56 protein-coding genes and 1 pseudogene (2 of these 57 only partly in view) are annotated in these 55,504 nt (G+C 68.8%); 25 read left to right on the top strand and 32 right to left on the bottom strand.

Annotated elements, in window-relative coordinates:
* Positions 1-723, bottom strand: partial view of a sulfite exporter TauE/SafE family protein gene (locus tag KOF26_RS16040; protein WP_216327418.1) — the 5' portion only. 54 nt of this gene lie to the left of the window's left edge; 723 of the gene's 777 nt are visible here — the first part of the coding sequence; the start codon lies at positions 721-723; the stop codon falls past the left edge of the window.
* Positions 724-760: 37 nt separating this feature from the next.
* Complete coding sequence (locus tag KOF26_RS16035; protein ID WP_216327416.1) at positions 761-1,006, bottom strand: hypothetical protein; 246 nt, start codon at positions 1,004-1,006, stop codon at positions 761-763.
* A gap of 30 nt (positions 1,007-1,036) precedes the next feature.
* Between KOF26_RS16035 and KOF26_RS16030 the strand changes: the two genes are divergently transcribed.
* Positions 1,037-1,711: an OmpW/AlkL family protein gene (locus KOF26_RS16030; RefSeq protein ID WP_216327411.1), complete on the top strand. Its 675-nt coding sequence runs from the start codon at positions 1,037-1,039 to the stop codon at positions 1,709-1,711.
* Between the two features lie 56 nt (positions 1,712-1,767).
* Here KOF26_RS16030 and ccoS read toward each other — a convergent pair.
* The 10 genes and pseudogenes from ccoS to KOF26_RS15980 all read right to left on the bottom strand — a co-directional run.
* Positions 1,768-1,905, bottom strand: a pseudogene (gene ccoS / locus KOF26_RS17505) (cbb3-type cytochrome oxidase assembly protein CcoS); the annotation flags it as partial.
* The gene (locus KOF26_RS16020) at positions 1,902-4,019 is read right to left on the bottom strand and encodes a heavy metal translocating P-type ATPase (protein ID WP_216327405.1); all 2,118 of its coding nucleotides are present in this window, start codon (positions 4,017-4,019) and stop codon (positions 1,902-1,904) included. The gene KOF26_RS16020 and the pseudogene ccoS, both read right to left, overlap by 4 nt.
* Positions 4,016-4,471 carry a FixH family protein gene (locus tag KOF26_RS16015; RefSeq protein ID WP_216327402.1) on the bottom strand — a complete coding sequence of 152 codons (456 nt, stop codon included), beginning with the start codon at positions 4,469-4,471 and terminating at the stop codon, positions 4,016-4,018. Before KOF26_RS16015 ends, KOF26_RS16020 begins: the two co-directional genes overlap by 4 nt.
* Complete coding sequence (ccoG, locus tag KOF26_RS16010; RefSeq protein ID WP_216327398.1) at positions 4,468-5,928, bottom strand: cytochrome c oxidase accessory protein CcoG; 1,461 nt, start codon at positions 5,926-5,928, stop codon at positions 4,468-4,470. The genes KOF26_RS16015 and ccoG overlap by 4 nt, the downstream gene beginning before the upstream one ends.
* Complete coding sequence (ccoP, locus tag KOF26_RS16005; protein WP_216327395.1) at positions 5,928-6,797, bottom strand: cytochrome-c oxidase, cbb3-type subunit III; 870 nt, start codon at positions 6,795-6,797, stop codon at positions 5,928-5,930. The genes ccoG and ccoP overlap by 1 nt, the downstream gene beginning before the upstream one ends.
* Positions 6,794-6,955: a cbb3-type cytochrome c oxidase subunit 3 gene (locus tag KOF26_RS16000; RefSeq protein WP_216327392.1), complete on the bottom strand. Its 162-nt coding sequence runs from the start codon at positions 6,953-6,955 to the stop codon at positions 6,794-6,796. The genes ccoP and KOF26_RS16000 overlap by 4 nt, the downstream gene beginning before the upstream one ends.
* Positions 6,952-7,686, bottom strand: coding sequence for a cytochrome-c oxidase, cbb3-type subunit II (ccoO, locus tag KOF26_RS15995; RefSeq protein ID WP_216327389.1), 735 nt, complete (start codon positions 7,684-7,686; stop codon positions 6,952-6,954). Before ccoO ends, KOF26_RS16000 begins: the two co-directional genes overlap by 4 nt.
* Positions 7,687-7,698: 12 nt before the next feature.
* Positions 7,699-9,354 (bottom strand): cytochrome-c oxidase, cbb3-type subunit I, encoded by a 1,656-nt coding sequence (ccoN, locus tag KOF26_RS15990; protein WP_216327380.1) that lies wholly within the window; start codon positions 9,352-9,354, stop codon positions 7,699-7,701.
* A gap of 91 nt (positions 9,355-9,445) precedes the next feature.
* On the bottom strand, positions 9,446-10,072 hold the full coding sequence (locus KOF26_RS15985; protein ID WP_216327378.1) for a TadE/TadG family type IV pilus assembly protein: 627 nt from the start codon (positions 10,070-10,072) through the stop codon (positions 9,446-9,448).
* 116 nt (positions 10,073-10,188) lie between these two features.
* Positions 10,189-10,887, bottom strand: coding sequence for a TadE/TadG family type IV pilus assembly protein (locus KOF26_RS15980; protein WP_216327375.1), 699 nt, complete (start codon positions 10,885-10,887; stop codon positions 10,189-10,191).
* Between the two features lie 144 nt (positions 10,888-11,031).
* Here KOF26_RS15980 and KOF26_RS15975 point away from each other — a divergent pair, with 144 nt between their 5' ends.
* Positions 11,032-11,913 carry an oxygenase MpaB family protein gene (locus tag KOF26_RS15975; protein ID WP_216327372.1) on the top strand — a complete coding sequence of 294 codons (882 nt, stop codon included), beginning with the start codon at positions 11,032-11,034 and terminating at the stop codon, positions 11,911-11,913.
* A 102-nt stretch (positions 11,914-12,015) separates the two neighbouring features.
* Here the strand turns inward: KOF26_RS15975 and KOF26_RS15970 are convergent, their stop codons facing one another.
* Together KOF26_RS15970 and KOF26_RS15965 are read right to left on the bottom strand one after the other, a co-directional pair.
* Entirely contained in the window at positions 12,016-12,531 is a 516-nt protein-coding gene (locus tag KOF26_RS15970) for a hemerythrin domain-containing protein (RefSeq protein ID WP_216327368.1), read from the bottom strand.
* A 66-nt stretch (positions 12,532-12,597) separates the two neighbouring features.
* Positions 12,598-13,017 carry a GlcG/HbpS family heme-binding protein gene (locus tag KOF26_RS15965; RefSeq protein ID WP_216327365.1) on the bottom strand — a complete coding sequence of 140 codons (420 nt, stop codon included), beginning with the start codon at positions 13,015-13,017 and terminating at the stop codon, positions 12,598-12,600.
* A gap of 136 nt (positions 13,018-13,153) precedes the next feature.
* On the opposite strand from KOF26_RS15965, the gene KOF26_RS15960 reads away from it, so the two are divergent.
* From KOF26_RS15960 to KOF26_RS15915, 10 genes are read left to right on the top strand one after another with little or no spacing between them, the layout of a single operon-like run.
* Complete coding sequence (locus KOF26_RS15960; protein WP_216327362.1) at positions 13,154-13,879, top strand: cytochrome c oxidase assembly protein; 726 nt, start codon at positions 13,154-13,156, stop codon at positions 13,877-13,879.
* Positions 13,876-14,826, top strand: coding sequence for a cytochrome c oxidase subunit II (coxB, locus tag KOF26_RS15955; RefSeq protein WP_216327359.1), 951 nt, complete (start codon positions 13,876-13,878; stop codon positions 14,824-14,826). Before KOF26_RS15960 ends, coxB begins: the two co-directional genes overlap by 4 nt.
* Positions 14,823-16,781: a cytochrome c oxidase subunit I gene (ctaD, locus tag KOF26_RS15950; protein WP_216327355.1), complete on the top strand. Its 1,959-nt coding sequence runs from the start codon at positions 14,823-14,825 to the stop codon at positions 16,779-16,781. Before coxB ends, ctaD begins: the two co-directional genes overlap by 4 nt.
* Complete coding sequence (locus KOF26_RS15945) at positions 16,774-17,385, top strand: cytochrome c oxidase subunit 3 (protein WP_216327352.1); 612 nt, start codon at positions 16,774-16,776, stop codon at positions 17,383-17,385. The genes ctaD and KOF26_RS15945 overlap by 8 nt, the downstream gene beginning before the upstream one ends.
* Positions 17,382-17,798, top strand: coding sequence for a hypothetical protein (locus KOF26_RS15940; protein WP_216327350.1), 417 nt, complete (start codon positions 17,382-17,384; stop codon positions 17,796-17,798). The genes KOF26_RS15945 and KOF26_RS15940 overlap by 4 nt, the downstream gene beginning before the upstream one ends.
* A 26-nt stretch (positions 17,799-17,824) precedes the next feature.
* The gene (locus KOF26_RS15935; RefSeq protein ID WP_216327346.1) at positions 17,825-19,732 is read left to right on the top strand and encodes a methanol/ethanol family PQQ-dependent dehydrogenase; all 1,908 of its coding nucleotides are present in this window, start codon (positions 17,825-17,827) and stop codon (positions 19,730-19,732) included.
* Positions 19,710-20,276, top strand: coding sequence for a c-type cytochrome (locus tag KOF26_RS15930; protein ID WP_216327344.1), 567 nt, complete (start codon positions 19,710-19,712; stop codon positions 20,274-20,276). Before KOF26_RS15935 ends, KOF26_RS15930 begins: the two co-directional genes overlap by 23 nt.
* Positions 20,273-21,247, top strand: coding sequence for a PQQ-dependent catabolism-associated beta-propeller protein (locus tag KOF26_RS15925; protein ID WP_216327341.1), 975 nt, complete (start codon positions 20,273-20,275; stop codon positions 21,245-21,247). The genes KOF26_RS15930 and KOF26_RS15925 overlap by 4 nt, the downstream gene beginning before the upstream one ends.
* Positions 21,244-22,026: a substrate-binding domain-containing protein gene (locus KOF26_RS15920; RefSeq protein WP_216327338.1), complete on the top strand. Its 783-nt coding sequence runs from the start codon at positions 21,244-21,246 to the stop codon at positions 22,024-22,026. The genes KOF26_RS15925 and KOF26_RS15920 overlap by 4 nt, the downstream gene beginning before the upstream one ends.
* Before the next feature lie 53 nt (positions 22,027-22,079).
* Positions 22,080-22,466, top strand: coding sequence for a four-helix bundle copper-binding protein (locus KOF26_RS15915; RefSeq protein ID WP_216327335.1), 387 nt, complete (start codon positions 22,080-22,082; stop codon positions 22,464-22,466).
* On the opposite strand, the gene KOF26_RS15910 is transcribed toward KOF26_RS15915, so the two are convergent.
* The 4 genes from KOF26_RS15910 to KOF26_RS15895 are packed head-to-tail and all read right to left on the bottom strand — an operon-like array spanning position 22,454 to position 25,671.
* Positions 22,454-23,209: a virulence factor gene (locus KOF26_RS15910; protein WP_253201510.1), complete on the bottom strand. Its 756-nt coding sequence runs from the start codon at positions 23,207-23,209 to the stop codon at positions 22,454-22,456. The two genes, KOF26_RS15915 and KOF26_RS15910, sit on opposite strands and share 13 nt — an antisense overlap.
* Before the next feature lie 4 nt (positions 23,210-23,213).
* Positions 23,214-24,608: a sensor histidine kinase gene (locus tag KOF26_RS15905; protein WP_216327332.1), complete on the bottom strand. Its 1,395-nt coding sequence runs from the start codon at positions 24,606-24,608 to the stop codon at positions 23,214-23,216.
* On the bottom strand, positions 24,605-25,294 hold the full coding sequence (locus tag KOF26_RS15900) for a winged helix-turn-helix domain-containing protein (RefSeq protein WP_216327327.1): 690 nt from the start codon (positions 25,292-25,294) through the stop codon (positions 24,605-24,607). The genes KOF26_RS15905 and KOF26_RS15900 overlap by 4 nt, the downstream gene beginning before the upstream one ends.
* Positions 25,291-25,671: a PDZ domain-containing protein gene (locus KOF26_RS15895; RefSeq protein ID WP_253201509.1), complete on the bottom strand. Its 381-nt coding sequence runs from the start codon at positions 25,669-25,671 to the stop codon at positions 25,291-25,293. Before KOF26_RS15895 ends, KOF26_RS15900 begins: the two co-directional genes overlap by 4 nt.
* A 177-nt stretch (positions 25,672-25,848) precedes the next feature.
* Here KOF26_RS15895 and KOF26_RS15890 point away from each other — a divergent pair, with 177 nt between their 5' ends.
* From KOF26_RS15890 to KOF26_RS17455, 5 genes are all read left to right on the top strand, one after another.
* A complete protein-coding gene (locus KOF26_RS15890; RefSeq protein ID WP_216327322.1) occupies positions 25,849-26,256 on the top strand; it encodes a hypothetical protein in 408 nt (135 codons plus the stop codon).
* A gap of 124 nt (positions 26,257-26,380) precedes the next feature.
* Positions 26,381-26,806 (top strand): DUF2147 domain-containing protein, encoded by a 426-nt coding sequence (locus KOF26_RS15885; protein ID WP_363182278.1) that lies wholly within the window; start codon positions 26,381-26,383, stop codon positions 26,804-26,806.
* Positions 26,799-29,426 carry a bifunctional lysylphosphatidylglycerol flippase/synthetase MprF gene (mprF, locus tag KOF26_RS15880; protein WP_216327320.1) on the top strand — a complete coding sequence of 876 codons (2,628 nt, stop codon included), beginning with the start codon at positions 26,799-26,801 and terminating at the stop codon, positions 29,424-29,426. Before KOF26_RS15885 ends, mprF begins: the two co-directional genes overlap by 8 nt.
* 128 nt (positions 29,427-29,554) lie before the next feature.
* Complete coding sequence (locus tag KOF26_RS15875; protein WP_216327317.1) at positions 29,555-30,076, top strand: thermonuclease family protein; 522 nt, start codon at positions 29,555-29,557, stop codon at positions 30,074-30,076.
* The gene (locus KOF26_RS17455) at positions 30,073-31,200 is read left to right on the top strand and encodes a sensor histidine kinase (RefSeq protein WP_216327315.1); all 1,128 of its coding nucleotides are present in this window, start codon (positions 30,073-30,075) and stop codon (positions 31,198-31,200) included. Before KOF26_RS15875 ends, KOF26_RS17455 begins: the two co-directional genes overlap by 4 nt.
* 8 nt (positions 31,201-31,208) lie before the next feature.
* On the opposite strand, the gene bla is transcribed toward KOF26_RS17455, so the two are convergent.
* Complete coding sequence (bla, locus tag KOF26_RS15865; protein WP_253201508.1) at positions 31,209-32,117, bottom strand: subclass B3 metallo-beta-lactamase; 909 nt, start codon at positions 32,115-32,117, stop codon at positions 31,209-31,211.
* A gap of 105 nt (positions 32,118-32,222) precedes the next feature.
* Here bla and KOF26_RS15860 point away from each other — a divergent pair, with 105 nt between their 5' ends.
* Both KOF26_RS15860 and KOF26_RS15855 read left to right on the top strand, forming a co-directional pair.
* Complete coding sequence (locus tag KOF26_RS15860) at positions 32,223-33,098, top strand: LysR family transcriptional regulator (RefSeq protein WP_216327469.1); 876 nt, start codon at positions 32,223-32,225, stop codon at positions 33,096-33,098.
* A 31-nt stretch (positions 33,099-33,129) separates the two neighbouring features.
* Positions 33,130-33,603, top strand: a complete 474-nt coding sequence (locus KOF26_RS15855) for a hypothetical protein (protein WP_216327313.1) — start codon at positions 33,130-33,132, stop codon at positions 33,601-33,603.
* 3 nt (positions 33,604-33,606) lie between these two features.
* Here the strand turns inward: KOF26_RS15855 and KOF26_RS15850 are convergent, their stop codons facing one another.
* From KOF26_RS15850 to KOF26_RS15840, 3 genes are read right to left on the bottom strand one after another with little or no spacing between them, the layout of a single operon-like run.
* Positions 33,607-35,055 carry an efflux transporter outer membrane subunit gene (locus KOF26_RS15850; RefSeq protein ID WP_216327311.1) on the bottom strand — a complete coding sequence of 483 codons (1,449 nt, stop codon included), beginning with the start codon at positions 35,053-35,055 and terminating at the stop codon, positions 33,607-33,609.
* Between the two features lie 8 nt (positions 35,056-35,063).
* On the bottom strand, positions 35,064-36,626 hold the full coding sequence (locus KOF26_RS15845; RefSeq protein ID WP_216327308.1) for a DHA2 family efflux MFS transporter permease subunit: 1,563 nt from the start codon (positions 36,624-36,626) through the stop codon (positions 35,064-35,066).
* Complete coding sequence (locus tag KOF26_RS15840; protein WP_216327306.1) at positions 36,623-37,750, bottom strand: HlyD family secretion protein; 1,128 nt, start codon at positions 37,748-37,750, stop codon at positions 36,623-36,625. Before KOF26_RS15840 ends, KOF26_RS15845 begins: the two co-directional genes overlap by 4 nt.
* 101 nt (positions 37,751-37,851) lie before the next feature.
* On the opposite strand from KOF26_RS15840, the gene KOF26_RS15835 reads away from it, so the two are divergent.
* On the top strand, positions 37,852-38,352 hold the full coding sequence (locus KOF26_RS15835; protein ID WP_216327304.1) for a MarR family winged helix-turn-helix transcriptional regulator: 501 nt from the start codon (positions 37,852-37,854) through the stop codon (positions 38,350-38,352).
* On the opposite strand, the gene KOF26_RS15830 is transcribed toward KOF26_RS15835, so the two are convergent.
* On the bottom strand, positions 38,349-39,281 hold the full coding sequence (locus KOF26_RS15830) for a LysR family transcriptional regulator (protein ID WP_216327302.1): 933 nt from the start codon (positions 39,279-39,281) through the stop codon (positions 38,349-38,351). The genes KOF26_RS15835 and KOF26_RS15830 overlap by 4 nt on opposite strands.
* Before the next feature lie 107 nt (positions 39,282-39,388).
* Here KOF26_RS15830 and KOF26_RS15825 point away from each other — a divergent pair, with 107 nt between their 5' ends.
* Positions 39,389-39,997 carry an FMN-dependent NADH-azoreductase gene (locus tag KOF26_RS15825; RefSeq protein ID WP_216327299.1) on the top strand — a complete coding sequence of 203 codons (609 nt, stop codon included), beginning with the start codon at positions 39,389-39,391 and terminating at the stop codon, positions 39,995-39,997.
* Here KOF26_RS15825 and KOF26_RS15820 read toward each other — a convergent pair whose 3' ends face one another.
* From KOF26_RS15820 to KOF26_RS15780, 9 genes are all read right to left on the bottom strand, one after another.
* On the bottom strand, positions 39,998-42,268 hold the full coding sequence (locus tag KOF26_RS15820) for a glycoside hydrolase family 3 N-terminal domain-containing protein (RefSeq protein ID WP_216327296.1): 2,271 nt from the start codon (positions 42,266-42,268) through the stop codon (positions 39,998-40,000).
* A 52-nt stretch (positions 42,269-42,320) separates the two neighbouring features.
* Positions 42,321-42,788: a nuclear transport factor 2 family protein gene (locus KOF26_RS15815; protein WP_216327295.1), complete on the bottom strand. Its 468-nt coding sequence runs from the start codon at positions 42,786-42,788 to the stop codon at positions 42,321-42,323.
* On the bottom strand, positions 42,785-44,203 hold the full coding sequence (locus KOF26_RS15810) for an amino acid permease (protein WP_216327293.1): 1,419 nt from the start codon (positions 44,201-44,203) through the stop codon (positions 42,785-42,787). Before KOF26_RS15810 ends, KOF26_RS15815 begins: the two co-directional genes overlap by 4 nt.
* A gap of 56 nt (positions 44,204-44,259) precedes the next feature.
* The gene (locus tag KOF26_RS15805; protein ID WP_216327291.1) at positions 44,260-44,991 is read right to left on the bottom strand and encodes a tetratricopeptide repeat protein; all 732 of its coding nucleotides are present in this window, start codon (positions 44,989-44,991) and stop codon (positions 44,260-44,262) included.
* Between the two features lie 314 nt (positions 44,992-45,305).
* Positions 45,306-46,790 carry an ABC transporter permease gene (locus tag KOF26_RS15800; RefSeq protein ID WP_216327289.1) on the bottom strand — a complete coding sequence of 495 codons (1,485 nt, stop codon included), beginning with the start codon at positions 46,788-46,790 and terminating at the stop codon, positions 45,306-45,308.
* A 4-nt stretch (positions 46,791-46,794) separates the two neighbouring features.
* Positions 46,795-47,712 carry an ABC transporter ATP-binding protein gene (locus KOF26_RS15795; protein WP_216327286.1) on the bottom strand — a complete coding sequence of 306 codons (918 nt, stop codon included), beginning with the start codon at positions 47,710-47,712 and terminating at the stop codon, positions 46,795-46,797.
* Between the two features lie 204 nt (positions 47,713-47,916).
* Positions 47,917-50,475 carry a DUF7133 domain-containing protein gene (locus tag KOF26_RS15790; RefSeq protein ID WP_216327283.1) on the bottom strand — a complete coding sequence of 853 codons (2,559 nt, stop codon included), beginning with the start codon at positions 50,473-50,475 and terminating at the stop codon, positions 47,917-47,919.
* A 261-nt stretch (positions 50,476-50,736) separates the two neighbouring features.
* Positions 50,737-51,513: a class I SAM-dependent methyltransferase gene (locus KOF26_RS15785; protein ID WP_216327281.1), complete on the bottom strand. Its 777-nt coding sequence runs from the start codon at positions 51,511-51,513 to the stop codon at positions 50,737-50,739.
* Between the two features lie 224 nt (positions 51,514-51,737).
* Positions 51,738-53,450 carry an amidohydrolase gene (locus tag KOF26_RS15780; protein WP_216327278.1) on the bottom strand — a complete coding sequence of 571 codons (1,713 nt, stop codon included), beginning with the start codon at positions 53,448-53,450 and terminating at the stop codon, positions 51,738-51,740.
* Between the two features lie 156 nt (positions 53,451-53,606).
* Between KOF26_RS15780 and KOF26_RS15775 the strand changes: the two genes are divergently transcribed.
* From KOF26_RS15775 to KOF26_RS15760, 4 genes are all read left to right on the top strand, one after another.
* Complete coding sequence (locus tag KOF26_RS15775; RefSeq protein ID WP_216327275.1) at positions 53,607-54,185, top strand: nitroreductase family protein; 579 nt, start codon at positions 53,607-53,609, stop codon at positions 54,183-54,185.
* Positions 54,186-54,297: 112 nt separating this feature from the next.
* Positions 54,298-54,777 carry a hypothetical protein gene (locus tag KOF26_RS15770; RefSeq protein WP_216327274.1) on the top strand — a complete coding sequence of 160 codons (480 nt, stop codon included), beginning with the start codon at positions 54,298-54,300 and terminating at the stop codon, positions 54,775-54,777.
* Positions 54,774-55,253 (top strand): Lrp/AsnC family transcriptional regulator, encoded by a 480-nt coding sequence (locus KOF26_RS15765; protein ID WP_253201507.1) that lies wholly within the window; start codon positions 54,774-54,776, stop codon positions 55,251-55,253. Before KOF26_RS15770 ends, KOF26_RS15765 begins: the two co-directional genes overlap by 4 nt.
* Positions 55,254-55,361: 108 nt before the next feature.
* A protein-coding gene (locus tag KOF26_RS15760; RefSeq protein ID WP_216327258.1) for a PEPxxWA-CTERM sorting domain-containing protein crosses the window boundary here: on the top strand, positions 55,362-55,504 show its 5' portion. The gene runs 508 nt beyond the window's last position; the window shows 143 of its 651 coding nt (coding positions 1-143); its start codon is at positions 55,362-55,364; its stop codon lies off the right edge, out of view.

Here is a 55,504-nt window from a genome sequence, read left to right as displayed (position 1 = left end):
CAGCACCCCATCGGGCACGCGCACCGACAACATGCTGCCGATGACGATCCCGGGCACCGATCCCACCAGCAGCGACACGAGCAGCCCGAAGTCCACCGCGTCCATCGCCCAATGGCCAAGCCCGGCGACCAGCGTCAGCGGTACGGCATGCGCGATATCGGAGCCGACCAGTCGATTGGTCGGCAAATGCGGATAGAGAACGAGCAGCGCCGTCATGCCGATCGCGCCCGCCCCCACCGAGGACAGCGACACCAGCACGCCGAGCATCCCGCCGAGCGCCACCGTCAGCCCCGCCACCCGCCGGTCGGACAGTCGCGTGAAGAACAGGGCGTAGCGCGCGCGGATGCGATCACGAAACACCATCGCCGCCGCCGTCAATATCAGCGCCACGCCGAGCGTGCCGGTGATCGCATGCTCGATCCCTTCGACGCGGGTTCGCGCATAAGCGAGCACGAACAGCGTCGCCACCGTCGCCGGAACACTGCCGAGCGCCAGCCGCCGGACCACCGCCCAATCCACGGTGCGGTTAAACCCGTGGACGGCGGTCCCCACTGTCTTGGTGGCGGATGCGTAGAGGAGGTCGGTGCCGACCGCGGTCGACGGATGGAAACCGAAGGCGAGGACGAGCAAGGGCGTCATCAGCGATCCGCCGCCGACGCCGGTGAAGCCGACGAGCAGCCCGACGGCGACCCCGGCCAGCGAATAGAGCGGGTTGATCATCATATGGGCCGCCCTCCCTGCCATTCTCAGCCATCGAAGATCAGGTCGATATCGCCCCTTCCCCCTCCTGCGCCAGCCCGTTCCGCGATTTGTCCATGATCGCCGCGTCGGCCCGGCCCGTTTCCCGGTCGTTCCGGCTCCGTGTCGAGCCGGGTAGACAATGGCGAGGCGCCAGCGACCCGCGCGCGTCGGCGTCGCCGACCGGTTGACCGGCATCAAGGTGGCGCAGATGGCGCGGCCCGCCCGATTGATTGTCGTCAAGGCAGCCACACGCGCCGTGGCTCATGGCTACCCCCTCAGAAAGAGGGAACGACCCATGCAGGACAAGTTTATCAAAACTGTGATCGCCGCCACCGCCAGTATGTTCGCGGTCGCGCCGGCTCAGGCTGAGCAGGGGGACCTTCTGGTCAGGCTGCGCGCGATCATGGTCGCGCCGCAGGAAACGCACAGCCACGTCATGCCACTCGGCGACGGCTCGCGCGTCAAGGTCAGCAATGACGTCGTGCCCGAACTCGACTTCACCTATATGTGGACCAACAATATCGGCACCGAGCTGATCCTCGCGACCAGCAAGCACAATATTTCCGGCTTCGGCGCGGAGACGACCACCGCTCGCCGGCTCGGGAAGCTCGCCTCCACCTATGCGCTGCCGCCGACGCTGATCCTGCAATATCATTTCAATCCCGACGGCGCCTTCCGCCCCTATGTCGGCGCGGGCGTCAACTATACGATCTTCTATTCGCGCAAGCCCTCGAAGGCTCTTGAGGCAGCGGTCGGCGACACCGATGTCAAGCTGAAGAACAGCTTCGGCTATGCCTTGCAGGGCGGCTTCGACATTCCCGTCGGCAAGCGCAGCTTCGTCAATGTGGACGTCAAGTTCATCGACATGGACAGCAAGGCGAGGCTGACCACCGCCGGGGCCGGGGTTCTCCGTGTGAATTCCCACATCGACCCCGTCGTCGTCGGCATCGGCTACGGCCTGCGCTTCTGACGATCGGATCCGTTGCCTTGGGCAGGAGGGGCGTCCCCCGCCCCTCCTGCCCTATTCTCGTCATCGATCAGGATGCGGACGGCGGCGCCGTCGAGATCGTCGAACTGGCCGGACGACAGCGACCAGAAAAAGGCCCCCAGCCCCGACAGGCCGAGCAGCAACGCCACCGGGATCAGAAAGGCTAGACCGTTCATCGCGCGCAGCGGGTGAGCCGCAGCGCATTGGCCACGACCAGGATCGACGAGCTGGACATGGCCACCGCCGCGACGAGAGGCGTGACATAGCCGGCGATCGCCAGCGGCACGGCGAGGATGTTGTAGCCGATCGCCAGCGCGAAATTCTGCTTTACCACCCGCATCGTCCGTCGCGCCGCGACGACGGTTACAGCGACGGGCATCAGGCTGTCGCCGAGGAACACGCAATCCGCTGCGGTCTGCCCGACGTCGCTGGCCGAGGCCGGGGCCATCGAGGCGTGCCCCGCCGCCAGCGCCGGCCCGTCGTTCAGCCCGTCGCCGACCATCAACACCTTATGGCCGGCCCGCGCCAGCCGCCCGATCATCTCCAGTTTGTCGGCTGGCGTCAGGCGCACCGCGGCCGGGATGTTCAGCGCTCGCGCCACCGGCACGACGGCCTCCGCACGATCGCCGGACAGGATCGCGGCGTGCATGCCCATGCCGTCGAGGCGGGCCACCGCCTCCACCGCATCCGGACGCAGCCGATCGTCGAAGGCGAGCATGCGCAATGGCTGATCGTCGAGCCGGAAGGCGACGACCATTGATCGGCCGCTCCAGGCCGTCGCGCCCACCCAGTCCGGCCGGCCGAGCCGCACCGGACGGCCGTGCCACAGGCCGGACAGGCCAAAGCCGGGCTCCTCGTCGAGATCGGTGATGTCGGCCGCGCTGACGCCCTGTCGCTCCAGCGTGCGGGCGATGGCGCCGGCCAGCGGGTGGCGGCTCGCCTGCGCCAGCGCCAGCGCGATCGGTGCCTCCTTGGGAGAAAGCGCTAGCGGCCCGATCGGCTCCGGCCGGCCGAGCGTCAGCGTGCCGGTCTTGTCGAAGCGGATGCAATCGGCCTCGGCCATGCGCTCCAGCGCCGACCCGTCCTTGACCAGCACGCCGCGCCGCATCAGCGCGCCCGCCGCGACCACCTGCGCCACCGGCACGGCAAGGCCGAGCGCGCACGGGCAGGTGATGATCAGCACGGCCACCGCGATCAACAGGGATTGATGCCAGCCCGCCCCCGCCGCCATCCAGCCGGCGAAGCTGGCGAGCGCGAGCAGATGCACCGCCGGCGCATAGAGGCGCGCCGCACGATCGGCGATGCGGACATAGCGAGACCGTCCCTGGGCCGCCGCCTCCATCAGCCGGGCCATGCCGGCGATGGCGGTGTCGGCGCCGGTGGCGGTGACCCGCACCAGGAGCGGCGCGTCGAGATTGAGCATGCCCGCAATCACCGGATCATCCTCCGCCACCGGCTCCGGCCGGCTCTCGCCGGTGATCAGCGAGCCGTCGAGACTGCTCCTGCCGCGGATGACGACGCCATCGGCGGCCAGCCGCTCGCCGACGCCGACAGCCAGCGTCATGCCGCGGCTGATCACGTCGGAGCGCACCCAGGCCGAACTGCCGTCGGCCTGCAATACCATGCCGCCCGGCGCCGTCTGGCGCATCAGCGCCCCGGCGGCGGCGCGGGCGCGATCGCGCATCGCGCTGTCCAGAACCCGGCCGGCAAGCAGGAAGAAGAGCAGGCTGACCGCGCCGTCGAAATAGGCGTGGCGGCCACCGGTGATCGTCTCGAACAGGCTGAGGCCGGTGGCGAGCAGCACGCCGATCGAAATCGGCACGTCCATATTGGTCCGCCCATGGCGGAGCGCGCCCCAGGCCGAACGGAAGAAGGGCTGGCCGGAATAAGCCACCGCCGGCATCGCGATCAGCGCCGACAGCCAGTGGAACATCGCCCGCGTCGCGCCTTCGGCGCCTGACCAGATCGCCACCGACAGCAGCATCACATTCATCGCCGCGAAGCCGGCGACGCCCAGTGCCCGGAGCAGCGCGCGGCTTTCCGACGGGGGGCGGCCCCCGGCCTCTGCCACCACCGGCTCGGCGGTGAAGCCGAGGGCGCCGATGGCGCGGCGCAGCGTATGCTCGTCCAGTTCGGACCCGTGATCGACCGTCACCCGCCTGGCGGTGAAGTTGACGCGCGCCGCCGTCACACCCGGCACCTGCGACAGCCCTTGCTCAATCCGGGCGATGCACGCGGCGCAACGAATGTCGGGCAGGGAGAACTCGCTGCTTGCCGCTGCCGGGGTCACGCCCCGACATCCTCGATGAAGCGCGCCACCTGGGCCCCGCGCCGTACCTCGACGCGCAGCCTCCAGCGCCCGCCCGGCAAGGGCTCGACCGAGCGATAAGCGCCGGCGCCCGTGCCCCGGAAGCGCAGCGGCCGATCCGGGAGCCGGCCCAGCGGATGCTCGGCGACGGCGGTGACGCGCGCGCCGTCGAGCGGCCGGCCGGCGATATCGAGCCTGATCTCGGCATAGGCACCGACGCGGCTGATCCCCGCCCTCCAGCCGAGCGACTTCTGTCGCCCTGCCTCGTCCAGCCAGCGGTTGAAGGCCTGGCTGGCGACATAGCTGTTGTCGACGATGGTGCCGCCGAAGCTGCGCGCCGCCAGCACCGCCATGACCATGTTCACCGCGATCACCACGCCGAAAAAGCCGATCATGGCGAAGAGCATATGGCGCCCCTTGAAACCTCCGGTCATTGGCCTGCCTCCGGACGGTCGAAACGGGTTTCCTCACGGTCGCTCGCCGGCTCGTCGTCGAGCGCGCGGACGACGAAGACGAAGGGCTCTTTGGCGCCGCCCTCGCCCGGCGCGCGGACATAGAGCCGATGCTGCTCCACCTGATCCGGCGCGATGGTCAGTCGCAGCGTGCGGCCCGCGCCGGCCTCGCCGGACATGGAATCCCACATCACCCCGCCCGGGAGGCCCTCGATCGAGAGGCTCACGTCACGCGGCCGCGCCTCCATGTTGCGCAGCTTCACCGTGTAGGCGTTGCGCAGGGATCCGTCGGACAGGCGCACCCACAAGGGATTGCGATCATGGGCGACCTGCAGGTCGAGCCGGGTGCGCGCGCCGAGCGCGAACGTCATCGCCAGCCCGACCGCGCCCCACAGCCCGAAATAGAGGAATGTCCGCCCGCGCAGCAGCGTCCGGCGGATCGGCACCGGCGGCGCGCCCGCCGCCTCCTGCTTGCAATCCTCGAGCGTGGCATAGTCGATCAGCCCGCGTGGCCGGCCGATCTTCGCCATGATCTGGTCGCAGGCATCGATGCACAGCGCGCAGGTGATGCAGGCGAGCTGCGGGCCGTTGCGGATGTCGATGCCGGTCGGGCAAACCTGCACACAGGCCATGCAGTCGATGCAATCGCCCACCTTCTCCGTCCCGGCCTCGGCGCGCTTGACGCCATGGCTGCGCGGCTCGCCCCGCCAGTCCTTGTAGGTGACCGTCAGCGAGCGTTCGTCGAGCATCGCGCCCTGGATGCGCGGCCACGGGCACATATAGATGCACACCTGCTCGCGCATCAGCCCACCGAGCACATAAGTGGTGAAGGTGAGCACGCCGATCGTCGCATAGGCGATGCGCGGGGAAGTGCCGTCGAACAGGCTGCGCGCCAGCGCGGGTGCATCGGCGAAGTAGAAGATCCACGCGCCTCCCGTGATCATCCCGACCAGCAGCCAGGCGCCGTGCTTGACCGCGCGCCGCGCGATCTTGCCCGGGCCGAACGGCGCCTTGCGGAGGCGGATCTGGGCGTTGCGGTCGCCGTCGACGAAACGCTCGATATGAAGGAACAGATCGGTCCACACCGTCTGCGGGCAGGCATAGCCGCACCACGCCCGGCCCACCGTGGAGGTGACGAGAAACAGGCCGACGCCGGCCATGACGAGCAGTCCGGCGACATAGTAGAATTCGTGCGGCCAGATCTCGATCGAGAAGAAGTAGAAGCGGCGATGGGCCAGATCGACCAGCACCGCCTGGTCCGGCGCATAGGGGCCGCGATTCCAGCGCAGCCACGGCGTTACATAATAAATGGCCAGGGTGATGACCATGATCGCCCATTTCAGGCGACGGAAACGGCCATCTATCTTACGGGGGAAAATGTCCGGGCGGCGGGCGTAGAGCCCGGCGCGCCGCCCGCCGGGTCTCTCGGGATGGGCCATTATTGTTCGCCGCCTCCCAGCGAATGGACATAGGCGGCGAGCATGTTGATCGTCGCAGCATCCAGCCGCTGCCCCCAGGCCGGCATGACGCCGGCACGCGCGGTGGTGACAGTGGCGGTGAGCGCGTCGCGATCCCCGCCATAGAGCCAGATCTTGTCCGTCAGGTTCGGCGCGCCGAATTCGCGGCTGCCCTTGCCTTCCGCACCGTGACAGGCGGAGCAATTCTCGGCGAACAGGACCTGGCCACGCGACGCTGCGGCGCTCGGCCCATCCTGCTGCGAGATCAGCCGGATATAGGAGACTACGTCGCTGATCTGCGCGGGATTGAGGATGCCGTCGCGCCCGAAGGCCGGCATCAGCGAGGCGCGGGTCTCGGCATCGCCGGGCTGGCGGACGCCGTGCAGGATCGTCCGGTGGATGGTGGCAAGGTTGCCGCCCCACAGCCAGTCATCGTCGTTGAGGTTGGGATAGCCAACGCTGCCGGCGGCGCCCGAGCCGTGACACTGCACGCAATGGACGCGGAACGCGGCGCGCCCCCCCTCGATCGCGGCGGCCATCAGCGGCGATTTGGGATCGACCTGTTCGATCGGCGTGGTGGCCAGCGCCGCCGTGACCTTTGCGCGCGTCGCTTCGGCTGCCGCCATGTCGGTGGCGAGCTGGCCGCGGCTGGTCCAGCCGGACGTGCCCCGCGTGGCGCTGTTGAGCAGCGGGATCGCCGGGTAGACGACGCAATAGCCGGCGGCGAAGACGATCGTGGCATAGAAGACCCACAGCCACCAGCGGGGCAGCGGCGTGTCCAGCTCGCGGATGCCGTCCCACTCATGGCCGGTCGACGGCGTGGTGGTCGCGTCCTCGGGGCGGTCAATCATGCGCGCGGCCCTTCATCGTCGAGAGGAATGAGGCTCGCCGCCTCCTGGTCGGCGCGTGCCGATGGGCGCAGCGCCCGCCACACGGCGAACAGGAACAGGATGGTGAGGCACAGCAGGCCCCAGCTATCTGCCGCATGGCGCAGCGCGTCATAGCTCATCGCGGCTGCTCCATCGGCTCGGCGGCACGGGTGTCGACCAGCGTGCCCAGCATCTGGAGATAGGCGACCAGCGCATCCATCTCGGTCAGCGTCTTGGGATCGCCGTCGAAGTCGCGGGCCTGGGCCTTCGGATAGCGGGCGACGAGGTCGCGCGTGTCCGCCTCGGGATCAGCCTGCGCCTTGAGATCGTCGAGCGCGGCGTCGAGATCGGCATCGCCATACGGCACGCCCACCCGGCGCAGCGCCACCAGATGATCGCGGATCGCCGGCAGGACCAGAGGACGGCTCTTCAGGAAGGCATAGGGCGGCATGATCGATTCCGGCACCACCGAGCGCGGATCGACGAGATGCTGGACATGCCATTCGTCGGAATAGCGGCCGCCGACACGCGCCAGGTCCGGCCCGGTGCGCTTCGATCCCCATTGGAAGGGGTGATCGTACATGCTCTCGGCAGACAGGCTGTAATGGCCATAGCGCTCCACCTCGTCGCGGAACGGGCGGATCATCTGGCTGTGGCAGTTATAGCAGCCTTCGCGGATGTAGATGTTGCGGCCGGCCAGCTCGAGCGGGGTGTACGGCCGCATGCCCTTCACCTTCTCGACCGTGGAGTCGATCCAGAACAACGGCGCGATCTCGACGATGCCGCCGATCGCGACGGTGATCAGCGCGAGGACCAGCAGCAGCGTGACGTTGCGCTCGATCTTGCCGTGATCGAGGAGTTTGGAAGCCATGTCTCTATCCCCTCAGGCGGCGGCAACGGGCTGGAGCGGCTTGTCCAGCGCGGGATCATAGGGTGCGTCTGACATCGGCGCCTCGTCGCGCAGCTTGCCGCGGATCGTCTGGAACATGTTCCAGGCCATGATCAGCGCGCCGAGCAGGTAGAGCCCCCCGCCGGTGGCGCGGATCAGGTAATAGGGCTTCATCGCGGCGACGACGTCGGAGAAGGCGTAGACGAGATAGCCGTCCGCCCCATATTCGCGCCACATCAGCCCCTGCATGATGCCGGCGACCCACATCGCCGAGGCGTAGAGCACGATCCCCAGCGTCGCGAGCCAGAAGTGCCAATTGACCATGCGCTGCGAGTAGAGCCGCGAACGACCCCACAGACGCGGCACCATGAAATAGACGCAGGCGAAGGTGATCATGCCGTTCCAGCCAAGTGCGCCTGAATGGACATGGCCGATCGTCCAGTCGGTATAGTGGCTGAGTGCGTTGACGGTCTTGATCGACATCATCGGCCCCTCGAAGGTCGACATGCCGTAGAAAGCCAGCGCCAGCACCATCATGCGGATGATCGGGTCGGTGCGGATCTTGTCCCAGGCGCCGGACAGCGTCATCAGGCCGTTGATCATGCCGCCCCAGCTCGGCATCCACAGCATGATCGAGAACACCATGCCGAGGGTCTGCGCCCAGTCCGGCAGCGCCGTATATTGCAGGTGATGCGGACCCGCCCAGATATAGAGGAAGATCAGCGACCAGAAATGGACGATCGACAGCCGGTAGCTGTAGACCGGCTTTTCCGCCTGCTTGGGCACGAAGTAATACATCATGCCGAGGAAGCCGGCGGTCAGGAAGAAGCCGACCGCGTTATGACCATACCACCATTGGGTGAGCGCATCCTGCACGCCTGCGAAGGCGGCGTAGGATTTCGACCCGAAGATGCTCACCGGCAGCGACAGATTGTTGACGAGGTGGAGCATCGCCACGGTCAGGATGAACCCGAGGTAGAACCAGTTGGCGACATAGATATGCGGCTCGCGCCGGCGCACGATCGTGCCGAGATAGACGGCGAGATAGGAGACCCAGACGATCGTCAGCCAGATGTCGACATACCATTCCGGCTCGGCATATTCCTTGCCTTCGGTGATGCCGAGCAGATAGCCCGTCGCCGCCAGCACGATGAACAGCTGGTATCCCCAGAACACGAACCGCGCGAGGCTCGGGAAAGCGAGCCGCGCCCGACAAGTGCGCTGCACGACCCAGAAGCTGGTCGCGATCAGCGCGTTGCCGCCGAACGCGAAGATCACCGCGGAGGTGTGCAACGGCCTCAGCCGCCCGAAGGTTGTATATTCCAGCCCGAGATTGAGCGCCGGAAAGGCCAGTTGCAGCGCAATATAGAGCCCGGCGAGGAAGCCGGCGAGGCCCCAGAACATCGTCGCGATCACGCCGAAACGGATCAGATTGTCGTCATAACCCGTGCCCGGGCCGGCCGGCGGCGCGAGGCCTGACATCGCGCGATAATCGGCCGTCCTCGCCATCGCCCAGGCGGCGATCAGCGCGGCTGCCGCGACGATCCCCATCTGTATGGCAAAGGCCGAGTCGGCGGCCATCAGCGCCCAGAAAATCGCCAGAAATGCCGCGATCAGGCAGGCTCCAACCTTGGCAACCAGCAGGGTCATCACAGTTCCTCGATGCAGTCGGTCGCTGATCGGGCCCCGGCGGCCCCAGCGCTTTGACATCCGTCAAACAGAGGGCGAGGCGCGGCGATAATCATGTCGCGCAGGTTGCAGGTGCAACGCCCTCACTGTTGTAGACCTGGGTGAGATCGCGCTTTTCGCGGGTGCGGAATGCAGCCATTTCGACGATGCGATTGCCAGCGTTCCAGAAATGGCCGAACAACGGGCGATATTCATAGGCGACCTCTACGAACATCAGGGCTGCGTCCGGAGGCGGCTGGCTCCCGGGCTGGGAGGCGGAGCCGCCGATGGGTGGCGGCAGCGGCGGCGGCTTCACGCCGGTCACCCCCATTCCCTGAGGCCGGACATCGCCTTCATGTCCCTGGCTCGAATCATAGGCCAGCGCGCCCGCGCAGCGCTGCCATTTGATCACCAGCCTTGCGCCGTCCCATCGCTCGTAGCTGGAGAGGATAATGCGGCCGCGCTGCGCCATGTCGAGGCTGCCGCCCTGTTCGATCCCGCCCTGCAACAGGTCGATGATCGCCGCCTCGCTCGCCTTCTTGATGTCGGCCGGATCGTCCTCGCCGATGCGCGAGGCATTGTCGGCCGTCATCCGCGCCACCGAAGCGACCTGCTGGCGGGTGACGACATACCAGGCATAATCGCTGCCGAGCAGCACCGCGACGAGGAACAGCGGCAGGATCGTCGCAAACTCGATCATCGCCACGCCGCGCTCGTCGGGAAGGATCGACCATCGCCGACGCCCGTGCCAATGCGCTTGCCGGCCGCGCGATGCGGAGGCGGGTTGGGCGCGACGGGCCGGTGGGAAACGCCGGCTCACGCGCAGACCCCGCCCTGCGCGACGCTGCCGGCGGCATAGGGCTGGTTGCGCAGCCGCGTAGCGGTGTGAACCGTGAAGGCATCCGCGCCGAGCAGTTGCCGCGTCATCGGAAACAGCGGCGGGAACTCGATGCTGATCTCGTAGACGTTGATCGCGCGCGCCCCGCCGCCGCCCTCCTCGCCCACCTCGGCATCCCATTGGCCGTTGCCGTTGAGGTCGGCGTACGACTCCCCGCCATCGCAATGACCGCTGCCATTGGCGTCGGTATAGGGCTCGGCCGTCCTGTGGGTGTCCGCGTAGCGGCGATAGGCGCGGCGCACGAAGCGGGCGGTCGCGCCCGGCGCCACCCGTGCCACGACCTGGTTGACGCGGGTGTCGATCGACGCCGCGGCGTCGGCGGCGATCTCCAGCGAGGAGGCACGCGCGGCCTTATCGACCTCCCCGAACAGGACATTGCGCATGTAGAGCATGTGCCCGATCTCTGCGCCGCCCAGTACGAGCACCAGGAACACCGGCAACAGCAGCGCGAATTCCACGGCCGCCACGCCGTCGCGCGCATCCCGGAACAGGCGTGCGGGCGGGCGATGGCCGAGGCGGGCAAACCGATGGAGCGCGCCGGAAATCCGCCCCGATATCGACGCGCCGAACACCAGCAGACTGCCGCGCCGGCCGCGCGAAGGGGAAATCGGGCGCATCATGACCCCTTATTCAATGCATAGTGGTAAATTATGTATTGAGTTTGCCTCGACGTGGATCGAATAACGCGCGAAAGGCCCCGCTTCATTCCGACAGGGCGAGCGGGGTCCGGAACAGGCGAGGCGTCCGCGCGTACACGCGCCATGGATGAAACGCCCCTCGCCCGCTTCGCTCGCCCGCTTCGTCAGGCGATCGTCGGCGAGGTGAGGGCAATCTTCAACGATCAGGCACGCGGTCAGAAGCCGGTCGCGCGCAGCGACGACAGCCTGTTCGGCCCCGGCTCGGTGATCTGGCGCGTGCATGGCGACGTCACGACGATGATGGTGGGCGGAGTGGCGGCCTTGCTCATGCAGATGCTGCACCCGGCCGTTCTGGCGGGGGTATGGGATCATTCGGATTTCCGCGAGGACATGCTCGGCCGGCTGCGCCGCACCGCGCGCTTCATCGCCATCACTACCTATGCGAGCCGCACCGAGGCCGAAGCGGCGATCCAGCGCGTGCGCGCGATCCACGATCATGTCGCCGGCGTCCTGCCCGGCGGGCGGGCCTATCGCGCCGGCGATCCGCGGCTGCTCGCCTGGGTGCATGTGACGGAGGCGCGATGCTTCCTCGACGCCTGGATCCGTTATGCCGAGCCTGACATGTCGATGATCGATCAGGACCGCTATTTCGCCGAGTTCGCCCGTATCGGCCGCGCGATGGGCGCCGACCCGGTGCCGCGCACGCGGCGCGAGGCGGAAGAGCTGATCAACGCGATGCGGGGCCAGCTCCGCGTCGATCAGCGGACGCGCGAGGTGGCCGGGATCTTGCTCCGCCAGCAACCGCGTTCGATGGCGACGGCGCCGGCCCAGGCGATCAGCTTCCGCGCCGCCGTCGATCTGCTGCCAGAATGGGCGCGGCGCATGCATGAGCTGCCGACGCGTCCGCTGGTCCGCCCGCTGATCCGGGCCGGGACATGGGGCATGGCGGGCCTGCTGCGCTGGGCGTTCAGGCGCCCGGTACGGCCGATGCGGACGGGGGGCTAACCCCGCCCGCTCCGATCGCTTCGCACCCTGCCGGGAGGCTGCCGCGTCCTCCCGGTGGGCGCGCTGCGGCTTCCCGACAGGCGCGCCCCGTTCGGCGGGGCGCTACGCCTCCTCGACCAGCTTCAGCGCGCTGGGCTGGGCCGGAGGCAGGCCGCCGGCCTTCGCCTGGGCGACCAGCTCCTCCTTGCGGCGAGCCATCTCGTCGCGCAGCACCACGAGATCGACGTCGGTCTTGCGGCACTGGGCGAACATCCCGGTGGAGCGCTCCTCCTCCTCATGGACGTGGTGCTCGATCTCCTCGGACAGCACCTTCACCTTGGCGTCGTAATAATGCTCATCCGGCTCGGACGATTCGATCTCGTTGATCAGCACCTTGGCGCCGTCATGCTCGACGACGGCCTCGTCGATCATGTCGTCCTCGATCTTGCCTTTGAACGCCGGGTAGAAGATTTCTTCCTCGATGATCGTGTGGATCTTCAGCTCGTCGCAAATCTGATGGGCCAGGGCCTGCTTGCGATCGGAAGAGCGGGCCTTCTCATATTGCTCGAACAGCTCCTCGACAGTGCGATGGTCAGCCTTGAGAAGGGCGATGGCATCGGTGAATTGTTCCTGCGGCACGGCTGGCCTCCCTTGTGAAAAACGCGAGGGCTAAAGCGCGCGAGCTTCCATGCAGGTTCCGGAAACTCACCCGTCGAGCCCGCCGAGCGCGGCCTCCACCACCTCAATATCCTGATCGACGGTGCCGCCGCTCGCGCCGACCGCGCCGATCACCACGTCCCCTGCCTTCACCGGCGCGCCGCCGCCGAAAATCACGATGCGCTCATGATTGGTGGCGTGGATGCCGAACAGCGGCTTGCCCGACTGGGACATCTTGGCGAGATCTTCGGTCGACATGTCGAAGGCGCGGGCGGTGAATGCCTTGTGGATGGCGATGTCGATGCTGCCCAGCCACGCGCCATCCATGCGGACATGGGCGATGAGGTTCCCGCCATCGTCGACGACGGCGAGATTGTAAGGCACGCCGATCTCCAGCGCCTTGGCCTCGCCGGCGGCGATCAGGCGGCGGGCATCGTCGAGGGTCAGCGTCTGCCGGGCGGTGGGCATGGGGGTTCTCCAGGTTGGCAAGTGTGCGGCCCACAACGCACGAGCCCGTCCGTTCAGTTTCCTTTGTGTCAAAATATTGCTGGAACCATGTCGTCATCCGACGTGTTCGGCGGGCAGATCAGGACCGGGATTATCCATGTCGGCAGAGACCGTCCTTCCCTATTGCGGTGCGCCCCCGGCCGTCGGAACGCTCGCCGAACGGTGGAATCTCGACCCCATGCTGCTGGCGGCGCTGGCGATACTCGCCCTCGTCGCCCTGCTGCGGGCGCCGGCGGGGCGCCGCCCGCTGGCCGCGGCGGGCTGGACGGTGGCGGCGCTGGCGCTGATGTCGCCGCTCTGCGCGCTGTCGGTGTCCCTGTTCGCCGCGCGGGTCAGCCAGCACATGCTGCTGGCGGTGATCGCAGCCCCGCTGATCGCCGCCGCGATGCCGGCACCGCGCAGCGACCATGGGTTGTGGCCGGCGACCTTCGCCTTCTTCGTCGCCTTGTGGTTCTGGCACATGCCGGTGCCCTATGACGCGACTTTCCATTCGACCGTCATCTACTGGGCGATGCACATTAGCCTGTTCGGAACGGCGATCTGCCTGTGGCGGGCGCTGCTCGGGCATCGGCCGCACCACGGGCTGCGCGCGCTCGCCGCCGGCACGGTGACGGCCCTGCAGATGAGCCTGCTCGGCGCGGTGCTGACGTTCGCCAGCTATCCGATGTTCCCGTGGCATTTCGCGACGACCGCGGAATGGGGCCTGACGCCGCTGGCCGACCAGCAATTGGGCGGCGTGGTGATGTGGGTGCCGGGCTGCCTGCTGCTGCTCTGGGCGGGGCTGCGCTCGACCCGCGGCCTTGCGAGCGCGATGAAGGCATGAACGGCCCGCTCGCCTATCTCGACGGCTTCGGCAGGCGGGCCGACATCGTCGTGCCGCTGACCTGGGCGGTGACGATCATCTCGATCGCGGTGTGCATCGTCATCGCCGCGCTGCTGTGGATGGCGATCCGCCGCGGGCGCGAGGCGGCGGGCGTCGATGCGATGGCGGTGCGGCGCTCGGAAGGCGGCATGCGCTTCATCACCATCGGCCTTGCAGTGTCGCTGGTGCCGCTGCTCGTCACGCTGGTCTGGACGATGAGCGCGCTTGCCGCGATCGGCGCGCCGCCCCGCCGTGCGCGGGTCGAGATCGACGTGACTGCCCATCAATGGTGGTGGCAGGCGGATTACGCGGGCGACCAGCCCTCGCTCGGCCTGCGGACCGCCAACGAGATCCACATTCCGGTCGGCGAGCCGGTGTTGCTCAGGCTGCGCGGCGCGGACGTGATCCACAGCTTCTGGGTGCCGAAGCTGTCGGGCAAGACCGACCTCATCCCCGGCCAGACCAACCTCACCTGGATCGAGGCGAACGCGCCCGGCCGCTATCGCGGCCAGTGCGCGGAATATTGCGGGCTGCAGCACGCCCATATGGCCTTCGAGGTGGTCGCCGACACGCCGGCCCAGTTCGCCGCGTGGCGGCAGGCGCAGCTACAGACCGCACCGCCCGCAGCCACGCCGCAACAGGCGCGCGGCCGCGCACTGGTCGAATATCGCTGCGCCCTCTGCCACACGGTACGCGGCACGATCGCCGGCTCCAACGTCGGCCCCGATCTCACCCATCTGATGAGCCGCAGCATGATCGCGGCCGGCACTCTCCCCAACGACAGCGCGCATCTCGCCGGCTGGATCGTCGATCCGCAGAGCTTCAAGCCCGGATCGCTGATGCCCGCCCAGGCGCTCACCGGCGACCAGCTCGCCGACGTCACCGCCTATCTGGAGACGCTGAAGTGACGCCAGCACGCAGCCAGCGCATGATCGCCGACACGCCCGAGATCGGCGAGGTCACCCAGGCCCTTCGCGACAGGCTGGAGGCGATCTGGGAGACCAAGCCCGGTTTCGTCGGCTGGCTGGCGTCGGTCGATCACAAGGAGATCGGCCTGCGCTACATCGTCACCGCCTTCCTGCTGCTGGCGATCGGCGGGGTGGAGGCGCTGGTCATGCGCCTCCAGCTGATCGGACCGGACAGGCATCTGCTGACGCCCGAGCAATATAACCAGTTCTTTTCGACGCACGGCATGACGATGATCTTCCTCTATGCGTCGCCGATCCTGTCGGGCTTTTCCAACTACCTCTTCCCGCTGTTCCTCGGCTCGCGCGACATGGCCTTCCCGCGCATGAACGCGCTGAGTTACTGGGTGTATCTCGCCTCGGCCCTGTTTCTTTATGCGGGCTTCGTGGTCGGCGCCGGGCCGAATGACGGCTGGTTCAACTACGTCCCCTATGCGTCGCGCGAATATAATCCCGGGCTCAACATGGATATCTACGCGCTGGGCATGATCCTGCTCGGCATCTCGACCAGCGTCGGCGCGGCCAATTTCATCGTCACCGTGTTCCGCTGCCGCGCGCCGGGCATGTCGATCAACCGCATGCCGGTGATCATCTGGGGCACGCTGACCGCCAGCGTCGCCAATCTGGTGGTGATCCCGGCGGTCAGCCTCGCCTTCTTCCTGTTGTGGCTGGATCGCCAGTTCGGCACCCATTTCTTCGATCCGGCGGGCGGCGGCCAGCCCTTGCTGTGGCAGCATCTGTTCTGGATGTTCGGCCACCCGTGGGTCTACGCGATCGTGCTGCCGGCGATGGGCATGGTGTCGGACGGGCTGCCGGTGTTCTGCCGCCACCCGCTGGTCGGCTACACCGCGGTTGCGCTGGCGACGGTGGCGACGATGGTGCTCGGCTTCGGCGTGTGGGTGCATCACATGTTCGCGACCGGCCTGCCGGGCCTCAGCCTGTCCTTCTTCTCCGGCGCATCGATCCTCATCGCCATTCCGAGCGCGGTTGCGATCTTCGCCTGGATCGCGACGATCTGGCTGGGGCGGCCGATCCTGACGACCGCCTTCCTGTTCTTCGCGTCGATGATCCTGCTGTTCGTGATCGGCGGCGTGTCCGGCTTCATGACCGCGAGCGTGCCGGTGGACTGGCAGCTGACCGACACTTATTTCATCGTCGCGCACATCCATTATGTGCTTATCGGCATCAACGTCTTCCCGGTGGTCGGCGCCACTTATTTCTGGTTCCCGAAGATGACTGGCCGGCTGATGGACGAGCGCCTCGGCCGCTGGAATTTCTGGACGATGTTCGCAGGCTTCAACATCGCCTTCCTGCCGATGCACCTGACCGGCCTGATGGGCATGCCGCGCCGCGTCTACACCTATCCGGCCGGGATGGGCTTCACCACGCTCAACCTGATCACCACCATCGGCAGCTTTCTGTTCGCCGCCGGCGTGCTCATGTTCTTCTGGAACGTGGTGAAAAGCTGGCGCGGCGGGGCGGAGGCGGGGCCCGACCCGTGGAAGGGGCCGACACTGGAATGGGCGATCCCCTCGCCACCCCCGCCCTATAATTTCGCGGTGATCCCGACCATCGCCACCCGCCACCCGCTATGGGAGGACGATCTCGACGAGGGCCGCGCCCGCTCGACCCTCGATCGCGGCATGACGCTGGCCCATGGCAAGGAGGCACTCGCCACCACCAGCCTCGACGGCGAGCCCGACATGATCCTGAAGATGCCCGAGGATACGCTGGCGCCCCTGATGCTGACGCTGGCGCTCACCCTGTTGTTCGCAGCGATGCTCGGCAAGCTGTGGTGGCTGGCCGCCATAGGCAGCGGTGCGGTGCTCGCGGCGCTGATCTTCTGGACATGGCCGCGCCGCCAGTTGCTCGAGCGGGAGGCCGCCGTCCATGGCTGAGCAGGTGATCAGCGCCCCGCGATCGCTGCCCGTCGGCCCGGTGGAGAGCCACGGCGTCGGCTGGAACGGCATGGCCTGCCTGATCGCGTCCGAGGCGGCCCTGTTCGGCTATCTGCTGTTCTCCTATTATTATCTGGGCGCCAGCAATCCGCGCGGCTGGCTGATGGAGCCCCATCCGGACCTCCACCTCGCGCTGCCCAACACGCTGCTCCTGCTTGCCTCCAGCGTCGCCGCCTGGTGGGGCGAGCGCGGCGTCCGGCAGGAGAGCAAGGGACAGGCCCTGGCCGGCCTCGCGCTGGCGCTGGTGATGGGCACCGTGTTCGCGACCGTGCAGGTCTATGAGTGGCACGCCAAGACCTATGCGCCGGGCACCTCCTCCTACGCCTCGCTCTATTTCATCACCACCGGACTGCACATGGCGCATGTCGTGATCGGGCTGGCGGTGCTCGCCATGCTGATCCTGTGGATCGCGTTCGGCTATTTCAGCCCGCTGCGCCGCCTGCCGGTCTCCAACGGCGTACTCTACTGGCACTTCGTCGACGCCGTCTGGCTGTTCGTCTTCACCACCTACTATCTCACCCCGTTGCTGGGATTTGCGCGATGAGCACCCATCCCGCCCCCCACCGCCATCGCACGTCATTGTGGGAGCTGGGCTTCGCGCTGACCGGCGGCTGCATCGCCTGGGGCGTGCAGTTCTGCGCCAGCTTCGCGGTGGCGAGCCTCGCCTGCTTCGATGCCGGCGAACGCAGCCATCAGGCCGAGCGCCACGCCCAGCCGGTGATCCTGTGGATCACCATCGCCTGCCTGCTGGTCGCGCTCGCCGCGACGGGCGTGTCGTGGCTGGTGTGGCGCCGCACCCGCGAGGAAGCCGAAGGCGGCCATCGCGAGCTTCTCGAAAAGGGCGGCGGGCGGACCCGTTTCCTCAGCCTGTGGGGGCTGCTGCTCGGGCTCGGCTCGGCGCTGACGATCCTCGCCAATCTCATCGGCCTGCTGCTGGTGCCGCCATGCGCCGGCTGAGCCCAATCCGACACTGGACCCATGCGATGAACCGCAAGACCCTTATTGCCGCCGCCGCCATCGTCGCCGTACCGGTCGCCGCGGCGGGGATCGCGCTGTTCCCGGACCGCGAGGGCGCGAGCCCGCCCGTCCCCGAACCCGTCCCCGCCGAAGCGGTGTTCACGCGCGCGCAGATCGGCCGCGCCGTCGCCGCGCCGACCCCCGCCGCCGGCCGCACCGTCGCGCCGCAAAGCGCGGCCCCTGCCGATGACGGCCAATGGGTGATGCCGGCGAAGGATTATGCCGCCACCCGCTTCTCCGCGCTGGGCGAGATCAACCCGGCCAATGCGAAGAACCTGCAGGAGGTGTTCAGCTTCTCGCTAGGCGTCGACAAGGGGCAGGAAGCAGCGCCGCTGGTCGTCGGCTCGACCATGTATGTGGTCTCGGCCTTCCCCAATTATGTCTACGCCCTCGATCTCAGGCGCAACGGCGCGCTCAAGTGGAAATATGCGCCGAAGCCGCTGCCGGCGGCCGCCGGCGTCGCCTGCTGCGACGTCGTCAACCGCGGCGCCGCCTTCGCCGACGGCAAGATCGTGTTCAACACGCTCGACGGCCAGACCATCGCCCTCGACGCCGAGACCGGCAAGCCGCGGTGGAAGACCAGGCTCGCCGACATCAACAAGGGCGAGACGATCACCATGGCGCCGCTCATCGCCGGCGGAAAGGTGCTGGTCGGGGATTCGGGCGGCGAGTTCGGCGTGCATGGCTGGCTGACCGCGCTCGACCTCGGCACCGGCAAGATCGCGTGGCGCGCCTATCATACCGGCCCCGACGACCAGGTCCTGATCGGCAAGGATTTCCATCCCTTCTACGCCGCCGATCGCGGCAAGAATCTCGGCGTCTCGACCTGGCCGCCCGATGCCTGGAAGATCGGCGGCGGCTCGATGTGGGGCTGGATCGCCTTCGATCCGGCGGCGAACACGATCTATTACGGCACCGCCAATCCCGGGCCGTGGAACGCGCAGCAGCGGCCCGGCGACAATAAATGGACCGCCGGCATCTTCGCCCGCGACATCGCCACGGGTCAGGCGAAATGGTTCTACCAGTTCAGCCCGCACGACCAGCATGACTATGACGCGATCAACGAACAGATCCTGCTCGACATGCCGTTCGCGGGCAAGATGCGCCCCGTGATCTTCCGCGCCGAGCGCAACGGCTATGTCTACATCCTCGATCGCAATACCGGGCAGGTCCTGTCGGCCGACCCGTTCGGCCCGGTCAATTCATCGAAAGGCGTCGACCTCAGGACGGGCCGGCTGGTCGTCAATCCGGAGAAGGAGACCAAGCTCGGCCAGGTCATCCACGACATCTGCCCCACCGCCTCCGGCGCCAAGGACTGGAACCCGAGCGCGTTCAGTCCACGCACCGGCCTCATCTACATCCCGCACGAGAATCTGTGTATGGACTGGATGAACCTGGAGGTGAACTACATCGCCGGCACCCCCTATGTCGGCGCCGAGGTGAAGATGAAGCCCGGGCCGGGCGGCCATCGTGGGGTGCTGACGGCGTGGGATCCGGTGATGCGTCGGCCGGCCTGGGAAGTGAAGGAGGATTTGCCCGTCTGGTCCGGCGCGGTGGCGACCGGCGGCGATCTCGTCTTCTACGGAACCATGGACGGCTCGTTCAAGGCGCTCGACGCGCGCACCGGCAAGCTCGTCTGGCAGAAGAAGCTGCCGAGCGGCATCATCGGCCAGCCGATCAGCTATCGCGGTCCCGACGGCCATCAATATGTCGCCGTGCTGTCGGGGGTCGGCGGCTGGGCCGGGGCGATCGTCTCGGGCGCGCTCGATCCGCGCGACGGCTCCAGCGCGCTCGGCTTCGTCAACACCATGACGGACCTCGTCCGTCGCACCACTGCGGGGGGGACGCTCCATGTCTTCGCGCTTCCGCACTGACGCGGCCCTCGCCGCCGTCCTGCTCCTCGCGCTCGCCGGGTGTCACAAGCCGCCCCAGGCCGAGCCCGCCGCGCCCGGCGGCCCCGGTGCGCCGGGCGTGCCCGTCTCCGGCCTGATCCCGGCCGGGGGTGGCCCGCCGAGCGCACCCAATCCGCGAGCCCTGCCCTATTATGACAGCAACGAGGCGGTGGCGCAGGGCATGCGCGCCTACAAGCAGTATAATTGCGGCGGCTGCCACTTCAACGGCGGCGGCGGCATCGGGCCGGCCTTGATGGACGATGTCTGGATCTATGGCGGCCGGCTCGACCAGATTTACGCCACCATCTATCAGGGGCGGCCGAACGGCATGCCCGCCTGGGGCGGCAAGATCCCGGACCAGCAGATCTGGCAGATCGCCGCCTATGTGCGCTCGATGTCGCTGCCCGAGACGATCGCCGCCAACCAGGGCGGCACCCCCTCGCAGCACCCCGCCCCGGTACCGCGTGCGGCTGACGAGCATGGCGGCTGGCAGTTGCCCGAGGGTACGGTGGAGAAAGTGCCTTGAAGGCTGGCCTGCGGGCCGTCCTGCCGGTGCTCGCGCTGCTCGCCGCCTGCTCGCCCGAGCGCAAGGGGGACGACCTCGTATTCGTCTCCGACGAGGAGGCCAATGTCGTCCATGTCATCGACGGCGCCTCGGGCGCGAAGGAGGGCGATCTCGTCACCGGCGCACGACCGCGCGGCCTCGCTCTCTCGCCGGACGGGCGGACGCTCTATGTCGCGGCCAGCAACGCCAATCGCATCGAGGCGTGGGACGTCGCCGGGCGCCATCGCCTCCACGTCTATGACAGCGGCAGCGATCCCGAACGCTTCGCCGTCAGCCCGGATGGCCACACCCTCTATATCGCCAATGAGGACCACAGCGCCGTCTCCTTTCTCGATCTCGCCAGCGGTCGCATCACACGGGAGGTGAAGGTCGGCCCGGAGCCGGAGGGCATGGGGGTGAGCCCGGATGGCAGACTCGTCATCGCCACCTCGGAAGCGGCGAGCACCGCACATTTCATCGACGCCGCCACGGGCCGGCTGATCGACAGCATCATCGTCGGCTCGCGACCGCGCGACGCGTTGTTCGTCGGCGGCAAGCTGTGGGTGTCTTCCGAGCAGCGTGGCACGATCAGCATCATCGATCCGGTCAGCCGTCGGATTGCCTCGGTGATCGATCTCGTCGCCGCCTTTCCGGATCTGGACAGCGCGCAGGCCGTCGAGCTGAAGGCGACCCGCGACGGCAAGCGCGCCTTCGTCGCCATGGGCCGCGGCAACCAGGTCGCGGAGATCGACCCCGCCAGCTTCCGCATCGTCCGCAGTTTCCCCACCGGCACCCGCAACTGGGGCATCGCGCTGTCGCCCGACGACGGCCGGCTTTATGCGGCGAGCGGCCTGTCCGGGGATGTGACGATCATCGACCTCAAGGCGAATCGCGTCCTCCGCCGCGTGACCTTCAAGGGCCGGCCGTGGGGCGTGGTGGCGGCGCGGCGATGAAACGGCCGGCGCTCGCCTGCCTGCTGCTGCTGGCCGCCTGTTCCGGCCAGCGCACGCTCACTGTCTGCGCCGATCCCAACAACCTGCCCTTCTCGAACCGGGCCGGCCAGGGGTTCGAGAACCGCATTGCGCAGCTGATCGCCGACAGCCTCGGCGCGAAGCTGGATTATGTCTGGTGGGCGCAGCGGCGCGGCTATGTCCGCAACACCCTCGGCGAGAAGAAGTGCGATCTCTGGCCGGGCGTGGCGAGCGGCGTCGAGATGGTCGCCACGACGCGGCCCTATTACCGGTCGAGCTACATGTTCGTTACCCGCGCCGACAAGCCGCTGGCCGGGCTGACCCTGGACGATGCCCGGCTGAAGACGCTGAAGCTCGGCGTGCAGCTGATCGGCGACGATGCGATGAACACCCCGCCGTCCCATGCGCTTGCCCGGCGCGGACTGACCACGAACGTCACAGGCTATATGCTCTACGGCGACTATAGCCGGCCCAATCCCCCGGCCGCGATCGTCGAGGCGGTGGAGAAGGGGGATGTCGACGTCGGCCTCGTGTGGGGACCGCTTGCCGGCTATTTCGCGAAGACGTCGCCGGTGCCGTTGCGGCTGGAGCGGGTCACCCCGTGGCTGGACGATGCACAATGGCCGATGGTCTATGAGGTCTCGATGGGCGTGCGGAAAGACGATCCCGCGCTGCTCCGCCGCATCGAGGCGGCGCTTGCGCAGAACCGCGCGCGCATCCGCGCCACGCTCGGCGACTATGGCGTGCCGCTGATCGACTGAACGGCATGGACCGCGGTGCGTTCACCTTTTCACACAGTGAGAAGGCAGCGCCGATGTCCATCCACAAGATGATCGCTCTCCACCCGCAGACCGGCGGCGATCCGAACGAGCCGCTCGCTACGGCGGCGCGCCACGCCATGTTCTGCGCGGAAATGTGCACCTCCTGCGCCGACGCCTGTTCGGCCGAGGAGATGGACATGCGCCAGTGCATCCGCACCTGCCTCGACTGCGCCGATGTCTGCACCGCAGCCGCCCGCCTTGCCGTGCGCCGCACCGGGCAGAATGACGAGGCGGTCCGCGCCATGCTCGAGGCATGCGTCCGCGCCTGCGAGATCTGCGCCGAGGAATGCGCCCGTCACGATCACGGCCATTGCCGGCTCTGCGCCGAGATGTGCCGCGAATGCGCGAGCGACTGCCGCGCGGCGCTTCAGGCCGCCTGAAGCGCCCGGTCCAGCGCGGTGACGATGCGGGCGAACAGTCCGTCCGCGTCATTGTCGAGCTTGTGCCCGCCCGGCATCGTCTCGGTCCGCACATTGGGCTGATGGAGCAGCGGGCAGAGGCTGTCGGTCTCCTCCTTCCCGTGAACGCAGAGCACCGGCAACCAGTCCAGCCGGCGCGCGCTGTCGACGGCGGCCGCGTCCGCGGCCACCCAGCCCAGCGTCTCGGCCGGCGAGGCGCGGAACATCACCGTGTCGGTCGGCACCACCAGCGCGACCATCGCCAATTTCTCGCGGAGCGCGCGCGGCAGCCCGATAAGCCCGACATGCACCATGTCCGCGCCATAGGACTGGCCGACCAGCAGCAGTCTTCGCGCATGGCCGAATGCGAGGCCGCGGCGCACCGCATCGGCAAGCAGCGCCTGCGCTTCGGCGGGCGTGCGCCGCTCCCGGAAATAGACCAGCGAATTGACCGCCAGCACAGGGATGCCGTGATCGGCCAGCCGCCGGGCGATGCGGGGCCCCATGCCGACCTTGATGCCCATGTCTCCGGACACCAGTACAGCTGCCAGCCCCTCATGGCCCGGCGCAGGGGCGGCGGTGGCCGGCATCGGCACGTAAAGCGCGCCGCCGAAATAGCCGAGCCACGTCGCGAAGCCGAGCATGCCGGCCGCGACGAGGAGCAGCAGGGCGAGCATCAGCGTCCGGAGCCTCGCGCCCGCGCCATGCCGGGATAATTTCAGCATCCACTCATCCTCCGCGCCCGCGCGCCTGCGGCGAGGTCGATGCCGGGACAGGTTCGGCATGACCGGAGAGGAACAACTCCACCCGCAGACCCGGCCGATTGTCATGCAGCCTCAGCGTCCCGCCATGCAGCCGCGCCACCGCCGCCGCCAGCGCCAGCCCCAGCCCCGCTCCGGCTTCGGTACGCGCCGCGTCGAGGCGGCCGAAGCGACGCAGCGCCGTGGGACGCAGCGCCTCCGGGATGCCGGGCCCCTCGTCGCCGACGCTGATCGCCACACCCTCGCCGGTTTCCCGCGCCGCCAGCAGGATGCGGCCGGCGCCATATTTCATGGCGTTGTCGATGAGGTTGGCGATCGCCTGGCCGAGCAGCTCGCGATGCACCCGCGCGCGAAGGCCCGGCGCCGCATCCGCGGCAATGGCGAAGCCGCGGTCCTCGGCAATCGGCCCGTAAAGCTCGACCATGTCGGCGATCAGCGCCGAAAGATCGGTGTCGACGAGATGCTCACGACCCAGCCCCGCCTCGGCGCGGCTGATGCGCAGCGCCGTGTCGAGCATCGCCAGCAGCCGGTCGCCTTCCTCGATGGCACGGCCGATGGCGGCGCGCGCCATCTCCCCGTCGCTGGCGAGCAGCGCCCGCTCCAGCGTCGAGCGCAGCCTGGTGAGCGGCGAGCGCAGGTCATGGGCGAGGCCGTCAGTCGCGATCTTCAGCTCGTTCATCAACGCCGCGATGCGATCGAGCATGGCGTTGATCGTGTCGCCGAGCGCGGCGAAGGCGTCGTCGCCGCCCTCCGCCGGCACGCGCTGGTCGAGGTCGCCCGCCGCCACCGCCCGCGCCGTGCCGACCGTGGCGGCCAGCTTGCGCACGATCAGCCGCGCCGAGATCCACGCCGCGAAGGCCGCCAGCGCCACCGCCACGGCAAACGCGCTGGCCATCGCCTCCTCGAGGATGACGGTGAAGCGCTGCTCGCTCTCCACGACATGGCCGGTGAGCAGCCGGCCGTCGGCGAGCGGCGTCGCCACCAGATACATCTGCTCCGATGCCTCGTGGCCGATGCGGAACAGCTCGATGGTTTGCGCCGGCGCGTCGGGCGGCACCGAGGGCGGCCAGGCGGCGAGGTTGCCGGCCACCGCGTGGCCATCACGATCGGCGAGCAGCACCACCGCGCCGGCGGCCTTGCCCGGCCCCGCCTGAGCCGCCACCGCCCTGGCCAGCACCGCGAACCCGCGCTGGCGATAATGCGGCAGCAAGGCGTCGCGCAGCGCCTCGGCGCGGGCGCGCGCCTCGCCGCGAATCTGATTCTGGGTGAGCTGGTGGACGATGCCGAGCAGCAGCGCGGCTCCGGCCAGCTGGAGCAGGAATACCAGCCCGGCGAACCGGAAGGTCGTCGACCGCCAGTTCAACCGTCGAGCCCGAGCCGATAGCCCGATCCACGCACGGTATGGAGCAGCGGCCGTGCCTCGCCCTCGTCGATCTTCTTGCGCAGCCGGCTGACATGCACGTCGATGACGTTGGTGCCCGGATCAAAATGATAATCCCACACCCCTTCCAGCAACATCGTCCGCGTCACCACCTGTTCGGCGTGGCGCAGCAGGAATTCGAGCAGGCGGAACTCGCGCGGCTGCAGATCGATGGCGCGCGGGCCCCGGCGCACCTTGCGGGACAGCAGGTCCATTTCGAGATCGTCGCAGGCGAGCCGCGTCTCGACGCCGGCCCCCCTTCCCTGGGCGCGCCGGATCAGCAGGCGCACCCGCGCCAGCAGCTCTGCAAAGGCGAAGGGCTTGGTCAGGTAATCGTCCGATCCGCCCTCCAGCCCGCGCACGCGATCCTCGGCCGAGCCCAGCGCGGAAAGCACGATCACCGGCGTCTCGATGCCGGCGGCGCGCAGCGCGCCGAGCACTGCCATGCCATCCATGCCCGGCAGCATGCGATCGAGAATGATGCAGTCATGGCTGGCATCGGTGGCGTGAAACAGGCCATCGCGGCCATTGTCGGCGCGCTCGACGAGGAAGCCATGCTCGGCAAGGCCGGCGGCGACGAAGTCGGCGGTGCTGGCATCGTCCTCGACCAGCAGGATCTTGTGGCTCATCCCAGCCCGTTCCCACGCATGCGCTTCATATGGATGTCGATCAGCGCCTGTCCGCGCAGGACATGCAAGTCGAGATTGTCATGCGGGGCGCCGGCCACCTCGCGGTAGAAGGCGGCGGAGCTCGGCGCGGGCAGCCCGTCCACGTCCTCGATGCGGTCGCCCACCCGCAGGCCCGCCCGCGCGCCGGGTCCGCCGGTCCTGAGGCTGGTGACAGTCAGCCGCGCGGCGTCGCCGGTGCCGGTCACCGCCAGCGTCGCGCCGATCGGCCGCTGGCGGGCGACGATCGCGGGCGTATGCCGAAAGGCGTGGGCGAGGACCAGCATCGCCGCCACCGCCGACAGCGCCGCCCCCCACCCGATCCATGACAGGAAACGCATCATGCCGGCCTCGTCCGTACACCTCCGATGATGCGCATCGATAGCGCCGACCGTCCTACCCCGGCATGGGCGCAATATGACTTATTGGTCATCTTGTACCCAAGCCCCGGTTCAGCTTCGTTGCGCTAGAGGGGATCATCACGCCGCGACCAGCGGCGCACGGAATGGAGTTTTGACATGCGCAAAGCGGCCCTCGTCCCGATGCTTCTCGGCACCGCCCTGCTCGGCGCGGGCGTGGCCCAGGCGGCGCCCCGCGGCACCCCGGACACACAGCTCGCCAAGGCCCTGCAGGGTCGCACCGCCGGCAAGCCGGTGAATTGCATCCGGCTGATGGACATCGACACCTCGCAGATCATCGACAAGACGGCGATCCTCTACACGACGCGCAACGGCACGGTGTACGTGAACCGTCCCACCTCCGGCGCGGAGCAGCTACGCAGCTACTATACGCTCGTCACCGACACGCACACCAATCAGTTGTGCAGCATCGACACGGTGAAGCTCTATGATTCGGCGTCCCGCATCTCTTACGGCTGGGTCGGGCTGGGCGATTTCGTGCCCTATGCCAAGCCGCGCAAGGGCTGAACCTCGCCTGATCCCGGGGAGGCCGCCGGCCTCCCCGGGACATTACCAATAATTTACTTGCCGACCACCGCGGCGCCATCCGGCGGCGGCTAACAATCGCCCCCGACGCGCCGAAGGGGGTTCGATGATGAAGACGATGCTGCCGATCCTCGCCGCGGGCGCGCTGCTCGCCGCCGGGCCGGCAGCGGCCTCGCGCGCCGTGCCGACCGACGGACTATGGCTCAATCCGCGCGGCACCGTCGCGGTGCGTACCGGCGATTGCCAGGGTCGGCTGTGCGGCTGGATCGTCTGGGCCGATGGCCAGGCGATGGCCGATGCGCGCGACAGCGGCATCGATCGGCTGATCGGCGTCGAGCTGCTGGAGGATTATGTGCCGCGCGGGGCCGGCCACTGGTCCGGCTCGGTCTATATTCCCGACATCGGCCATCGTTTCGCCTCGACGATCACCCAGATCGGCACCGATGCGATGAAGGTGCAGGGCTGCCTGGTCGGGGGCTTCATCTGCAAATCCCAGATCTGGCAGCGCATCGCGCGGTTGCCCAATGGCTGAGGTCCTCGGTCTGCTCCGCCGCTACCGGACGTTGCTGTCGATCGCGCTGGTCGCGGCGATGATCGGCCTCGGCTTCACCGCGCTCCACCAGCTCACCGAGCGGCTGAGCCTGCACGATGTACGCGCCGCGTTCCACGCCATCGCGCCGGGCCAAGTGCTGCTCGCCTTCGCGCTGACTGCGGCGAGTTATCTGGCGCTGACCCTCTATGACGCGCTGGCCCTGCGCATCATCGGCCGCCCGCTGCCGTGGCGGACGGCGGCGCTCGCCTCCTTCACCAGCTACACGATCAGCCACAATCTCGGCCTGTCGCCGATCACCGGGGGATCGGCCCGCTACCGCATCTACAGCAGCGCCGGCCTCGACGCCGGCGAGGTGGCGCGGATCGTGGTGATCGCCTCGGCCACCTTCTGGATGGGCGTGCTGGCGGTGACCGGCGCGGCGCTGGCCGGCCATCAGGGGCCGCTGTCGCTCGCCGGGCTGGCGCTGGGCGCCGACGCCGCGCATGTCACCGGGCTCGCGATCATCGCCGCGACCGCTGCGCTGGTCCTGTTCTGCGCGCTCGGGCCGGGTGAAGCGCGGTTGTTCGGGGTCCGCCTGCCCCTTCCCGGCGCCGCTCAGGCCGCGGCCCAGATCGCCATCGCCGCCATCGATCTTGCCTGCGCCGCGGCCGCCTTGTTCGTGCTCATCCGCGGCGCCGCGCCGGCGTTGCTGCCGACGTTCATCCTCGCCTATGCGCTCGGCATCATCGCCGCCCTGGTGACCCATGTGCCCGGCGGCCTGGGCGTGTTCGAGGCGGTGGTCATCGCCACCGTGCCGGCGGACCGGCCGGCGCTGGCAGCCGCCCTGATCGCCTATCGGCTGATCTATTATGTCGTGCCGCTGGCGCTCGGCATCGCTGCGCTCGGCCTGCACGAGGGGCGCGAGCGCCGCCTCGCCCGCGCCATCGCCGGGGTGCGGGTGGTGGCGAACGGCATCGCGCCGCTGCTGATGAGCGCCGCCGCCTTCCTCAGCGGCACGCTGCTACTGCTCTCCGGCTCGACGCCGGGGGTGCCGGCGCGGCTCAAGGATCTGCACAGCATCCTCCCCCTGCCGTTCATCGAGGCGTCGCATCTCGCCGCGAGCCTCGCCGGCACCTGCCTGCTGCTGCTGGCGCCCGGTCTCTATCGGCGGCTGGACGGCGCCTTCGTCTCGGCGCGAGCGCTGCTGCTGGCGGGCGCGATCTTCTCGCTGGCCAAAGGCATCGACTATGAGGAGGCGATCATGTGCCTCGCCGTCGCCGGCCTGCTGCAATGGACCAGCCCGGCATTCTACCGGACCACCGCCTTCACCGCGCGCGCCTTCACGCCGGTCTGGTTCGCCTGCGTGACGGCGGTCGGCGCGCTCAGCCTGTGGGTCGGGCTGTTTTCCTACAAGCACGTCCTCTACCAGAACAGCCTGTGGTGGGATTTCGCGTTGCACGGCGATGCCTCGCGCTATCTGCGCGCCAGTCTCGGCGCAGCGGTAGTCCTCGCCGGCGCGGCCTTGTGGCGGCTGTTCGCGCCGGCTGCGCCCCGTGCCCGGGCCACCGCGCTGCCGCAGCCTCTCCTGGCGGTGCTCGACACCGCCGGCCGCACCGACGCGATGCTGGCGCTGACCGGTGACAAGCGCTTCCTCTTCTCCCCCGCGGGCGACGCCTTCCTGATGTACCAGATCCGCGGTTCGAGCTGGATCGTCATGGCCGATCCGGTGGGCCCGCGGGAGGCGTGGGCCGGGCTGATGTGGACGATCCGCTCCATGGCCTATGCCGCGCAGGGGCGGCTGATGCTCTACCAGATCAGCAGCGACATGCTGGAGATCGCCATCGCCCTGGGCTTGCAGCTCGTCAAATATGGCGAGGAAGCGATTGTCGACGTGCAGCATTTCCGGCTGGAGGGCCCGGCGATGCGCTCGATCCGCCACACCGTGCGCCGCGCGGAGCGGGAGGGCGCAAGCTTCGCCGTCGTTCCAGCCGCCGAGGTGCCGGCGATCCTGCCGGCGCTGGCCGCGCTCTCCGGGGAATGGCTGGAGGCCAAGGGCCAGCGCGAGAAGGGCTTCAGCCTCGGGCAGTTCGATCCCGATTACGTCGCTCGCTTCGACTGCGCGCTGGTGCGTGTGGACGGGCGGATCGTCGCATTCGCGAATGTCTGGAAGACGGCGAACCGCCGCGAACTGTCCGTCGACCTGATGCGCCACGGCGCCGGGTCGCCGCCGGGCGTGATGGACTTCCTCTTCGCCAGCCTGATCCTGTGGGGCAAGGATCAGGGCTATGCGCGCTTCTCGCTCGGGCTGGCGCCGCTGTCGGGAATGGAGGCGCATCGCCTGTCGCCGCTGTGGGTCAAGGCGGCAGCGACGATCTTCCGCCACGGCGAGCGCTTCTACGGCTTCCGCGGGTTGCGTGCCTACAAGGAGAAGTTCGCCCCCTCCTGGGAGCCGCGCTATATCGCCGCGCCGCGCGGGCTGGGCCTGGTGCGCGCCCTCCACGACCTCAACCGGCTGATCGGCAACCCCCGCTCGCTCGACACCCCGCTCGATGAGGAGGGGATCATCGCCGGCCCCGCCGCAGCGCCGCCGCATCCGACGACGCCCCTTCTCGCCGCCTGAACCGCCCCCCTCGACGATGATATCATGCCGCCCCGGGGGCTTTTCGCGCCGTGTCGCGGGCGAAGGGTCGTTGCGGCAGGGGGCTTCTCATGGCAGTCACCGCACAAGGGGTTGAGGGGGATAAGACCATGGGCATCTGGGGGCGGTTGCGGCGGAAGTTCGGCCTTGGCGGACTTGTCGTCGGCGGCATCATCATCGCCGCCCTGGCCTTCATCGGCGCGAGCGCGCTGTTCGACCTGTCGCCCGAAAGGGTCGACACCGCCAATGGCAGCCGGTTCCCGTGCACCGTGCTCAGCGTCTATGACGGCGACGGCCCGATCAATTGCGCGGAGCGCGACCAGTCCGGGCAGCAGGTGAAGGTGCGTCTGCGCGGCATCGAGGCCCGCGAGATCGACAATTCGTGCAGCCGGCCGGATATCTGCCCCAAGGCCACCGGCGCCGAAGGCAAGGCCGCGCTGCTGCGTTACGCCTATGGCAAGCTGACCTGCACATCCTTCGGGCCGTCCTACTCGCGGGTCAACGCGACCTGCGTCAACCCGAAGGGCTTCAACCTCAGCTGCGAGATGCTCCGCAGCGGCACGGCGATGCGCTGGGCCGAATATGACCCGGAAGGCAGCCTGCTCGCCTGCCTGCCGCCCGGCAAGACGTGAGCGGCGGCGGGACGATGCTCGATCGGCTGCGCGCCGGGTTCAGCCATACCGCCCTGATGCCGGCTGTGGTGATCTGGGGCTTCGGCTATGTGCTGGTCGATCTCTTTGCGTTCCTCAGCGGACATAGCGCGCCCGGCCTGACCTTCGTCTTCTCCCCGCCGATGTTCGCGCTGGGCGTGGGGCTGACGCTGGCCCTTGACCGGCTGCGCCTCGAGATGCTGGCCCGCCCGCCGGGGCTGCGCTGGCCGCTGCTGGTGGCCGCGATCCTCGCCGCCGCCGCCGTCCAGTCCTTTTTCGATCTCTACTGGATGCGCTGGGTGGCGACGGTGATCCTGCCCGAATGGCAGGCCTGGGCGCTGGTGTTCGATCCGCAGCGGCTGGCCACCATCGGCATTATGTATCTGTGGACCTTCTGCCTTGCCCTCACCTTGCTGTGGGCGACGCGGGTCAGCGGCGCGGCGGAGGTGACGGCGGCCCGCGCCGCCTCGGCCGAGGCCGCCGCCGCCCGCGCCGAGGCGGCAGTGTTGCGGCTGCAGCTCAACCCGCATTTCATGTTCAACACGCTCAATTCCATCTCCAGCCTCGTCCTCTCCAACCGCAAGGCCGAGGCCGATCGCATGATCGACCGGCTGTGCGAGTTTCTGCGCGGCTCGCTCTATTCCGATCCGACCGCCGACGTGCCGCTCGCGCAGGAGATCGACAGCATCGACGCCTATCTCGGCATCGAGGCGGCGCGCTTCGGCGACGATCTGGACATCGACATCGACACCGCGCCGGACGTGTCCGAGGCGCAGGTCCCCAATTTCATCCTCCAGCCTCTCGTCGAGAATGCGATCAAGCATGGCGTGTCGCTGGCCCGCGGCCGGGCGACGGTGCGGGTGACGGCGTTGCGTGAGGCGGACATGCTCGTGCTCGGCGTATGCAACAGCGTCGCCCGGCGCGACGGCGACCCTGTGGCCGCGCCGGAAGAGGGCCAGGAAGGACATGCCCGGCCCCGCACCGGCATCGGCCTTGCCAATATCCGCCAGCGCCTCGCCAATCGCTACGGCAGTGCCGCGCGGCTGGAGACCGGCCCGACCGATGAGGGCTTCCGCGCCGTGATCCGCCTCCCCTTCGTCGCCTAGGCTGAATCCTATCGACCCAAGGAGGACCCCTCCCTGGCCAGCCGGTCTGCGAGCGCCGCCGCGAAGCGCCCGGCATAAGCGCGGCAGGCTCGGGCATCGACGAACGGATTCGTCTCGGGCCGCGTCGCCAGCCGGGCATGGCGGAGGTCGCCCCCGGATTGGTCCGGATGCGAGGATAGCAGCACGTCACACGGCAACGCCCGCATCACCTGGAAGCTGCGCCGGTAGCTTTCGACCACTGCGCGATGCGCCGGATCGGAGAAGCGATAGCCCTCTCTCGAAACCGGGTTGAGGCTGGAGGCGAACACCATGTTCAGGCAGCGGCCGGCCTCGCAGGAACGCCATGTCCAGCTCATGCTGCCGGCGGTGTGGCCGGGAGTGGCACGAGCGGTGACGGCCACTCCGCCGAGCCGGATCACCTCGCCATCGCGGACGATGCGCAGCCGCCTGACGCCAGGGAAATCGATGATCTCGCCCGATTGCGGGTCGGATGCGTCATTATGTCCGACGCGAAGCGCCGCCGCGCCGGCGCTGCTGGCGACGACCGTCGCTCTGCTGTCACGGGCCACGGCGGCAAGACCGCCGGCATGATCCCAATGGGGCTCGGTGCTGAGAATGAGCCTGATGTCCTCGACCCGGAAGCCGAGCTTGCGGATATTCGCCTCCAGCGCGGGCACGGCCTGCGGCACGGCGGCGTCGATCAGGATCAATCCCGCCGCCGTCCGGATCAGCGCGACATTCAGCCCCGCAAAGCCCACAATATAGCTATTGCCATAGACCTTTACCGGCGCCTGCTCGCCCAGCCAGCGGGCGGCATAGTCCGGCTCGATCGGCCGGGTCAGCGGGTCGACCGGCCCTTGGGCAACCGCCGCGGCACCGCTGCATATCGCCGTAAGCGCCAACATTGCAGGCTTCATCCGTCACCCTCCCTTGCCGAACCGGGGGCGAGGATGGGGCGGCGGCGGCGCCCGCACAAAGCATCTTATCTCGACAGAGCCATGAGCAAAGCTCATGGCGGGCCGATGGATCGTCCGCACCTGCCGCTCAACGCGCTGCGCGCCTTCGAGGCTGCGGCGCGCCACCTCAACTTCACCCGCGCCGGCGTGGAGCTGTGCGTCAGCCAGGGGGCAGTCAGCCATCAGGTCGCCCAGCTCGAACGCCGGCTCGGCGTGCCGCTGTTCCGGCGCCTGCCGCGCGGTCTGGCGCTGACCGACGAGGGGCTGGCGCTGGTGCCGGTGCTGGCGGACGCGTTCGACCGGGTGGCGGCGACACTCGATCGCTATGCGGAAGGCCGGTACCGCGAGGTGCTGACCCTCGGCGTGGTCGGCACTTTCGCCGCCGGCTGGCTGCTTGAGCGTCTCCCCGATTTCGCCCGCGTCCATCCGCAGGTCGATCTGCGGGTGATGACCAACAACAACCGCGTCGATCTCGCGGGAGAAGGGCTGGATCTCTCCATCCGCTTCGGCGACGGCGCCTGGCAGGGGACCCATGCCGAGCCGGTCCTCCCCGCCCCGCTCACCCCGCTCTGTGCCCCGGCCGTCGCCGCGCGTCTCGCCGATCCCGCCGATCTGGCGCGGGTGACGCTGCTGCGCTCCTATCGCGCGGATGAGTGGCCGCGCTGGTTCGCCGCGGCCGGAGCCCACTGCCCGCCACTGCGCGGCCCGGTGTTCGACAGTTCGATGCCGATGGCGGTCGCGGCCGCCACGGGCCTCGGCGTCGCGCTGGCGCCGGCGACGATGTTCGCCAGGGAGCTTGCCGCCGATCGCCTCGTCCGCCCGTTTGCGATCGAGGTGGCGACAGGGCGCTACTGGCTCACCCGCCTGATGTCGCGGCCGGACAATGCGGCGATGGCAGCGTTCCGGGCTTGGCTCTCGGAAACCGTTGCGCTAGCGGAATGACAGGGCCTGCATCCTCAGGAGGTCGACGCCGATGGCGCTCGCCATGTTGCTGCTCGCCGCCGCGCAATCGCCGGTGCGGCTGGTCCAGGGCACCGATCCGATCACCGACCGCCCCAGTGCCTGGGCGGTGATCGGCGATAGCAGGAATCACATCGCGGTCGGCTGCGACGGCGGCAAATCCTATCGCCCTGAGGTGATCATCCGCTTCCCGGTCCAGCTTGGTGCCTCCCGGCCAGGGCTGCTCACCGGCGGCCACCCCGTCACCTATCGGTTCGAGGGCAAGTCCGCGGAAACCGTGCGCTGGTATTCGTGGAAGGCGCAGGCCCAGGCCGGCGAAGCGCCGACCAGGGCAACCGGCTTCATCAAGGGGCTGATGGAGAGCCGCCGCGTCTCGATCCGCACCACCGCGCGCTCAGGCGCGCGGCTCGACCAGACCTTCGATTATGACGATGCCGGGGGGCTGATCGCCAAGGCGCTGATGATCTGCCATGTGCCGCTGCCCTAGGCCCTAGCCGGCATCGCTCCAGCCGAGCCCGAGCGCCTTCTGGATCGCGACGAAGTCGCCCGCCAGCCCTGCCTCGGCGAGCGACAGGCTCTGCGCCGCGGCGACCTGCTGGCGCTGCGCGTCGAGCAGGTCGATCAGCGTCGTCGTGCCGGCCTTGTAGCGCTCGGCCGACAGTCGCACCGCCTCGTCGGCGGAGGCCTTGGCGCGCGCGAATGTCGCCACCTCGACCCGGCGATAGCGGAAACGCGACAGCGCGCTTTCGGCGTCGCGCAGGGCGGCGAGCACGGCGGCGCGATAGCGTGCCTCAGCCTCGTCGCGCACACCCTCGGCCTTTTCGATATTCGCCCTGGCGCGGCCGAAGTCGAGGAAGCTCCAGCTGAGCTGTGGCGCGGCGATCGCCGCGAAATCGTCGAGATGGCTGAGCGCGCTCAACGAGGTGCCGCCGATGCCGATCAGCCCCATGAAGCTGAGCTTGGGGAAGCGCGCCGCCTCGACCGCGCCGATTCTGGCGGTGTCGCTGGCGAGCGTGCGTTCGGCGGCGCGGATGTCCGGCCGACGGCGAAGCATCGTCGCCGGATCGCCGATCGCGACCGTCGCCGGCGGCAGCGGCAGCTTGCCCTCCGCGCCGAGCGTGGCGTCGAGGGCGCCGGGTTCCTCGCCGGTGAGGATGGCGAGCTGGTTCAGATAGGCGTCGCGCTCGGCGTTGAGCGGCACGATCTGGGCGCGGGTGGTGTCCAGCTGGCCTTCCAGTCGGGTCACGTCCAGCCGGGACGCGGTGCCGCGATCGAGCCGCTGCCGGCTCAGCGCCAGCATCTGCTCCTGCATCGCCACCGACGCGTTGTTGAGCGCGATGCGGGTCTGCCGGTCGCGCAGATTGACATAGGCTTGCGCGACATCGGCCGAAAGGCTGACCTGCGCGTCGGCGAGGCTCGCCTCCGCCGCTTCGGCCGAGGCGCGCGCCGCCTCGACGGTGCGGCGACGGCCGCCGAACAGGTCGATTTCCCAGCTCGCGTCGAAGCCGAGATTGTAGAGGTTGAGATTGCTGGTGCCGCCGCCGTCGCTGTCCCCGCTGTCGCCATTGTCGTCGCCGCCGAAGTCGAAGCCCGGAATGCGCGCGTGGGCGTAAAGCGCGGATGCGCTGACCGAAGGCATGCCGTTCGCCTTCTCGACGCGAAAGGTCGCGCGGGCCTGGCGCAGGCGGGCGCGGGCGGTGGCGAGATCAGGGTTGGCGGCGAGCGCCTTGACGACCAGCGCGTCGAGCGCCGGATCGCCCAGCGCCTCCCACCAGCGGGCGGCGGGCGCCTCAGGCGTGAACTGGCCCTCGTCGGCGCGGACGAAGCCCGCCCCGCCCGCCGCCTTGGGAGCGGCCGCCGGCGGGCCGGCATAGTCGCGGCCGACGGTGCAGCCGCCGAGCATGATCGCGAGGGAAAGGAGGGGAAGGATGGGACGCATGACGTTCCTCAATGGGCCTGGACCGGCTTGGCGCCCATGGGCAGCGGCCGGAGGAAGAACACGAGCGGCAACATCAGCACGATGCCGACGGTGAGGATCCAGAACAGATCGGCATAGGTCATGGTCAGCGCCTGCGCCTGGATGGTGTTGCCGAGCGACTGGAAGGCGGCCGCCTCGCCGCCCAGCCGGGCGGCCTGCCCGGCCATGTAATCCTGCACCATCGCCGAATTGGCGTGCAGCGATTCCTCCATGCGCCGGCTGTGCAGCCACAGTCGCTGGTCCTGGATCACGGCGATGCCCGCCAGCGCGAACGAGCCCCCGAGGTTGCGCGCCGCGTTGTAGAGGCCGGCCGCGTCCGCCGCCTGCTGCGGGGGCACGGATCGGATCGCCGCCTGATTGAGGAACATCATCACGCAGACGGTGCCGACCCCGCGCAGCAGCTGCGAATCGACGAAGTCCGCGCCGTCCGAGAAGACGGTGATCGAGGTTTCCATATAGGCGCTCACGGCCAGCAGGACGAGGCCGAAGATCACCGAGATACGGATGTCGACGTGGCGCAGCAGCAGCGGCGTGATCGGCATCATCATCAGCATCGGCACGCCGGACAACAGCACCACCCAGCCCGACTGGAGCGAGTTGTAGCCCGAGATCGTGACCAGGAATTGCGGGATGACGTAGGAGGTGCCGTAGATCACCATGCCGATGACGACGACCATCATCACCACGCTGCCGAACTGCCGATCCCTCAGCAGGGCCAGCCGGATCACCGGCTTCTTGGCCAGTATCTGGCCCGCCGCGACCAGCGCGAAGCCGACCATGGAGACGAGCGTCAGCCAGATGATAAGCGAGGATGAGAACCACTGCTCCCGCTCGCCTTCCTCCAGCACCACGGTCAGCCCGCCGAGGCCGAGCGCCATGCCGGCGATGCCCAGCCAGTCCGCCTCGCGCAGCATGCCGAAATTCGGCTTCTGATGCGGCATCGCGACGAGCAGCAGGGTGAGCAGCATCGCGCCCACCGGCAGGTTGATGAAGAAGGCATAGTGCCAGCTGACATTCTCGGTCAGCCAGCCGCCGAGCACCGGGCCGGCCACCGGCCCGAGGATCGCCGTCATGCCGAACAGCGTGTTGCCGATCGGCTGCTGGGAGCGCGGCAGGCGGGTGGCGATGATCGTCATCGCCGTCGGGATCAGCGCCCCGCCGGTGAAGCCCTGGCCGACGCGGCCGACGATCATCATCGGCAGCGTCGTCGAGATGCCGCACAGCATCGAGAAGATCGTGAACAGACCCGCCGCCACCAGCAGCAAGGTGCGCAGGCCGAGCACCTTCTCCAGCCAGCCTGACAGCGGGATGATGATGATCTCCGCCACCAGATAGGCGGTGGCGATCCACGTGCCTTCGGTGCCGCTGGCGCCGATCTCGCCCTGGATGGTCGGCAGCGACGAGTTGACGATGGAGATGTCGAGCGTCGCCATCATCGCGCCGAGCGTGCCGGCCACCACCGCCAGCCAGGCGGCGGCGTCGGCTTTCTGCTCGGGCTGCGCGGAGCCCGCGGAGCCTGCCGGGGCGCTCACTTGCCCGCCTTCCTCCGCGCCTCTTCCTGTTCGGCGAGGCGATCCATCTCGCCCTTGGCGGCGATGGTGTCGACATCGACGGTGACGGAAAGGCCCGGCACCAGCAGCTTGCGCACCTGCGGGCCGGCATCGATGGCGATGCGGACCGGCACGCGCTGCACGATCTTGGTGAAGTTGCCGGTGGCGTTCTGCGGCGGCAGCAGCGAGAATTGCGCGCCCGTGCCCGGCGAGATGCTCTCGACATGGCCGGCGAGATCGACGCCATCCAGCGCATCGACATGGATGCTGGCCGGCTGGCCGACGCGCATCAGGCCGATCTGCGTCTCCTTGAAGTTCGCCGTGATGTAGAGCGTGCTTAGCGGGACCAGCGACATCAGCCGGGTCGCCGGCTGCACGAACTGGCCGGAACGCACCGTCTTGTCGCCGATGCGGCCGGCGACGCCGGCGCGCAGGATGGTGGACCCGACATTGACGTTGGCGGCGGCGAGCTGGGCGCGGGCCGCCTCGCCCTGCGCCTCGGCCTGACGGATCTGCGCCTTGAGCGACGCGATGCGGCGCTCGGCGCTGAGCACGGTCGCGCGCTGGGCGGCGACATTGTTGTTGGCCTGCGTCGCCTGGCTGCGCAGCGTCGTCAGCTTTTCCTGGGTCTCGGCGCCGGCAGCGGCGAGTGGCGCGTAGCGCTCGACCTGGCTGTTGGCGTAGTTCGCGTCGCTGACGGATACGGCGAGCTGGGCGCGGGCCTGCGCGATCGCCGCCTCCTGCTCTCCGATCATCGCGCGGACATTGTCGGCATTGGCGGCCGCGACGTCGATCTGCGCCTGATATTGCGACGCCTGCGCGCGGTAGTCGCGCGGATCTATGCGGACCAGCGGATCGCCGGCCTTCACATCCTGGTTGTCGACGACATAGACCTGCTCGACATAGCCGCCGACCTTCGGCGAAATAGTGATCGCGTCGGCCTGGATATAGGCATCGTTGGTGCCTTCATAATATTTGCCGCGCGTCTCGTAGCGGATGAAGAAGGCGATCACGCCCACCGCGATGACGGCCGCCGCGATCAGCAGGTTCCGCTTGATCCGCGCGCCCCGCGACCCCTTGCCCGCGCTCTCGGAATTCTCGACCATCGCTGTCCCATATCCTGGCAGTGCAGAGGCGGCCCTTGCACCTTCGCGACGGATAGGGCAATGGCATATCTTATGGTACCATTCTTTTTTTCGCGCTGCGGATGAGCGCCGACAGCCTCGCGCTTGCCGAGGGACTCAGGGAATTTTACCTGAAGGCCCATCGCCTGCTCGATCAGGCGATGAAGCGCGAGGGCATCTCCTTCGCGCGTCTCAAGCTGCTGCTGTTCATCCATCGCAGCGGCTCGGTGCGCGCCACCGATATCGCCGATTTCTTCGGCCATGCGCCACGCACGGTGACGGAGGCGGTGGACGGGCTGGAGCGCGAAGGGCTGGTTGCCCGCGTGCCCGACCCCAATGACCGCCGCGCCAAGAATATCCGCATCACCGAAGCCGGCAACGCCATCATCCTGCAGGCCGAGCCGGTGCGTGATTACTGGATGAAGCGCGTGTTCAGCGCGCTTGAGCCTGCCGAATATGCGCTGATGCTCGACATTTTCGACCGGCTGCGCGCCCATATGGAAATGATCGCCTCCGACCTGCCGGAGCCCGAGGATGTGGCTGGCTGCTCGCCCGGCTTCCTCGGTGATCCCGCGCGGCGCTAGGGGGCGGGTTCCGCGCCCGGCTGGCCGGGGCAGCGGCTCAGCGTGTCTTTCAGTCGATCGATCAGCCAGCGGCCGGCCGGCCCCGGCGGCGCATCGCTGCGATGTACCGCCAGCATCGGCATCATGAACCCGTCAGGCCAGCCATCTTCCAGCTCGAGCTCGACCAGCCGCCCGGCGGCGAGATCGGATGCGACCATCGGATAGGGCATGCTGCCCCAGCCGAGACCGGCGCGCAGGAAGGAATGCTTGGCACCAAGATCGGCCAGCCGCCATGTGCGCCGCGACAGCACGCCGAACTCCTGCCCCTTCGACAGGTCCGAACGGTCGGTCAGCACCAGCTGCACATGGTCCGCCAGCGCGGCGCGGGGCACCGGCGCTGCGAGGTGGGCGAGCGGATGGCCCGGTGCGGCAACCATCGTCAAACGCACCGACAGCAGTCGTTCCTGCGCCATGTCGGCCGGCACCAGCGGCAGCGAGCCCATCACCGCGAAGGCGCACCGCCGGTCGATCACCGGCTGCAACACCGCGCCCAGTGCCTCGACATGGACGCGCAACGGCGTGTCCGGGAACCGCGTCTGGAAATCGCCGACGGCGTGGGTGAACAGCTCTATCGGCAGCATCACGTCGATCGCGACCGACAGCTCGGGCTCCAGCCCGCGGGCGAGATCGCGGGCACGCGCCTTGAAATGATCCATCCGCCCTGCCACCGCCCGCGCCTCGGGCAGCAACGCGGCACCGGCCTCGGTCAGCGCCGGGTAACGGGCGGTGCGATCGAACAGCCTGACGCCGAGCTGCCCTTCGAGCTGGCCGAGCGTCTGGCTGACCACGGATTGCGCCCGTCCCAGCCTGCGGCCGGCCGCGGAGAAGCTCCCCTCGTCCACCGCGGCGATGAAGGTGCGAAGCTGATCCAGGGAAACGCCGTCGAGCATATATCGGAAATCCAGACGCTACCTATCGGTATATATAGGCTTCTGCGCTGCATCACCAGATCCTAACTCCGCTGGCGAGCAAAGCTTTCAGCGAAAGGGATCATGCGATGAACCTCCTCCATGTCGACTCCAGCATTCTCGGCCCGGGCTCGGTGAGCCGCCAGATCTCCGCGGCGATCGTCGCGGCCGAGCAGGCGCTGCACCCCGGCCTGACGGTCGTCCGCCGCGATCTTGCGGCCGAGCCGGTCGGCCACCTCTCCGGCCTCCACCTCGCCGCCGCGCAGGGCGCGGTTCCGGAAACGGACGCGCTGCGCGACGATGTCGCCGCCGGCCAGGCGGCGCTCGAGGAATTCCTCGCCGCAGACATCGTCGTGGTCGGGGCGCCGATGTATAATTTCGGCATCCCCAGCCAGCTCAAGGCGTGGATCGACCGCCTTGCGGTTGCCGGCCGCACCTTCCGCTATGGCGCCAACGGCCCCGAGGGGCTGGCTGGCGGCAAGACGGTGATCATCGCCTCGTCGCGCGGCGGCTTCTACGGCGCCGAGACGCAGGCCGCCTTTCTCGATCATCAGGAGACCTACCTGCGCGGGGTGTTCGGCTTCTTCGGCATCACCGACATCCGCTTCATCCGCGCCGAGGGCGTGGCAATGGGCGACGAGCAGCGCCAGCAGGCCCTCGACAACGCCAATGCCGAGGTCCGCGCGCTGGCGGCCTGATCAATCGGTGCGGGCGGGCTCGCCCGCGTAGAGCGTGAACTGCGCGTTGAGCCCGCCGACCGACGATTGCCCGACCCACAGATCGAACACCCCGGGCTCGGCGATGGCCTTGTTGCCCGAGCCGATAAAGGTGAGGTCGGTCCGCGACAGGCGGAAGCGGACAGTGGCGCTCTCTCCCGACGCCAGCGTCACCCGCTGCACGCCCTTCAGTTCGCGGATCGGCCGGGTGCGGCTGGCCACGCGGTCGCGCACATAGAGCTGCACCGTCTCGCTACAGGTGCGCTGGCCGGCGTTGCGGATGCGCGCGCGGATCTCGATCATCCCATCCCAGCGCAGCGCGGTGTCGCTCAGCCTGAGGTCGTCGAGCACGAAGCGCGTGTAGGTCAGCCCGTGGCCAAAGGGATAGCGGGCACTGTTATCGGTGGTGCGGAAGCGGGCGCGATACTCGGTGGCGCCACCGGGGTCGGCGGGCCGGCCGGTCGATTTGCGGTCGTAGAAGAACGGCTCCTGCCCCGATTCCCACGGAAAGCTGACCGGCAGCTTCGCCGACGGCGGTACGCGCCCGAACACCACATCGGCGATGGCATTGCCCGCCTCGCTGCCGAGGAACCAGGTGGCGAGGATCGCCGATGCCTTGCCGAGCGATCCGCCCAGCGCCAGCGCCCGGCCGTGGCGGAGCAGCACGACCACCGGCTTGCCCGCCGCGATCACCGCCTCGGCCAGCGCCTGCTGGGCGGGCGGCAGGTCGATTTCGGTGCGGGACTGTGCCTCGCCGGACATCGCCTGCGATTCGCCGATGGCGAGCAGCACCACGTCCGCCGCCCTTGCCACCGCCACCGCCGCGGCGATGCCGCCGTCGATCGGAGACTCGACGTCGCAACCGCGCGCGATCGTCAGGCGGGCAGCGTCGTCGAGCGCCGCCCGCAGGCCGCTCGCCACATCCACGCCCTTGCCGGGATCGCCATAGAAGGCCCAGGGGCCGTAGAGATTGTCGCGATCCTCGGCGAACGGCCCGATCAGGGCGATGTGCTGGCGGCCCTCGCGCGGCAGCGGCAGGATGCCGTCATTCTGGAGCAGCACGATCGAGCGCACCGCCGCCTCCCGCGCCAGCGCGCGCCGTCCCGGCGTGCCGATGCGCGATTCCGCCGCCGGATCGAGCGAGCGCCAGGGATTGTCGAACAGGCCCAGCGCCGTCTTCACATAGAGGATACGGCGCACCGCGACGTCGACCGTGCCCATCGGCACCGCGCCCGCCTTGACCAGCGCCGGCAGATAGCGGGTGTAGAGGCCGCTCTGCATGCTCATGTCGACGCCCGCCAGAACGGCGAGGCGCGCCGCGTCGCGATCGTCGGCGGCATAGCCATGGGCGACCAGTTCCTCATCGGCGGTATAGTCCGAAAAGACGAAGCCGCGAAAACCCATCTCGTCCCGGAGGACGCCGGTCAGCAGGTCGCGATCGGCCGTCGCCGGCACGCCGTTGATCTCGTTGAATGCAGCCATGACGCTGAGCGCGCCGGCCTCGAACGCCGCCTGAAAGGGTGGCAGGTGCGTCTCGCGCAGCGTTTCGTCGGAAATGTCGACGCTGCCATATTCGAGGCCCGCCGCCACCGCGCCATAGGCCGCGAAATGCTTGACGCAGGCGGCGAGGCTGTCGTCGCGGCGCAGGTCTCGCCCCTGGAAGCCGCGCACGCGCGCGGCGGCGAAGCGGCTGCCGAGCCACACATCCTCGCCGGCGCTTTCCACCACCCGGCCCCAGCGCTGATCGCGGGCCACGTCGACCATTGGCGCGAAGGTGAGGTGGAGGCCGGCGGCGGTCGCCTCCTCGGCGGCGGCGCGCGCGGTGCGCTCGGCAAGGGTCGGGTCGAAGCTGGCGGCCTCGGCCAGCGGCACCGGGAAGATCGTCTTGAGGCCGTGGATGACGTCGCCGGCGAACAGCAACGGAATGCCGAGCCGGCTCTGCTTGACCGCGATGTCCTGCGCCCGCCGCGCACCGGCCACGCCGATGCCGTTGAACAGGCAACCGACGCGCCCGGCACGGATCTCGGCGGCGAGGCGGCGCTCGTCCTGGATGCCGACCTGCGGGTTGGGCGGGTTGAACGGGCGGAAGCTGTCGGCAAGGCATGTCATCTGCCCGGCCTTCTCCTCGATCGTCATCCTGGCGATGAGGGCGTCGACCCGCTCCACCTCGCCTGCCGCCAGCGCGCGCGCCGGGCGCAAGGCCGCGAAGGCGGCAAAAGCGGAGGCGAGGAGTTCGCGGCGATCAATCGGCATAGGGCGAGGGCTTAGCGGCGAAAGGATGAACCTGGGCCGACGGGAACGGCGCTCAAAAACCGAAATCGCTCAGCGCCGGATGATCGTCCGGACGGCGGCCGAGCGGCCAGTGGAAACGGCGATCGGCCTCCGCGATCGGCGCATCGTTGATGCAGGCGAGGCGGCGGCGCATCAGCCCGTCGGCGTCGAACTCCCAATTCTCGTTGCCGTAGGACCGATACCAGTTGCCGCTATCGTCGTGCCATTCATAAGCGAAACGCACGGCGATGCGATGCTCGGCGAAGGTCCACAGCTCCTTGATCAGGCGATAATCCAGTTCGCGATGCCATTTGCGGGCGAGGAAGGCCCGGATTTCGGCGCGGCCGGAGATGAATTCGGCACGGTTGCGCCATTGGCTGTCAACCGTATAGGCCAGCGACACCCGCTCCGGATCGCGGCTGTTCCAGCCATCCTCGGCCAGCCGCACCTTCTCGATGGCGCTCTCGCGGGTGAACGAGGGAAGCGGGGGGCGCTGGCTCATTTCGATCCTCCCTTCGCCTGCCGGCTGCGCATGATCAGGAAGGCGCCGCCAAACAGGATGGTGATGACGAGGCTGGAATAGAATTGGCTGGCGAGATCGGGCGTCAGCGCCATCGCGACGAGCACCGCGATCATCGCCGCCACCGTCGCATAGCTTGCCCACGGGAACAGCCACATGCGGATCTGCAACCGCTCCGGCGCCTCGCGCTCGATCTGCCGGCGCAGGCGGATCTGGGCCAGTGCCAGCATCAGATAGATGATCAGCATCAGCGCGCCGGAAGCGTTGACGAGGAAGCTGAACACCAGCGTCGGCGACAGCACCGATGCCGCCAGCGCCGCATAGCTGAACAGGCTGGCGACGAGGATCGCGCGCGCCGGCACCTGCCGCCGGTTGACGGCGACCAGCCCGCGCGGCGCCTCCCCGCGCGCGGCCAGCGCGAACAGCACCCGCGAGGTGACGTAGAGACCGGAATTGAGGCAGGACAGCACCGCCACCAGCACCACCGCCGTCATCGCCGTCGCGGCGCCGGGAATGTCGAGCCGGGTCAGCGCGGTGGCAAAGGGCGAGACGCCAGGCTGGATCGTGTTCCACGGCACGATGGTCACGATCAGCAGGATCGAGAGCACGTAGAAGATGAGGATGCGCAGCGCCACCGTGCTCGTCATCCGCGCCACCGTTCTGCCCGGCTCGGCCGATTCCGCCGCCGCGATGGTGGCGATCTCGGCCCCGGTCAGCGCGAAGATGACGCTGGTGATACCGGCAAGCACGGCGCGAAATCCGAATGGCATGAAGCCGCCATGCGCCGTCAGATTGGCGAAGCCCCCGCTGCCCGCGCCACTGCCAAGCCCCAGCACATAGCTGCCGGTGAGCAGGATGAAGACGAGGATCGCCGCGACCTTGATCGAGGAGAACCAGAATTCGAACTCGCCATAGGAGCGCGTCGACATCAGGTTGACCGCGGTCAGCACCGCCATCAGGGCCACCCCGATCAGCCATACCGGCAGGCCGGTCCAGCCCTGGATGATGACGGCGCCGGCGATCGCCTCGATCGCCACCACCACCACCCAGAAATACCAGTAGAGCCAGCCCGACAGGAAACCCGCCCAGCGGCCAAGGCCGGCACGGGCGAAGTCGGGGAAGGATTGCGTGCCGGGGATCGCCACCGCCATCTCGCTCAGCATGCGCATGACGAGCAGCACCACCAGCCCGGCCAGCGCATAGCTCACCACCACCGCCGGCCCGACGGTGGCGATCGAGGCGCTCGAGCCGACGAACAGGCCGGCGCCGATGATGCCCCCGATCGCGATCATCGCGACGTGGCGCGATTTCAGCGAGCGGCCGAGATCGTGCGGCGGCTCGCCGGGATAGAGCTCGGCGCCGGTCTGGGGCAGGCCTTCGGGGTAGGTGCTCGACATGGCCGCTCCTGGCAGGGCGTGTGGAACGACAGGCTGGCGCATCCCTGGCCCCGCGGTCAACCGGCGAGCACGGCGCCGGCCCGCCGCAGCACCGCGACCGGGGAGGCGTCGAGGTATCTGCGCATAACGCCGCGATAGTGCGGGGTCGCCCCCTCGCCCGCCCGCCCGATCCAGACCAGCGCCTCGTCCAGCCGCCCGGCTTCGGCGAGCAATCGGGCATGATTGAAGGCGCCACGAAAGTCGCCGCGCTCGGCCGCCTGCCGGTAGCACAGGGCCGCCCCCGCCATGTCGCGCGGCACGACACGCCCCTCCTCCAGGAATGTGCCGACAAAGTTGATCGACTTGGCATGACCGAGCGCTGCTGCTCGCCTGAACCAGTCGAGCGCCGTCGCCTCGTCCTTCGCGACCCCGGCCCCGAGGCCGAGCGCGCTGCCATAATTATACATGCCCCAGTCGAGCCCGGCCTCTGCCGCCGCCTTGTACCAATGGGCGGCGGCAACGCGGTCCTCGGCGACGCCCCAGCCCTTCTCATAGCAACGGCCGACCATGTTCATGCCCATGCGGTGGCCGGACCGCGCAGCCTTGCGGAACCAGTCCAGCGCGGCGCGGGCATCCTGGCGGACGCCGCGGCCGTCGAGCAGCAGCTGGCCATAGGCCGCCTGCGCCTCGGCGAGGCCGGCCTCGGCACCGGCGCGCAGCAGGGCGGCGGCCCGTTCCGGCGTGCCGGCGAGCACGGCCTTCATCTCCTCGGCCGGGAGGGCGAGCGGGTCGGGTTGATGTTCGGCCATGTTGTTGCGAGCCGTTATCAGCAGCGCGCGGGCTTGGCCAGCCTCGGGCGAGGTCGGCAAAGTCGATGATATCGTGCACGGCGCGCTGCTCCGGAACGAGCTGTCCGGGCCGATTTCGGCGGGCTGGCGGGCGCGATCCTATGGGCAAGGGAAAATTGGCCCGGCGCGGCGGGAGGGCGGATCGGCCTCGATCGGCTACGGGAGGGTAGGCTGGGTGACGAGGTATCTTGGGGGCAGGCCAGACCCGCGTGACGGTGACGGCGACCGCCCCCGTGGACCTGAGCCCGGTTACGGCCCGTGCCGTGCCCTCGCCTTCACTTCTGCACGATCGCGCCGGTGGTGCGGCCGAGGAGCTTGAAGGCGTAGAGCATCACGCGGGTGCGCGCCGTCGCGGACGGGACCGGCGTCTCGGGCAGGCCGAGGGGGCCGAGCTGGCGGGCGGCTGCGTCGTCGCCGTCATTGGGGTGGGTGGCGATCCAGTAGAGAATCTTCGGCAGGTCCTCGCGGGGGATGTCGGCGCGGAGCCGCTCATAGACCAGCCAGGGGAGAAAACGCTCCAGCCCCTCCATCTGCAGCGCGTCCGGCACGGCGGCGACGAACAGCAGGTTGCGCGCGCGCTGCACCGGATCCGCGGCTTTACCCGGCGTCCAGTTGGCGAGGGCGGCGCGGACCTCGGCGACCTGATCGGCAACGACCGGGTCGGGTAGTTCGTTCAAGGTCGCAAAGGGCGCGATGATGCCCTGATCATTGGGCAGGCGGAGGAAGTCGACATTGGCGATGTCGGCCGGCGTCACCGCCTGCCACGAAGCAGGTGCGGCCGGGGCCGCGGCGGCGGGCGGGGCTGACGGGCGGGCCTCCCCGGTGGCCGCCGGGGCGGCGGCCGGGGCGGCGGGCGCGGGCGCGGGCGCGGGCACGACCGGAGCAACAGGCCGCACATATTCGCGACCGGTGCTGACCTCCTCAGGCACGGGCGGCGGCGCGACGACGCGGCCGCGCCACTCCGCCACCAGGCCGACCGCCACCCACATGGCGAGCGCTAGCATCAGCCAGCCCTTGCGCGTCCGGCCGCGCTTGCCGGCGTCCCAGCGAAACATCAGCGCCGCCGCGATCCCCGCCGAGAGGCCGATGAGCAGCAGCGCCGCCAGCGCGAAGCCCGTTCCCGCCAGCCCCCGCCCGGTGGCGGCGGCCTGGATCGCCTCCACCGCATAGCGGCCGGGAAAGAAGGCGGAGAGGTGCTGCGCCCAGTCGGGCAGGCTGGCGAGCCGCACCGCGACGCCGCCGATCATCAGCATCGGCAGGAAGATGCATTGCCCCAGCGCCTGTACCGCCGGCACGCCGTCGGCGAGCTGGGCGATGACCAGCCCGAGGCCCATGAAGGCGATCGCGGCGCAGGTGAAGGCGATGAGCAGGCCAGCCGGCGCGGCCGGCATCGGCATGCCGATCGCCAGCGCGAGCGCCAGCTGGATCAGCGCGGCGCTGAGCAACAGCAGGTAACGGGTGACCAGCGTCGAGGCGAGGAACGCCCAGCCGGGCAGCGGCGTCAGCCGATAGCGGCGCCAGACGCCGCGCTCACGCTCGCTGACCATCGTCGTCGGCAGGCCGAAACAGGCGCCGCCAAGCACCGTGACGGTGAGCAGCTCGCCGAGATGAAGCGCGATCGGCACCCGGTCGGCGCGATAGATCGCCCAGAAGGCGACGAGGAAGATCAGCGGAAACAGATAGCCGTAGATCATCGCCATCGGGTTGCGCAGATTGAGGCGCAGGCTGAGGCCGATATGGTGGAGGATGGCGCGGACCACGGCCTCAGCCTCGCGGATCGCGGCCGGTGAGCTGGACCAGCACGTCCTCCAGCGTCGCCCGGCCAGCGCGCATCGCGGCGATGGCCAGCCCCTCGCCGTCGAGCAGCGCGATGATCCCGGCCAGCGCGCGGTTGAGATCGCCGGTGGTGAAGCGCAGCTCCGCCCCCTCCCCGGCCAGATCGTGGATGTGCGGCAGCGCCGCGGGCCAGCCGCAGGCCGGCGCGGCGCTCGCCTGCAACCAGACGCGGATCGCGGCGCTTGGCTCGGCGATCAGCGCCGCCGGCGTTCCCTCGGCGACGATGCGGCCGCGATCGAGGATGAGGATGCGGTCGCAAAGCTGCTCGGCCTCGGCCATGTCATGGGTGGTGACGAGGATCGCGCGGCCTTCGTCGCGCATCGCGCGGACATGATCATGGACTTCGCGGCGGATATGCGGATCGAGGCCGGTGGTCGGCTCGTCGAGCAGGACCAGCTGCGGGGCGCCCACGAACGCCAGCGCCAGCGCGAGGCGCTGGCGCTGGCCGCCGGACAGGGTGGCAAAGGCGGCGTCGGCCTTCTCGTCGAGTCCGAAGCGGGCGAGGAGCGGCGCCGGGTCGGCGGCCGTGCCGTGCAGCCGGGCGAACAGCGTGATGGCCTCGCGCGGGGTGATCTTGTCCTGCAGGCCGGTGGACTGGAGGACGACGCCGAGCTTCTGCCGCGCCGCGCCAGGCCGCGCGCGGGCATCGATGCCGCAGATCGTGATCACGCCTTCATCGGGCTCGATCAACCCGGCGATCGATTCGATCACTGTCGTCTTGCCCGCGCCATTGGGGCCGAGCAGGCCGACAATCTCCCCCGCGTCGACGGCAAAGCCGATATCCGCGGCCGCCTGCACCGCGCCGTGGCGCCTGGCGAGGTGGGTCACTGTGAGGCTTGCGTTCATCATTGGATCATGCCGGGACCGGGGCCGCAGCACATCCCCTTCTTTGCAACAGCCAGTGCCGCACCACGCTCCGTTCGCTCTGAGTGGCTGACCTCGTCGAAGCCTCGTAGCGAAGGGTCAGCCCGCGCCGGCCCTTCGCTACGGCATTTCCGAAGCTCGATGCCTGGCTCATGCCGAACGGAGCGTGGTGGATAGCGGAACGTCCTACCGGTTGCTGCTCGCCTTCAGCTCCTCGTCGGTCCAGGGCGTATTGCGGGAGGCGTACATCGCCTTCCATTCCTCGACCTCGGCCGGCGACACCGGCGGCGCGGTGTTGCCCCAGCTGCCGCGGATGAAGGTGAGGATCGAGGCCAGCTCCTCGCTCGACATGGTGGCGCCGGCGGGCGGCATCAGGCCGATCGAGCCCTCCTTGCCATGGGTGAGGATGCGCACCACCGCGCTCGACGAGCGGGCGTTGACGTAGGGCGAGCCGGCGAGCTTGGCGCCGACATGCTCGGCGCCCTGACCCTGATCCATGTGACAGCCCGAGCACATCTGCTCGTAGATGGTCTTGCCGGCCTGGAACATCACCTCCTGCTGCGGGGTGCGGGCGGTCGCCTGGACCACCGGCTTGCCCGGCCAGCCGACCAGCGCGACGATCTGCTTGGCGGCTTCGGCGGCCTCGCCGCTGCCCTTGGAAAGGGTGGTGATCGCGGTCGGCTCGGCAGAGAGATCGACAGCGGCGCTGGTCGGGCGGCGCGGGCCGCCAAAGCCGCCGCCGCCGGCGCGGCCGCCGGCGACCTGCGCGGTCTGGGCGCCGCTGGCGCCGCTCAGGCCGAGGCTGACACCCTTGAGGATCGCCAGCCGCACCGCCTCGGGCTGGCGGGCGTCGGTGCCGAGCGCGAGCAGCTCCTGAGTGGTGGTGGCGTCGCGGCGCTTGCCGGTGGCACCGGCGAGCACGGTGACGGCGTCGATATTGGGCCGGGGATGCTTGACCAGCTGCTCCAACACCATCGCCTCCTGGCCGCGAAGGCCGCTGACGGCGATGTCGACGACGATCTTGTCGGTGCCGTATTTGTCGAGCATCGCCATGATCGGCGCGACGCGGGCGTCGCCGGGCAGCTCGCCGAAAGTGGCGGTGAGCTGGCGGCGGACAAACCAGTTGGGATCGTCCATCTTCTTCATCAGCGCCGCGCGGAGCGGGCTGCCGGCATCGGCCAGCCAATGCTCCGACAGGCGCACGGCGGCGGCGCGGATATCGGGCGACTGATCGTCGAGCGCCTTCAGCACGATCTGGGGGTCGCTGGCGCCGAGACCATCCAGCGTCCACATCGCCTGCAGGCGGGTGCGCGGGTCGGGGGCGCTTGTCGCCAGCTTCTTGAGATCGGGCACCACCGACTTGTCGGCGCGCTGGACGAGAAGCTGCTGCGCGGTGTCGCGCCACCAGCCATTGGGGTGGGACAGATGGGCGACGAGCTGCTTCGGCGTCTCGTTCAGCATGTTGGGCTGCTTGTCGAAGGTCATGCCGTCGCGCACGACGCGATAGATGCGGCCCATGTGGATGCCCTCCCACAGCTTGTGCTTGAGCACATAGCTGCGGAGGTAATCGGTCTGCAGCGGGCCGTCCTGCGAGACGCCGCGATACATGTCGACGATGTAGAAGGTGCCGTCCCAGCCCGGGGTCAGCGATACCGGGCGGAAACGCTCGTCAGTGGAGGCGAGGAACTCGCCCTTCTTGTAGAAATCCTCGGCGGAAAGGGTGCCGGTGCCGTCGTCCTGGCGCTTGAGCAGGTGGACGATGTTGGTCGGCCCGTCGACGACGAAGGCGTTGCCGTGGATCTCCCTGGGCAGCTTGTCGGCGCGATAGATCATCGGCGACGACACGCCCTGATAATAGGAGGCCGAGCCGTCCTCGCGGGTCACTTCCTTGCGATAGCCGCGGTTGACGCCGAGCGTCGGGTGGGCCGGCCAGATCTGCGTCTTTTCCTGATCGACCAGCGACTCATAAAGGCCGGAGGTGCGCACCAGGTTGGGATTGCGCACATAATAGTGCGACGCGACATAATCGACGAACAGCGGATCGGTGTTGACGTTGCGGTAGATGCGGCCGCCATCATCCTGGGTCACGCCCCACTGGCCGCGGCTCAGCGTCGGCGTGGTGGTGAACTTGCCGTCCTTGAAGGCGACGTTCCAGGTGTGCTCGGCGACGGTGATCGAATTGTCCATGCCCCAGTAGAGGCCGTTGGCGCCATGCTCGACGACGCCCTGCGTGGCGAAGGTGTCGGCGATCAGCTCCTTGCTGTCAGCCTTCAGATCGCCATTGGTGTCGCACATCTTCCACAGCTTGGGCGGCTCGCCGATCAGCGCGCAATTCTTGTCGAGGATCTTGAACGCGCGCGGCATGATCAGCTTGTCGGCGAAGACGGTGCGCTTGTCGTAGACGCCGTCGTGATTGGTATCCTCGAGGACGACCAGCGTGTTGATCGGCTCGAAGCTGTTGTCGATCTTCTCGTTGACGGCGAAGCCGGGCATCTCGAGCACCCAGAGGCGGCCATTGCCGTCGAACTCGGAGAGGATCGGATCGCGGATCAGCGGCTCGGCAGCGACCAGCTCGACATGCCAGCCGGGCGGCATCGTGAAGGTCTTGAGCTCATCGGCGGGCGACAGGGCGGGCGGCGCGTCGACCTGCTTGGCGAAAGGCGCCGGCCACGGCAGATTCGACGCGGATTTGAGCGGCCCCCCGCCCTTCGTCGTCTGGCCATGCACCATCAGCGGGGCCAACACGGAAGCAAGTGCCAGTCCAGCTATCACCTTGACGCCAAAGCGCATTTTACCGTCCCTCTCCAGAATACCGATCCTGTGGTTCACCCCGGCATCGGCGGGCCGCCGCCCCTTGCGGCCCGTGGCACCATTAGGAGGTCCACTGTATACAGGACCTCCCCCTAGCGCGTCAGCTTCGCCGCGTCATCGGAAATTTTCGGGCGCCCGAGCAGAGGGTTCGCGCCATTCGGCGCAGGCACGGCGCCTGTCGCGGACTGTCTACTATCAGAGCTTGCGCGTCGCGTAGACATGCACCTGATAGGGGAATGTGACGCGGTTCTTGCCGCGCAGCTCGGGTGTTTCAGCGATCAGCACGCGCACCCGCGAGGCGAAGCGATCGCGTGCCGCCTCGGGCAGCGCCGCGATGAAGCTGGTGGAGAGCGTGCGATCGACGATGACGCGCTCGGGCGGCCCTTCATGGCCATTGGCGAATTGCGCCGCCTCGAGCGGTCCGAAGCCGTCCGCCGGGAAGGCGTTGCGCCACAGACCGGTGGTATATTGCGGCGTATCGCCCTGGAACGGCGCCATGATCGCCTCCAGCTCGGCCACCCAGTCGACGCTCTCGTCACGAACGTTCCAGACAAGCGCCAGCACCCCGCCCGGCTTGAGCACGCGGCGAATCTCGGCGAGCGCGGTCGCCGTCGCGAACCAGTGGAAGGATTGCGCGCACAGCACCGCGTCCGCAGCGCCGTCCGCGACCGGGATGGCTTCGGCGGTGCCGTCGCGCGCGTCGATCTCCGGATAGGCGCGGGCGAGCTGCTCGCGCATCTCCGTTACCGGTTCGATGGCGATCACCCCGGCACCAAGGGCGCGGATATGGGCGGTGGACTTCCCCGTCCCCGCCCCCAGCTCGACGACCAGCTTGCCCGGGCCGATGCCCGCCACGTCGCGCAGCCAGTCATCGACGGCCGGCGGATAATCCGGCCGGCCGCGCGCATAGACGTCGGCAGCCGATGAAAAGCCCTCCTGGGCGGTCTGGTGCAGTGCCCCCGGCTCGGTCATCGGCGCTTCGCCCGATCAGCAGAAAGGACGGAAATCGCCATCTTCGGTCACTCCGGTGAACATTGGCCGGGACTATATCGCCCGTGCTCGGCCGGCGCCATCCGGACTCCCGGCTCCGCCCGTCCCGACCGTGCATTTCGCCGGAGGCACCTGCCGCAGGACAGCCGGATCACGCCAGCGGTGAGTTCTGGCGTGGGCGGGCGGGCGGACCCGCCGGCCCGGCCCTATGCCTCGTACACCGTCCTGCCGCCGGTGACGGTGCGGACGATCTTCACGTCCTTGATCTTGTCCGGCGCGATGGTGTGGATGTCGTCGGCGAGCATCACGAAATCGGCGAGCTTGCCGGGGGTGATCGAGCCCTTGATGTCCTCCTCCTGCGAGGCATAGGCGCCGTTCAGCGTGTTGATGCGCAGCGCCTCGGCCACCGTCACGCGCTGGTTGGCGCCCCACGTCTCGCCGTTCCAGCCGGTGCGCGTCACCATGCCCTGGATGCCCATCAGCGGCGCGAACGGTCCCGGGCTGAAATCCGATCCCGCGCACACCGGAATGCCCGCGTCGAGGAAGCTGCGGAACGGCATGCAGTTCTTCATCCGCTCGGCGCCGTAGAAGTGGAACTTGTCGGAATTATAATATGCGTAGGTGGTGAAGGCCGCCGGCACCACGCCTGAGGCCTTGATCCGCCGCAGCAGATCGTCGTTGATCATCGTGCAATGGGTGATCTTCGGCCGCGCAGCTGGAGCCGGCATCATCGCCAGCACCCGCTCATAGGCTTTCAGCACCATGTCGATGGCGACATCGCCATTGGCGTGGCAATTCATGCGGATGCCGGCGCGGTGGACCTTCTCGGCCCAGGCGTTGAGCACGTCCTGCCCTTCGGTGACATTGCCCTTGTAGGGCGGGCTGATGCCCTCGTAAGGCGTGCTCATCGCCATCGTCCGCTCCGAGAAGGAGCCGTCGACGGTGTGTTCGGAAGTGGCGCCGAGCTTGATCCATTCGTCGCCGAAGCCGGTGCGGATGCCGTTGGCGATCATCGCGTCGAGCATCGCGCCGCTGGTCTCGAAGCTGACCCGGTGAAGCAGGTCGCCATTGGCGCGGACCTGCTGGAGCGCGAAGAAGTCGCCGCCCTGATGATGCACCCCGGTGAGGCCGTAGCGGACGAACGCCTTGGAAATATGCGCGAGGCCGTTGCGGCTGCGCTCGGCGCGCTGGGCAGGCGTGTAGCTCGGCCGCGTGCCGACCTTCTCGAACACCGCGCGGGCGCGATCGGTGACGCGGCCGCTCAGCTTGCCGTCCGGCCCCTTGTCGAAAGTGCCGCCGGGGGGATTGGGCGTCGCCTCGGTAAGGCCGGCAAGTTCCAGAGCGCGGCTGTTGTAATAGGAGGTGTGGCCGCCGCGATGGCGCACGACGACGGGGTGCTGGGTGGAGACCTTGTCGAGGTCGTAGCGGTTGAGCTCGCGGCCGTCCTTGACCTTGGTATCGTCGAAGAAGAAGCCTTCGACCCAGGTTCCCGGCGCGGTTTCGCCGGCCTTCTTCCTGAGCTTGTCGACGATGCTCTGGATGGTGACGAACTCGACCTCGAACGGATTGCCGACCAGCACCTCGTAGACGAGCACCTCGCCGGTGGCGTGGTTGTGGCAATCGATGAAGCCGGGCACGATCGTCATCTGCTTGGCGTCGATCTGCTGGGTGCGCGGGCCGACCAGCGCGCGGGCCAGCTCGTTGCTGCCCACCGCCACGAAACGGCCGTTGCGCACCGCGAAAGCCTGGGCGCGGGCCATATGATCGTCGACGGTGTAGACCTTGGCGTTGAAGACCACCAGATCGGCGTCCCCGCCCTCCGCGGCGAGGGCGGCGTCCAGCCAAGGCGTGCCGACCAGCCCCGCCATGCCGGCCCCGGCGAGACCGATGAATCCTCTGCGGCTGTGCTGTCGCGTCATGTTCAGAGCCCCCTTGTCCCCGACCCCGCCTGTTTTTGCGTCGCTGCGCTGCGGCGTCGGCATCATTGATCACGCGAGTCGGGAGTCGTCAAGGGTGGCGGGAAGCGGGCCGGAGCGCCTATGGAGGACCAACCCGCGACGTGAAAAAGGAGCGCCATGACCAGCCCTTCCCCCTCCCCGGATCTGGCGGACCTGCTGGCGCGGCGGCGATCGGCGGCGCCGGATGCGCTCGCCGCCCCGGGGCCGGACGCCGCCGCGATCGCGCGGCTGATGGAGATCGCGCTGCGCGTGCCCGATCACGGCCGGCTGGCGCCGTGGCGACTGGTGCTGATCGAGGGCGAGGCGAAGGCGCGCTGGATCGAGCGGCTGATGGCGATCGCCGAGACGCGGGAGGATGCGCCCAAGGCACGGGTGTCGACCCGCAAACTCGCCGACGCGCCGCTTGTCGTGGCGGTGATTTCGGCGGCGGTGCCGGGGCACAAGGTACCGGAGTGGGAGCAATGGCTCTCCGCCGGCGCCGTCGCGATGAATCTGCTCAACGGCGCCGAGGCGCTCGGCTTCGGAGCGAACTGGCTGACCGGGTGGCATGCCTATGACGATCGCGCGACGGCGCTGATCGGCGTCGCGCCGGGTGAGCGCGTCGCCGGCGTCGTGCTGATCGGCACCGCCGCCGAGCGCGCGGCGGAGCGGGAGCGGGTGCGCCCGGATCAGGTCGTCACCCGCCTGTCGCCCTGACATCACCATCCGACCGGAATCACCAGGGTCATGCCCCCTGTCCAATTGTGCGCCTTGACGAAGCGCGGGGGGTCGACCGATTGTCCGGGCTTGGGCCGGAATTGGGGGGAATATGCGGGTAATCAGTTATTTCGCGACGATAATCGCCGCCGGATCGGCCCTGGCCGCGCCGGCGTTCGCCCATAATGACCGGCTGGCCCCGAACGTGCCGGGCACGCTGTCATGGGACACGCTGGAGGAGACCGAGGCGGTGGAGTGGACGGACGCCCAGGGCGCCAGCCATCTGAAGCCGAGCTTTCCGGGCGACGTCGCCGCGCTGGACGGCACCAAGGTGAAGCTGGTCGGCTTCCCGATGGCGCTGGACGAGGCCGACGCCAAGCAGCATCGCATGCTGCTGTTCGCGGCGCAGCCGGACTGTTTCTTCCACATGTCGCCGGGGCCGCAGCGCTTCGTCGAGGCGCGGCTGTCCGGGCCGGTGAGCGCGGGCAGTGAGCCGATCATGCTGAGCGGCCGCATGGAATTGGTGCGCGCAGATCGCGGCGGCGTGTTCTATCGCCTGATCGACGCGCAGCAGGTGCCGATACAGCCATGAACGACATCCTGGAAAATGGCGGCAAGCTGGATCGCATGGACGTCCGCATCCTGCGCACCCTCAGCGGCGACGGACGGATCAGCTGGCGCGACCTTGCCGAGCGCATCGGCCTGTCCCTCACCCCCACGCTGCGGCGCGTGAAACGGCTGGAGAACGACGGCTATATCGAAGGCTATACGGCGATCCTCAACGAGGAGAAGATCGCCGGCCGGATCAGCGTGTTCGTGTTCGTCACGCTGGAACGCCAGGCGGAAGCGACGATGAGCGCCTTCGAGGCGGCGGTCGAGAAGCTGCCCCATGTCGTCAGCTGCTACATGATGACAGGGCGGTCGGACTATCTGCTGCGCGTCGTGGTGCGCGATCTCGACCATTATCAGGTCGTGCTCGGCGAGCTGACCCGCATCACCGACGTGGCGCACATCCAGTCGAGCTTCGCGCTCAAGGCGGTGGTGCAGCGACCGTCCGTGCCGATCTGACGGAAACCGGGGCGGGCTGCCCCCCGTCTCCTCTCAACTTCGCGACGGAGCTGGATCGCCTCGCGGCGCCGCATCGCCAGCCCCTTCAGGAGACGCCGGCCAATGCGCATGTCCATCACCCTGCCGATCGCGATGGCGGCGGCGCTCACCCTCGCCGCACCGGCGGACGCGGCCACCCCGGTCTATCCCGACCGCGGCGTGGAAAACCCCGCAGTCTATGATTTCAACGCCGTCAGCGATGGCCCGATCTA

It is taken from the genome of Sphingomonas quercus (assembly GCF_018863195.1).
GTDB classification, from domain to species: Bacteria; Pseudomonadota; Alphaproteobacteria; order Sphingomonadales; family Sphingomonadaceae; genus Solisphingomonas; species Solisphingomonas quercus.
This window is presented reverse-complemented; position numbering and strand designations above follow the sequence as displayed.

Coding starts and splice junctions, on each gene's coding strand:
- coxB (WP_216327359.1), top strand. CDS start 13,876: ATGAACGGCCCGCTCGCCTATCTCGACGGCTTCGGCAGGCGGGCCGAC.
- KOF26_RS15775 (WP_216327275.1), top strand. CDS start 53,607: ATGACCAGCCCTTCCCCCTCCCCGGATCTGGCGGACCTGCTGGCGCGG.
- KOF26_RS15850 (WP_216327311.1), bottom strand. CDS start 35,055: ATGCGTCCCATCCTTCCCCTCCTTTCCCTCGCGATCATGCTCGGCGGC.
- KOF26_RS15770 (WP_216327274.1), top strand. CDS start 54,298: ATGCGGGTAATCAGTTATTTCGCGACGATAATCGCCGCCGGATCGGCC.
- bla (WP_253201508.1), bottom strand. CDS start 32,117: ATGAAGCCTGCAATGTTGGCGCTTACGGCGATATGCAGCGGTGCCGCG.
- KOF26_RS15985 (WP_216327378.1), bottom strand. CDS start 10,072: ATGATCGAGTTTGCGACGATCCTGCCGCTGTTCCTCGTCGCGGTGCTG.
- KOF26_RS15835 (WP_216327304.1), top strand. CDS start 37,852: ATGAGCGCCGACAGCCTCGCGCTTGCCGAGGGACTCAGGGAATTTTAC.
- KOF26_RS15765 (WP_253201507.1), top strand. CDS start 54,774: ATGAACGACATCCTGGAAAATGGCGGCAAGCTGGATCGCATGGACGTC.
- ccoG (WP_216327398.1), bottom strand. CDS start 5,928: ATGGCCCATCCCGAGAGACCCGGCGGGCGGCGCGCCGGGCTCTACGCC.
- KOF26_RS15935 (WP_216327346.1), top strand. CDS start 17,825: ATGAACCGCAAGACCCTTATTGCCGCCGCCGCCATCGTCGCCGTACCG.
- KOF26_RS15780 (WP_216327278.1), bottom strand. CDS start 53,450: ATGACGCGACAGCACAGCCGCAGAGGATTCATCGGTCTCGCCGGGGCC.
- KOF26_RS15840 (WP_216327306.1), bottom strand. CDS start 37,750: ATGGTCGAGAATTCCGAGAGCGCGGGCAAGGGGTCGCGGGGCGCGCGG.
- KOF26_RS15930 (WP_216327344.1), top strand. CDS start 19,710: ATGTCTTCGCGCTTCCGCACTGACGCGGCCCTCGCCGCCGTCCTGCTC.
- KOF26_RS15825 (WP_216327299.1), top strand. CDS start 39,389: ATGAACCTCCTCCATGTCGACTCCAGCATTCTCGGCCCGGGCTCGGTG.
- KOF26_RS15810 (WP_216327293.1), bottom strand. CDS start 44,203: ATGTCGAGCACCTACCCCGAAGGCCTGCCCCAGACCGGCGCCGAGCTC.
- KOF26_RS15940 (WP_216327350.1), top strand. CDS start 17,382: ATGAGCACCCATCCCGCCCCCCACCGCCATCGCACGTCATTGTGGGAG.
- KOF26_RS15785 (WP_216327281.1), bottom strand. CDS start 51,513: ATGACCGAGCCGGGGGCACTGCACCAGACCGCCCAGGAGGGCTTTTCA.
- KOF26_RS15910 (WP_253201510.1), bottom strand. CDS start 23,209: ATGCTGAAATTATCCCGGCATGGCGCGGGCGCGAGGCTCCGGACGCTG.
- KOF26_RS15960 (WP_216327362.1), top strand. CDS start 13,154: ATGTCGGCAGAGACCGTCCTTCCCTATTGCGGTGCGCCCCCGGCCGTC.
- KOF26_RS15895 (WP_253201509.1), bottom strand. CDS start 25,671: ATGCGTTTCCTGTCATGGATCGGGTGGGGGGCGGCGCTGTCGGCGGTG.
- KOF26_RS15890 (WP_216327322.1), top strand. CDS start 25,849: ATGCGCAAAGCGGCCCTCGTCCCGATGCTTCTCGGCACCGCCCTGCTC.
- KOF26_RS15830 (WP_216327302.1), bottom strand. CDS start 39,281: ATGCTCGACGGCGTTTCCCTGGATCAGCTTCGCACCTTCATCGCCGCG.
- KOF26_RS15815 (WP_216327295.1), bottom strand. CDS start 42,788: ATGAGCCAGCGCCCCCCGCTTCCCTCGTTCACCCGCGAGAGCGCCATC.
- KOF26_RS15875 (WP_216327317.1), top strand. CDS start 29,555: ATGGGCATCTGGGGGCGGTTGCGGCGGAAGTTCGGCCTTGGCGGACTT.
- KOF26_RS15980 (WP_216327375.1), bottom strand. CDS start 10,887: ATGCGCCCGATTTCCCCTTCGCGCGGCCGGCGCGGCAGTCTGCTGGTG.
- ccoP (WP_216327395.1), bottom strand. CDS start 6,797: ATGATTGACCGCCCCGAGGACGCGACCACCACGCCGTCGACCGGCCAT.
- KOF26_RS15805 (WP_216327291.1), bottom strand. CDS start 44,991: ATGGCCGAACATCAACCCGACCCGCTCGCCCTCCCGGCCGAGGAGATG.
- KOF26_RS16035 (WP_216327416.1), bottom strand. CDS start 1,006: ATGAGCCACGGCGCGTGTGGCTGCCTTGACGACAATCAATCGGGCGGG.
- KOF26_RS15920 (WP_216327338.1), top strand. CDS start 21,244: ATGAAACGGCCGGCGCTCGCCTGCCTGCTGCTGCTGGCCGCCTGTTCC.
- KOF26_RS16030 (WP_216327411.1), top strand. CDS start 1,037: ATGCAGGACAAGTTTATCAAAACTGTGATCGCCGCCACCGCCAGTATG.
- KOF26_RS15915 (WP_216327335.1), top strand. CDS start 22,080: ATGTCCATCCACAAGATGATCGCTCTCCACCCGCAGACCGGCGGCGAT.
- KOF26_RS15820 (WP_216327296.1), bottom strand. CDS start 42,268: ATGCCGATTGATCGCCGCGAACTCCTCGCCTCCGCTTTTGCCGCCTTC.
- KOF26_RS15855 (WP_216327313.1), top strand. CDS start 33,130: ATGGCGCTCGCCATGTTGCTGCTCGCCGCCGCGCAATCGCCGGTGCGG.
- KOF26_RS15965 (WP_216327365.1), bottom strand. CDS start 13,017: ATGCCCACCGCCCGGCAGACGCTGACCCTCGACGATGCCCGCCGCCTG.
- KOF26_RS15945 (WP_216327352.1), top strand. CDS start 16,774: ATGGCTGAGCAGGTGATCAGCGCCCCGCGATCGCTGCCCGTCGGCCCG.
- KOF26_RS16000 (WP_216327392.1), bottom strand. CDS start 6,955: ATGAGCTATGACGCGCTGCGCCATGCGGCAGATAGCTGGGGCCTGCTG.
- ccoO (WP_216327389.1), bottom strand. CDS start 7,686: ATGGCTTCCAAACTCCTCGATCACGGCAAGATCGAGCGCAACGTCACG.
- KOF26_RS15975 (WP_216327372.1), top strand. CDS start 11,032: ATGGATGAAACGCCCCTCGCCCGCTTCGCTCGCCCGCTTCGTCAGGCG.
- KOF26_RS15860 (WP_216327469.1), top strand. CDS start 32,223: ATGGATCGTCCGCACCTGCCGCTCAACGCGCTGCGCGCCTTCGAGGCT.
- KOF26_RS15900 (WP_216327327.1), bottom strand. CDS start 25,294: ATGAGCCACAAGATCCTGCTGGTCGAGGACGATGCCAGCACCGCCGAC.
- ccoN (WP_216327380.1), bottom strand. CDS start 9,354: ATGACCCTGCTGGTTGCCAAGGTTGGAGCCTGCCTGATCGCGGCATTT.
- KOF26_RS16015 (WP_216327402.1), bottom strand. CDS start 4,471: ATGACCGGAGGTTTCAAGGGGCGCCATATGCTCTTCGCCATGATCGGC.
- KOF26_RS15885 (WP_363182278.1), top strand. CDS start 26,381: ATGATGAAGACGATGCTGCCGATCCTCGCCGCGGGCGCGCTGCTCGCC.
- KOF26_RS15795 (WP_216327286.1), bottom strand. CDS start 47,712: ATGAACGCAAGCCTCACAGTGACCCACCTCGCCAGGCGCCACGGCGCG.
- mprF (WP_216327320.1), top strand. CDS start 26,799: ATGGCTGAGGTCCTCGGTCTGCTCCGCCGCTACCGGACGTTGCTGTCG.